Source organism: Actinomyces bovis, assembly GCF_900444995.1.
Lineage (GTDB): Bacteria > Actinomycetota > Actinomycetes > Actinomycetales > Actinomycetaceae > Actinomyces > Actinomyces bovis.
The window spans coordinates 115,344-173,014 of sequence record NZ_UAPQ01000010.1 but is presented as its reverse complement, the minus strand read 5'-3'; the positions used below and the strand labels follow the sequence as shown (position 1 = coordinate 173,014).

Genomic DNA, 57,671 nt, shown 5'->3' with positions numbered 1-57,671 from the left:
GCTGCCGGAGTGCTGGCAATGACGCCGTATCCGTTTGTCGCTGCCTCGTAGGACGGGCTGGCGTAGGAGTCGGTGGGAGGAGGGGGCGGCGGTCCTTGTGGGGGTAGGGCGGGTGCCGGGGGTGTCTGATTTCGTTTTGCTCGCCTGCGTGGCCGCGGCGTGCTGCTGGCCTTGTGTGCGCGCCGTCGAGAACGTCTGGACTCTTTTTCTTCAGCGGGGCTGGTGCCTTCTGCTGTCGGCGAAGGTGAGAGGCTGGCGAGGCTGCCGCGGCTGGGGTCGGCGCCTTTGCGGGTGTTGTAGACGGTGGCACTGGATGTGCTGCCCCCATGTAAGACGGCTAGCAGTGCCCTGGGGGATCCGGGTGGGAGGCCTGCCTCGTCATCGACGGTGCGTAGGCCCAGAAGGTAGGCGCCTATGCCGCGCCCGTAAACGCAATGCGTATGGAACAGTGTGAGGGCGCCGGCTAGGGCGATAACTACGAGTAGGAGCCGCACTGGTGCGGGGAGCGGACTGAGCATGCCGACGGCCAGTGGGCCGAGCAAGGCAAGCAAGTCGATACCTGCTGAGGCAAGGACGCTGGCTGGATGAGCCTTCCTGCACTGGGGCCAGGACCGAGGTTGGTCGGACACGGTCAGGCCTCCTTGGCGCCAGGGTCACTCTTGCAGTTGCCGGCCATTTCAGGTGTAGCCGACCCGAGACATGGTAGCTGAGAGCCTGGCATGAAGGAGCTCGGGAAGTGCACGGGGCATCCTCCCCACAGAGTTGTAGGGGGGCGTCCGTTATGCTCTCGTGATATCAGCCTGGATTGGGCTGTGTAGCGAGCCGGTAGTGCCTTGGGTGCGCTGGTATCTGGGTGACAGGAGGAACCTGATGAAGTTCGATATGGGATCTAGCACGCTGGGGAATCTGACGCGGCAGACCTCGTCTTCAAGTGATGACCTGGGGGGTCTGGTGCGGCAGTTGGCCATCGCCGGGGAGCCTCTGGAAGGCAAGTTCAACGGAGCCGGCCGAGCAGCGTGGGATGGCTTCAAATCACAGACGGACGAGGTTGCGAATGAGCTGAATGCTTCTCTGTCTGCTGTTCTTGGCGGAATCAGCGGGATGGATACGGCATTCACTCAGGGTGAGCAGGACATGGTGGAGGCGACGCGGGCGTCGCAGTCCTCCGTTGACTTCGATTCTGCTCGCTTCGGTTCTTCGCGGGCCTGAGTTCTTGAAAACGCAAACTAGGAGAAATTACAATGGCTAACAACACTGAGCAGCGTTCATACGACATTAGCGCCTCCGAGTCGGCGCAAGCTAACTTCGAGTCCATCGCCTCTAGGCTGGAAGGGCTGATTTCGCAGCGGGACACCGACGTCAAGAATGCGATGGCTCAATATCAGGCCGATGGCGTGTCGGACGAGTATCAGGCGAAAGAGGCGCGTTGGAATAAGGCGGCTGGGCAGGTGCGTACCATTATCGCTACCTTGCGTTCGTCTATGCAGGCAACTGATGAATCTGCGACCGGCGCCTTGCAGAAGGCCAAGAGCGCGGTTGACCAGATGGGCTGAGCCGTGAGTGCCTGGGATATAAATGTCGAGTCCGTGGCTTCGATTTTAAGTAGCGAGAAGACCGAGGCTGAAACTACTCTTAGCACAGCCATGGAGGGCGTGGGCACCGCACTTCAAGGCTTGTTCTCCACTACTGGCGGCGAGGGTGGGACGCAATTGGTTGCAGCTGCCGTCAGCGAGTGGTGCACGAACCATCAGAACGACTTTAAGAGCGTCGGGAATACAATCTCGAATGTACTGACTAACACTAAGAGCGCTGTTGACTCATATTTGGCGCATGATGAGGCTGCGGCGCTTGAGTTCCAAAGGAAGGCGAAGTAAGGGGTGGTCCCGTTTGCTTTGCGTTGAGTACCTTGATCATCGGAGTTTGTTGTGACAATCGATTCGTCCAAGTTTCCTGCTTTGAATCTTGATGTTGAGGCACTTCAAACTAATGCCTCAAATCTGAAGACGAAAGCCGGCGAGATGCGCATCTCGGGCGCAAGAATAAAGACTACATGGGCGGGTATGTCGTCCTGTTACCATGCTCCGGAGCAGGAGACTTTATATGCCGCAATGAACCCCGTAGAAACGGGTACTGACGATTTGGCTGATGATCTCGAGAGTATGGCGACTGCCATATCTACTTTTGCGGATACGGCAAAGCTTATCAAGCAGGACTCTCAGGCGCTCAAACTGCGCGCAGACTCCCTAGCTACGTCTATAGCGTCTGACGCTGAGTGGCAGTATGACGATGACAAGGTAAATAAACATAACGGCATTCTTAATGAGGCGAATGCGCTTCAGGTAAGGATGTGGGAGGCGGAGCGGGTATGTGCTAACGCTATACGCGCCTTGGATTGCCTTGTGCCATACCATGCTGACAAGCAGAGTGCCGACGACAAGTTGTCCTATGGCCTGTCTGAGATTCCAGATGGATCTGCAGGAATGCCATGGGGTGACCCAGTTGAGTTGAAGGAGCATTGCCCGAAGAGCGCGGTAACCTCCGTAAAGCGGGCCGTCTGGGATGATTTCTGTTTGGGGACTGTGAATGGCTTGACCAACTTGATAGGTCTAAAAGTTGGGGGACCTGACTGGGGGTTTAGTTGGGATACTTTCAACAAGAGCTGGCAGGGGCTGGGGGGACTTGTTGGTGCAAGTTGGGACGAGTTCGGTGAGTTCCAGGGCTTTTCTTGGGGTACTGCCGGGGAGACCTGGAAGGCACTGGGTAAGGGGCTTGTGCACTGGGATGAGTGGTCAACTGACCCGCTGCGTGCCTTTACTGGGACGGTTATAGATGTTGCTACCTTCTTGATTCCCGTTGCCGGGCAGGCCTCAAAGGTTGGTAAGTTCGGCAAGGCTGGTTCAACCACCGCGAAGGTGGGTAAGGGGCTGCAGGTCGTAGACAAAGTTCTCACTTTCATGGACCCCATTGGTGAGCTAGTTGGTCGTGCTGGTGGGAAAGTTGCGCGTGTTGCCTTGGATAAGCTGAACATTAAGTTCGACCCGACAGATCTGGTCGCTAAGTGGACTGGCGCTAACCAGTCGGTTGACGTAGGCGGAGGAAGCACCGGAATTAATGTCGGTAGTGGGAACGGGGTGCCTTCTGTAGGCGATACCGGTTCTGCGGCGGTCAGGGCCGGCGGTGCATCTGGTGGCGCAGACATCAATGTCGGTTCTGGGCGTGCTGGTTCTGATGTAGGTGCGGGCGCTAGTTCCGGTTCGGGTAGTGCTGGTGGCCGGGCGGCTGCGGATGTGACGGTTGGTGAGGGCGCAGGCGCTCATATTGACGGCGCTGACCCTGGTACCAAGGCAGGCGACGCTGCGGTGAGGTCTGAGGTGGAGGCCAAGCCCGAGGCGGATGTGAAGCCGGAGGCGGAGGTCAAGCCCCACAAGGGCGTAGATGCTGATGCTGACGTGAAGCCAGCGGCGGAGGCCAAGCCTGGGGTGGAGGCCAAGCCTGAGGTGGAGGCCAAGCCCGAGGCGGAGGCCAAGCCCGAGGCGGACGTGAAGCCGGAGGCAGAGGTCAAGCCTGAGGCTGGGCCTGGCGAGAGCTCTGATGCTTCAGCAGGTAAGCCGGAAGCTGATGCCAAGCCTGAGGTGGAGGCGAAGCCCGACGCAGAGGTCAAGCCCCACAAGGGCGCAGATGCTGATGCTGACGTGAAGCCAGCGGTGGAGGCCAAGCCTGGGGCGGAGGCCAAGCCGGAGGTGGAGGTGAAGCCCGACGCAGAGGTAAAGCCCGAGGTGGAGGCCAAGCCGGAGGCGGACGTGAAGCCGGAGGCAGAGGCAAAGCCGGAGGCAGAGGCTGAGGCTGACCAGAGCTCTGATGCTTCAGCAGGTAAGCCGGAAGCAGAGACCAAGCCCGAGGCTGAGGCTGGCGAGAGCTCTGATGCTTCAGCAGGTAAGCCGGAAGCTGATGCCAATCCTGAGGTGGAGGCGAAGCCCGAGGTGGAGGCCAAGCCGGAGGCGGATGTGAAGCCGGAGGCTGAGGTCAAGCCTGAGGCTGGGGCTGGCGAGAGCTCTGATGCTTCAGCAGGTAAGCCGGAAGCTGATGCCAATCCTGAGGTGGAGGCGAAGCCCGACGCAGAGGTCAAGCCCCACAAGGGCGTAGATGCTGATGCTGACGTGAAGCCAGCGGTGGAGGCCAAGCCTGGGGCGGAGGCCAAGCCGGAGACGGATGTGAAGCCCGACGCAGAGGTAAAGCCTGAGGCGGAGGCCAAGCCGGAGACGGACGTTAAGCCGGAGGCAGAGGCTGAGGCTGACCAGAGCTCTGATGCTTCAGCAGGTAAGCCGGAAGCTGATGCCAAGCCTGAGGTGGAGGCGAAGCCCGAGGTGGAGGCCAAGCCGGAGACGGATGTGAAGCCGGAGGCTGAGGTCAAGCCTGAGGTGGAGGCGAAGCCCGAGGTGGAGGCCAAGCCGGAGACGGATGTGAAGCCGGAGGCTGAGGTCAAGCCTGAGGCTGGGGCTGGCGAGAGCTCTGATGCTTCAGCAGGTAAGCCGGAAGCTGATGCCAAGCCTGAGGTGGAGGCGAAGCCCGAGGTGGAGGCCAAGCCGGAGGTGGACGTGAAGCCGGAGGTGGACGTGAAGCCGGAGGTGGAGGCCAAGCCGGAGGTGGACGTGAAGCCGGAGGTGGAGGCCAAGCCGGAGGCGGACGTGAAGCCGGAGGTGGAGGCCAAGCCGGAGGTGGACGTGAAGCCGGAGGTGGAGGCCAAGCCGGAGGCGGACGTGAAGCCGGAGGTGGAGGCCAAGCCGGAGGCAGAGGCTGAGGCTGACCAGAGCTCTGATGCTTCAGCAGGTAAGCCGGAAGCAGAGACCAAGCCCGAGGCTGAGGCTGGCGAGAGCTCTGATGCTTCAGCAGGTAAGCCGGAAGCTGATGCCAAGCCTGAGGCGGACGTGAAGCCTGAGGCGGAGGCCAAGCCCCACAAGGGCGCTGATGCAGAGGCTGACGCTAAGGCGGGCGACACTGAGGCCAAGCCCAACGCAGACGTGAAGTCCGAGGCAGGGGCTGAGGCTGGCGAGAGCTCTGATGCTTCAGCAGGTAAGCCGGAGGCGGAGGACAAGCCTGAAGCAGAGACGATGCCTGGTAAGGGCGCAGCCGCTTATGCTGATGTTAAGGCGGGCGACGCTAAGGCCAAGCCCGACGCAGACGTGAAGTCCGAGGCAGAGGCGAAGGGTGGCGAGAGCTCTGATGCTTCAGCAGGTAAGCCGGAGGCAGAGGCCAAGCCCAACGCAGACGTGAAGTCCGAGGCAGAGGCGAAGGGTGGCGAGAGCTCTGATGCTTCAGCAGGTAAGCCGGAAGCTGATGCCAAGCCGGAGGCGGACGTGAAGCCGGAGGCGGAGGCCAAGCCGGAGGCAGAGGCTGAGGCTGACCAGAGCTCTGATGCTTCAGCAGGTAAGCCGGAGGCAGAGGCCAAGCCCGAGGTGGAGGCCAAGCCTGAGGCGGAGGCCAAGCCCCACAAGGGCGCTGATGCAGAGGCTGACGCTAAGACGGGCGACACTGAGGCCAAGCCCGAGGCGGATGTGAAGCCAGAGGCGGACGTCAAGTCTGGGGCGGAGGCCAAGCCCGACGCAGAGGCAAAGCCGGAGGCAGGGGCTGAGGCTGGCGAGAGCTCTGATGCTTCAGCAGGTAAGCCGGAGGCGAAGGCCCACAAGGGCGCTGATGCAGAGGCTGACGCTAAGACGGGCGACACTGAGGCCAAGCCCGAGGCGGACGTGAAGCCCGAGGTGGAGGCCAAGCCCGAGGCGGATGTGAAGCCTGAGGTGGAGGCGAAGGCCCACAAGGGCGCTGATGCAGAGGCTGACGCTAAGACGGGCGACACTGAGGCCAAGCCCGACGCAGAGGTAAAGCCGGAAGCGGAGGTAAAGCCTGAGGCGGAGGCGAAGGCCCACAAGGGCGCTGACGCAGAGGCTGACGCTAAGACGAGCGACACTGAGGCCAAGCCCGACGCAGAGGTAAAGCCGGAGGCCAAGCCCGAGGCGGACGTGAAACCTGAGGCGGAGGCCAAGCCCGACGCAGAGGTAAAGCCGGAAGCGGAGGCGAAGGCCCACAAGGGCGCTGACGCAGAGGCTGACGCTAAGACGAGCGACACTGAGGCCAAGCCCGACGCAGACGTGAAGCCAGAGGCAGAGGCCAAGCCTGAGGCAGGGGCTGAGGCTGGCGAGAGCTCTGATGCTTCAGCAGGTAAGCCGGAAGCTGAGGCCAAGCCCCACAAGGGCGCTGATGCAGAGGCTGACGCCAAGACGGGCGACACTGAGGCCAAGCCCGACGCAGACGTGAAGCCCGAGGTGGAGGCCAAGCCCGAGGCGGACGTGAAACCTGAGGCGGAGGCCAAGCCCCACAAGGGCGCTGATGCAGAGGCTGACGCCAAGACGGGCGACACTGAGGCCAAGCCCGACGCAGACGTGAAGCCCGAGGCAGAGGCCAAGCCCCACAAGGGTGCAGACACCCACACTGATGGTGCCGATGCCGAGGCAGAGGCCAAGAATGTCCATGCCGACCCGGACCATGCCGTTGCGGAAGCTGAGATCCCGGATGGACGCAAACCTGGACCAAAGTACGAGCTCGCAGATGGAACGACCTATCATGCAGAGGCATCTCCGGAGCAGCTTGCTGACTACCACTCAACGTATGAACGACTGCAGAACGTTCTCGACGACAACGACATCAGGATGCCCGACGGCAGCAAGGCGACCGTTAATGGTGTACGAGAAATTGCTTGTAAGCAAATTGACGAGCTCACAGTTGGGGAAGCGCGTCTGCTGGCCAAAGTAAATGACCTCCGCGCCATCTACCCGCCAGAAGTTATCCAGAAGATTTTGAACCCCAGGTCATTTGTTAAGGACTTTAAGTCCTACCTGGACGAACTGGTATCTCAAGGCAAACTTGACGCCAAGACAGTCGATGAATGGCTGAAAATGTCGGATGAAACGCCAGCTAAGTATGGGACAGGCGCTATGGGGGGATCGGTCGCTGATGCCGCTCAGGTAAACAGACCCCGTTCGGCGTTGGACCTTAATAGCTCCGCCACAGAACCTATGGGGCCTGCCGACTCCCGGGAGGTGCATGGGCTGGATTACAAGGACTCGCCACACTACTTTGGTTACGAAGGGCGAGAGTATACTCCTCTGTCGCAAATTGAGGTGCGAGTAAAAGGTGCCGACCTTGCAGGCAAGGTGCATGTGCCAGATCAGAACCTCCGTGACCTACTCAAGAAGCTGGATGAAATCAAGGGCCTCGACTCCGTGCCGCAGGACGCAAATCTGTGGGAGTCTCTGCCGCCTGAAGTGCAAACCCAGCTTAAACAGAATAGTCCCGGTTTGGTCGATGCATTGGATGGAGAGAATCCTTGGCGAGGTACCGGTTATGCCGGCCCTAAAGGTTCTTCAAAGATCGCAACTCCGGAGCTAATGGTAGACGGGAATCCATTATTAGACAGTCTGAGTGGGGCTGAACTGTGGTCCCGCAAAGCAGATGGCACTCAGTATTTGCTGGCAGTACGCAAAGACGGTGAGTGGGTGTTGGTGGCGTGAGTGTTTTGGCGTCTTTGACTGGTCCGGTGTGGGCTGGTGATTATGCGCGGGTAGTTATGGAGTGGGTGGGTAATAGTGGTCATAGGGTTTTTCCTGAGGGGGTGGTGGCTGCTTGGGAGGTGGTTGATGGTGGGGGTCGGTTGTGGGTGCCTGGGGGTGTGCCTTGTCCGGAGGGGTTTTCTAGGGATGTCTCCAGTGGGGACTGGGTGATGGAGTTGGGGGCCTCGATGAGTGTCGGTGGTTTTTATGCTCGTTCTCGGGGTGTGGTTAATGGTGTGGGTGTTGAGGTGTTGCGGGTGTGGGGTGAGCGGGCTTTGGTGCGTGAGGCGGGTAGTGGTGGTGAGGGTCAGTGGGTTGGGCTGGGTGAGGTGTGTGAGGTGGTTGTGGAGCAGCCTCACAGGCTCGTGCTTATAGATGGCGTGGTGGAGGCTATTACGGGTGGTTTTTGGGAGTCTCGGTGGCGGCGGGTGTTTCCGGTTGGGTTTGATGCTTGGTCTTCTCCGGAGCGTGCGGGTGGTTTAGATTTGGGGGTGTGGTCTTCGTTTTTGCAGGGGCCGGTTCCGGTTAGTTGGCAGACTTTGTTGGTGGTGGAGGGTTTGCTTTATCCGTGTACGCGGGCTCACGAGCCTTACTATCCCGATGGTGGACCTGCGTATTACGTGACTGCCGAAGGGTGGTGTCAGCTCACTGACGAACCAGTGCGTCTACGGCCTATACATTACAACGTGCTCTCACGGGATCGTTCGGTTTTGGAGCCGGGGGTTGAGGGGGTGTTGGAGGTTTCTCGGGTTTCTGCTTTGTGGGGTGGTCGGCGGGTGGAGGTGTTGTATGTGGCGCATGCTTATGCTTATGTGGTTGATTTTGAGGAGAAGGTGCCGCATAGGAGTAAGTTGCGGGTTAGGGATTTAGGGGTTTTGGATGCTTTGGTGGGGCCGGTGCGTTTGGATGAGTTAGAGGATATTCGTTTTGATGTTTATGTGCGTGAGCGTCGTGAGGATTGTGGGTCGTGGGGGTTTATGCGGGTGTGGGGTTTAGATGGTGATTTAGCTCGGGGCTGTAGCGGGAGCGTTCGTATGGAGCGTGGTTGTTGGCAGGCTTGGCCTCGGACTCACACCATCGGCAAAATCGACCACAATAATGAGCTGTAGTGGGTGTTGGTGGCGTGAGTGTTTTGGCGTCTTTGACTGGTCCGGTGTGGGCTGGTAGTTATGCGAGGTTTGTTCTTGAGTGGGTGGGTATTAGGTCTCATAGGGTTTTTCCTGAGGGGGTGGTGGCTGCTTGGGAGGTGGTTGATGGTGGGGGTCGGTTGTGGGTGCCTGGGGGTGTGCCTTGTCCGGAGGGGTTTTCTAGGGATGTCTCTAGTGGGGATTGGGTGATGGAGTTGGGGAGTTCGGCGAGTGTGGATGGTTTTTATGCTCGTTCTCGGGGTGTGGTTAATGGTGTGGGTGTTGAGGTGTTGCGGGTGTGGGGTGAGCGGGCTTTGGTGCGTGAGGCGGGTAGTGGTGGTGAGGGTCAGTGGGTTGGGTTGGGTGAGGTGTGTGAGGTGGTTGTGGAGCAGCCTTACCGGGTGTGTCTTTGGGAGGGGGTGGTGGAGTCTGTGCTTGGGCCTGAGGGGGTGTGGGATACCAAGTGGCGGCGGGTGTTTCCGGTTGGGTTTGATGCTTGGTCTTCTCCGGGGCGTGCGGGTGGTTTGGATCTGGGGGTGTGGTCTTCGTTTTTGCAGGGTCCGGTGCCGGTAAGTGGGCAGACCTTGTTGGTGGTGGAGGGGGTGCTTTATCCGTGTACGCGGTCGCGTGAGCCCGGGTATCCTGATGGTGGGCCTGCGTATTATGTTAGTGCTGAGGGTTGGTGTCATTTGATGGATGCGCCTGTGCGTTTGCGGGCGGTCGACGACTCGGTGTTGTCCAATGATTTGGCGGTCCTGGGGGGGCTTGTTGAGGGGGTGTTGGAGGTTTCTCGGGTTTCTGCTTTGTGGGGTGGTCGGCGGGTGGAGGTGTTGTATGTGGCGCATGCTTATGCTTATGTGGTTGATTTTGAGGAGGGGGTGCGGCATAGGAGTATGCTTCATGTTGGTGATTTAGGGGTTTTGGATGCTTTGGTGGGGCCGGTGCGTTTGGATGAGTTGGAGGATATTCGTTTTGATGTTTATGTGCGTGAGCGTCGTGAGGATTGTGGGTCGTGGGGGTTTATGGGTGTGTGGGGTTTAGATGGTGATTTAGCTCGGGGCTGTAGCGGGAGCGTTCGTATGGAGCGTGGTTGTTGGCAGGCTTGGCCTCGGACTCACACAATCGGTAAAATCGACCGCAGTTAGTTGGCGGGTGTTGGTGGCGTGAGTGTTTTGGCGTCTTTGACTAGTCCGGTGTGAACCGCTCCGGCCTGGGCCGGAACCAAGAGGAGAAGAAGCTAGACTGACGGTGGCTACGAAGCCACTCCCTGAACACGGAATAAGAGGAGCAGTTATGGCCCGCTGGCTAGAGAAGTTCGTGAACTACGAGATGGTTGACCGTTACATGAACGGTGAGAATCTCGTGCACGGCTTCGCCGTCTATGCCGAATCACTGCGCCCCAACGAATCCTCGCGCACCGTGTTCAAGGCCATGTTCATGGAGTGGCCGGTCGAGGAAGACCCCCAGATCGGAGCCATCGCCACCCTGCGCTTCCCCCTAGGCCCCACCGACAAAGCAGTGTCCGCCATGGGAGGCAACACCCTCAAGCACCTAGCCATAACCGGCGGCGACTTCCTACAGCCACCCCCCTTTGACGGACGCGGCATCATCCACTTGCCCGCAGATCCCATCGCCCCACACCTGTATGTAGCCCCGACCATGCTCCGCGCAGGCGCGCAACTCATCAAACGGCATCCTGACGGCTCAAAACCCACCCTAATGGCCACCTACCACGGAGCCATACGCGGCTGGTCCCTACCTGAAGACACCCCCATGACCCGTCCAATCCCCCTGCTCGCCCCCAACACCTTCATCGGCCCTCAAATCCGTGGGCAGGGGATGGCCATGCAGCCGGCATACTTTGAGCTCTCAGATGACAACGAGCTACTAGACGTGTACGCCATCGACGTGGTGGAGGGCAAACTCGGCTACGGGAAGGTCCCCAAAGACGAACTCGCGGATATCGGCTACCTGCAGGTACACACCACCTACAAGGGACTGCCTATGGCAATCGTTGGCCGCGCCGCTGAAGAAGGCGCCTTCCGCGCCATCTGCCTGTCCCACGACGCCTACGCCGCCCAAGAACGCGGCTTCAACTTCGTGGAAGCTGGCGTCTACGAAACCATCATCCCCGGCAAGGAACTAGAGGGCCTGCCCACATACACCCTCAACACGCCCCCCGGCTGGATCAAATCCTGACGCCAGGCAGGCTACCCGAGCTCCCACACCACTACTCCCCAGGCCGCTCAAGGCTGCAGAGACATGCGGTTCCCAGCGGTGACTGCGCTGCGCCCGGCACGCCGCTCACGCCAGCGCACCACCCCCAGCACCGTCAACAGCACCAGCGCATCAACCACCGCCATCGTCGACGCCGTCGCCAGATCCAGCACATAGGCACTCCAGAAACCCAACAGTCCGGAGAAAGCCGCCACTGCCAGACTCACCGCAATCATCTGCGGCAGAGAACGGGCCACCAGCCAGGCCGTCGACGGCGGAATCACCATCAACGCCATCACCAGCACCGCCCCAACCGTGTCAAAACCCACCACCACGGTCAGCGACACCAGCGCCATCAGCCCCAGATCAACCACCCGCACCGGCAGCCCCAGGGTGCGGGCCGTCGTCGGGTCAAAGGTTGCCAGCTTCAACACCGGGAAGCACGCCACCAAATAGCAGGCCGTCAGAGCCAGCACCCCCAGCAGCCGCCACATAGTCGCCGGACCCAAGTCCACCGCCCCATCAAAGATCAGCACATGCTCCGGGGCCAGCGCACGCAGATTCAGGTCGCCAGTGAGCACCGTGTCCTCGCTGATCGCCACATTGGAAAGCGTGGTAGACAGCAAAATTACCCCCAGTGCGAATAGCACCGGGAAGACCAAGCCCTGATCGGCGTCGCCCGCAATCAGCCCGGTAGCGCGCAATCGGTCCGAACCCAGCACCACCACCAAGCCCATCAAACAGGCAATCACAATCATCAGCGGCGAGTGTGTGCTCCCCGAAATAATCGCCCCCACCACGATCCCCGGCAGCACCGCATGGCTCATGGCGTCCACCAGCATGGACTGATGCCGCAACACCAGGAAGGTCCCCGGCAGAGCGCAGGTAACGGAAGTGACTACAGACAGCAAAGCCACAGCAGTCAGGAAAGGCATGAGCCCACCTCCGTTTCAGCCAGCAGGCGACGGCGTTGCTCCGCCTGCGCCCGGCGTCGCTGCAACACGGAACGCTCTGGTGCAGCCAACAGAGAGACAGTCAGCACCACAAACAACACAATCACCACCACCGGGCCGGTGGGCACCTTGCCCAGGTTTACTGCCAAATAGGAGCCCCCCAAGCCACCCAGCCCACCGAAGGCAGCCGAAAGCCCCACCATGGACCACAAGTGCCCCGTCCACTGCCGCGCACCAGCCGCCGGCATAATGGCAAAGGCAATCATCAGAATCAGGCCCACCGCCTTAATACCAATCACAATAGCCAGCGTTGCCGTGCCCAACAGCAGAGGGCTAAGGATCCGCGGTGAGAATCCTGAGGTTGCAGCTAACACCGGGTCAAAGGTGTAAACCTTCAACTCTTTCCAGAACACCAGCATCAGTGCCAGTGCCAAGGCCCCCAGGGCGGCGATGGTGACTAGGTCGTTATTGCTCAAAGTGGCGGCGTTGCCGAACATGTACTTGTCGATGCCCCCACGGTTACGCAGCTTGGAGTGAACGATCACGCGGAACAGCACGAGCCCACCGCCGTAGAACAGAGCCAGGCAGGTAGCCATGGCTGCATCCACCCCTACCCGCGAGTTGCGAGCGATCCAGTTGGCCAGCAACACCGCAGCCGTGGAAGCGATCACCGAACCGATGGTCAACACCAGCATGGAGCGTCCGTCAATCCCCAATAGGGCGGTAGCCACGATAAAGGCCCCGGTTACACCCAAAGCGGCGCTGTGCCCAATAACATCCGAGACCAGTGACTGCTTGTGCAAGTACAAGAAAGCACCTAAAGCCCCGGCGGTGGTGCCCACTGCGGTGGTCCCCACGGCCATAGTCCGATAGGTGTAGCTCTCCAGGAAGTCGCCGGGGGAGACCAGGTTGGGGGCTGCAAGGGCCTCCAATGCCCCGGGGGCTGCGAGTACTTCAGCCAATATGCTCATGACTGCGCCCCCAGGCTCGCGTGGGTCTGATCCTCTGGATGGCTGGAGCCCAGGGCCTCCTGCGTCAGACCGTAGGCGCGGTGCAGGTTGTCATGCGTGAAGGCCTCTTCCAAGGGGCCGCAGGCCACCAGCTCTCCCTGGTTCAAGATGGTTGCCCAAGTGCAGAAGCTCCGCACAGTGGCCAGGTCATGGTGCACCACCACCACCGTCTTGCCTGCCGCCCGCAAGTCCGTGAGCACCTTGGTAATGGCTTTCTCACTGGCTACATCCACACCCGCGAAAGGCTCATCCATGATGTACAGCTCCGGGTCCTGCACCAGGGTGCGTGCCACGAAAGCCCGCTGCTTCTGGCCGCCGGAGAGGTGGGAGATCTGTCGTTCAGCCAGGTCGGTAATGCCCGCGGCCTCCAAGGCGGCATCGACGGCCTCGCGTTCGCGGGCCCCGGGGCGGCGGAACCACCCCAGGCGGCCGTAAGTGCCCATGGTGACGACGTCGCGCACGGTGGTGGGGAAGTCCCAGTCCACTTCAGCGGCCTGTGGCATATAGGCCACCCGACGGCGAGCAGCGTCAAGGCTAGTGCCAAAGAAGCTCACCTGTCCGGTAAGGGCAGGCACCAACTCCATAGCAGCCTTCACCAGGGTGGATTTTCCGGCACCGTTCGGACCAATCACGGCCATGGTATGTCCGGCAGGGACATGCACATCCACTCGTTTGAGGGCCAGGCGGTCTTGATAGGCGACGGACAGGCCGGTCACTTGCAGGGGGTGGGGTGTGCTGCTCTGGGTTGGCACAAAGCTCCTAGGCTCTAGATGGCTTGCGGCGGGCGGATGAGACGGCGAGTGGCAGGGCTGCGCCGTCGAGGTGCCTGCGCCCCGCTGCGCGGTTGGGCAGGTGCAAGCGCAGCGGGGCGCAGGCTGGACGGCCTCCCCGAGAGAACTGGATGGCCGCCGGTCTGCTCAGGCCTTCGGAGTGAGGGCCTCGGCGATGGTCTTGGCGTTGTACTCAAAGACACCTAGGTAGGTGTCCACCGGGGCAGCCTCGCCCAGGGAGTCGGCGTACAGGGGCTTGTCGGAGACCTCAACCTCCCAGCCCTTTGCCTTGACTGCATCCTTGAGGTGGTTGATGGCTTCCGGGTTCTTCAAGTTGTCCTGGAAGATAACCGGCACCTTCTTCTCGGCGATCAGGGCGGCGAGTTTGTCAATATCTGCAGCGCTAACCTCCGATTCGGAAGAAACGAAGTCGGTGGCGTGGATCTCGATGTCGTAGGTCTTGCCCAGGTAGTTGAAGGCGTCGTGGCCAGTGATGAGGATGCGGCTCTCCTTGGGGATGGCCTCCAGCTTGGTTTTAGCGGTGGTCTTAACGTCGTCGATCTTCTTGTTGTAAGCCTCGGCGTTGGCGGTGTAGGTGGAGGCGTTATCCGGGTCGATCTCGGCGAGCTTCTTGGCGCAGGCGGTGACCACGTGCTTCCAGTTGTCGGGGGAGTTCCACACGTGCGGGTCGTGGCCCTCCACTTTGCCGTCCTCCTCCCAGGGGAGCAGGTCAGCTTTGGGGATGGACTCAGCGGCCGCTACCTGCTTGGCGCCAAGCTTGTCCAGCTGGTCCATCATCTTGTGCTCCATGTCGTGGCTGGTCCACAGCACGACGTCGGCACTGCCAAGCTTCTCCGTGTCCTTGGTGGTGAGCTCCTGGGTGTGGGGATCGCCGCCGGGGCCTACCAGCACGGTGATGTCTGCGTCGGGGGCGATGTTCTTGGCGGCGTCGCCCAGGTAGCCGGTGGTGGCGACGACGCTGAGCTTGCCGGACTTTTTGGCAGCGCCGCTGGCGGCGGTGGATTTGGCGGCCTGCTTTTTGCCGGTGGAGCAAGCGGCCAGGGTGGCCGTCAGGGCGGCGGCGCCGGTGAGCAGGGCGAAACGACGGGAGATGAGCATGGGGTCCTCAAGTGTGGGTAGACTGTCCTAACTTTAGGTAGCCTAAGTGCGAGGGGTGGGTGCGATCAACTACTGAGACTCGGCGTCATTAACCAGGAGTCTGCGAATGAATGACTACCTCAGTGGAGAGTGTCACCAGGGCGGCGTCGGGCCCGGCGGTTCAAGCCCAACTGCCGCTCGGCAATCAGCGGCAGGATCAGCCCCAGGCTCACCAAGGCCAAAGGCGTAATGACGTTCAGCGCCAGCTTGCCCCACCAGCCTGCGCTGCCCACACTCAGGTGCGCCGGGATCATCCCCAGCAGGCAAGCCACCACAGTGAAAGCAAAGCACCACACGCCCAGTCCCACCGCCACGGCGTCGTTCTCCACCAGGCGGTACTCCGAGCGGCGGCTCGTCTGTGTGGCAAGCTTGCGCAGCGCGATATACGCCGCAAAGACAAACAGGTAGCGCATCGGCATAACGACGGCGTTGAGGTCCAGCAGATTGCTAAACAACTCGTTTAGCGTCTTCGCCCCGATGGCGGGCAGCAGCGAGATCAGCGCCACCAACAAGGCCGTCAAGCGGTAGCCGTTGACCGGGGCACCATGCTGGTTCACCTGGCGCAGCCTGGCAGGGATATAACGCTCGTCGGCGTCGCACAGCAGCAACCGCAGCGGCGCGTCAATCGAGATCAGCAGCACGGCAGACTGCGCCAGCAGATTCGCCACCGCATAAAGCACCAGGAAGGCATTGCCTACGCCGTAGTAACTACCGAGCTTCTGGAAAGCCAAATACTGACCGTTGGCCTTAAAGTCGGCCAGCATCGTGGCATCCATATGGCTGATGTCAAACATCATGCCCAGCGCCAGCGAGCCCAGGAGCGCCGATCCCACCACCAGCAAGGCCATGAACACCAGGCCCTGGGAGAAACCACGCTGCTTATCCTGCATATTGCTCACATAAGGCGAGATCTTCTCCGCCCCACCGACAGCAAAGAGCAGCATGGCAATAGTGGTGAAATAACCCAGGTCGAAGTCGGGCACATAAGTGGACCAGGAGGTGAGGCGCGGCGCAGCTATCTGGGCTTCGCGAATCACGGGGGCAGCAAACATCAGCAGGATGTACAGGCCACCCATCACCAAAGAGGCCAAGCCCGCCACGGTGCCCAGGAGCTTCACCGCGCGGATGCCACGGGTCGCCAACCAGGCAAAGCCAAAGAAAATCGCTAGCCCCACCAACTGCACCGCCCACACGGGAAAGCTATTGATAGCCCCGCTCTTACCTTCCGCAGCCCAACCCAGGCCGATCAGCAGCGTCTGCGGTTTTTGTGCCAAGTAGGGGATCTGCACCACCCAGTAGGTCCAACCGCACAGGTAGGCCCAGCCGGACCCCAGGGTGGAGCGGATCCAGCTGGCCACCCCCGCTTTGGCCTCGGGGAAGGTAGCGCCCATCTCCCCGACCATCAGGGCATAGGGCAGGAAGTAAACCACCATGATGGACAGCCAGGAGAAGATGACGGCTAAGCCCTGGTTGGCAAAATTGCTGACAACATTGCCAAAACCCCAGACCGCCACAAAAGCCATAAGGGCCAGGTGGTGCCAGGCCAAGATGCGCGGGTTGGGGTCCACCGCGCGGGGCCCGGCCAGATGTGTGCGGGCTCTGCGGGTAGCGGTCCTGGTAGACATCGCTGATCCGTCCTCCTACAGGGATGGGGTCGGGATCGAGTGCAGCCCTCAGGTCTAGGCCGCACTACAAAGGCTATTTGTAGCAAATGATTGCTTTGTTAGGTAATCCGGTCTTCCTTGAGTTTTCCTTGAAACCCCGGGTAAATATCCTCATCGCCTCAGGCCGGACACATTCAGGTTCCACCGTTTACTGGGCTTAGCAGCCCTCAAGCCCCCACCCCAGTTATGCCGAGGGCGCAGGCCGAGCTAAGCCGCAGCCGCCGCTCGCGCTGCCGCCGGAGCCGCCTGCGCAATCTGCTCCAACTCCACCTCACCGTGCGCGGCGGACAGGAACCAAGCTTCAAAAACCGACGGCGGCAGCGCCACCCCCGCCTCCAGGAAAGCATGGAAAAAAGGCTCAAAACGCCAAGACTCCTGCGCCTTGGCCTGCTCATAATCCCGCACGCCCACAGTCGCCGCCTGCTCCCCGAACATGACGGAAAACAGGGAACCAGAACACTGCACCCGGTGCGCCACCCCCGCCTGCGCTAGTGCCGCGCTAACCACCTCAGCCACCGCCTGTGCCTGGGTGGCCACCTGCGCGTAGACGGCGTCGTCGGCCAACTCCAGGGTGGCCAACCCGGCAGCAGTTGCCAGGGGATTCCCGGAGAGCGTGCCCGCCTGGTAAACCGGCCCGGCAGGGGCCAGCAACTCCATGATCTCCGCACGCCCACCCAGGGCCGCCAGCGGCATCCCCCCGCCAACCACCTTCCCGAAAGTCAGCAGATCCGGCACCCAAGCGGCCCGCTCCCGCCAGTCTGCGCCCGGCCAGGACGGAGCCCCCGCCACGGCGACGGCGTCGGGATGCTCCGTGGACCAGCCATCCAGCGCCTCCAGCCCCCAGAAGCCAGCCGGCCCCACCCGGAAACCCGTAAGCACCTCATCGGCAATCATTAGAGCGCCATATGCGGCAGTCACCCGCCGGATCGCCGCGTTAAAGCCCGGGGCGGGCGGCACAATGCCCATATTTGCGGGGGCAGGCTCAGTAATGACAGCGGCAATCTGCTCACCGCGCGCCGCGAAGCACTCCTCCAGGGCAGCGACGTCGTTATACGGCAAGACGATAGTGCAGGAGGTGACCGCCTCCGGCACACCAGCACTTCCCGGCAGGCCCCCGGTGGCCACGCCTGAGCCAGCGGCAGCCAACAGCCCGTCGGAATGGCCGTGGTAGCAGCCCGCGAACTTTACGATCAGGTCCCGGCCGGTGGCTCCCCGCGCCAAGCGGATTGCCGTCATAGTGGCCTCAGTGCCGGTGGATACAAAGCGCACCCGTTCTACAGCCGGGACGCGGCGGCGCACCGCCTGCGCCAGAGCGGTCTCAGCGGCGGTAGGCGCCCCAAAAGACAGTCCCCGGGCGGCGGCCTGCTGCACGGCCTCCACGACGGCGGGGTGGGCGTGACCCAATAAGGCGGGCCCCCAAGAACCCACCAGGTCCACGTAGCTGCGGCCTGCGGCGTCGGTCACCTGAGCGCCAGAAGCCGAGTTGATAAAGACGGGGGCGCCCCCCACAGAACCGAAGGCGCGCACGGGAGAATCCACACCGCCGGGGATGATGGCGCGGGCGGCGTCGAACAGGGCGGCGTTGGTTTGGGTGCTCATAATTCCTCCAAGGATCAGAAATCAGCTCTGGCGCTTAGCCTGGCAGGCGCTCGGCGAGTTCGCGGGCCCAGTAGGTCAGCACACAATTCGCCCCAGCGCGCACGATGCCAGTCACTGACTCCATAATGACGCGCTCCCGGTCAATCCAGCCGCGCTCAGCGGCTGCCTCCACCATCGCATACTCGCCACTGACCTGGTAAGCAGCCACCGGCACGGGGCTTGCGGCGGCAACATCAGCCAACACATCCAGGTAGGGGCCGGCAGGCTTGACCATCACGATATCCGCGCCCTCAGCCACATCCAACAGGGCTTCACGCAAACCCTCACGCCGGTTGGCTGGGTCCTGCTGGTAGCTGCGCCGGTCCCCCTGCAAGGTGGAGCCCACAGCCTCCCGGAAGGGTCCAAAGTAGGCGGAGGCGTACTTGGCGGAGTAGGCCAAAATGCTCACGTCTTCATGCCCGGTGGCGTCCAAAGCCGCACGGATCGCCGCCACCTGCCCATCCATCATGCCTGAGGGGGAGACCATCTGCGCCCCCGCCTCTGCCTGCGCCACCGCCATCGCCTGGTAAAGCGGCAAGGTGGCGTCATTGTCCACCTCCCCGGCGCGCGGGCCGGCGTCGGTACGCAGCACCCCGCAGTGTCCGTGGTCGGTGAACTCGTCCAGGCAGGTGTCCGCACATACCACCAGGGCGTCCCCCACCTCCGCGCGCACGGCTGCCACCGCCTGGTTGAGGATGCCTTCAGCCGCCCAGGCCCCAGAACCGACGGCGTCGCGCTCGGCTGGCACCCCAAATAGGTCAATGGCACTCACTCCGGCTGCCGCGCAGGCAGCCGCCTCCCGACGTATCGAGTCCAAAGTGTGCTGGAACTGGCCGGGCATGGCGGCGATTGGCTGCGGCTCAGTGATGCCCTCGCGCACAAAGGCCGGATAGATCAGCTGGCCAGGTGCCACGCGCGTCTGCGCCACCAGTCCGCGCAGGGCCGGGGTGGCCCGCAGGCGGCGGGGCCGCGTGGTGGGTGCAATCGGCGCGGGCACGGAGCGGTGGCGCAGAAACTCGGCAGCGGAATCGGGGACGGGGCTCATGCCTGCACTCCTTGGTACTCGTAAGCGGCGGCCACTGCGGCCACCAATGCTTCTGCTCTGGGCTTTTGGGCTACCGCGCCGGGCGGGACGGGCAAGCCCAGGTCGCGGGCAACTTGCGCGGAGGGCTGCCCGAGTGTAGCCACTACCGTGCTCACAGGTGGCGTACCCAGAAGCTCCTTAAGTGCGCGCGCCCCTGAACCGGCAGTAACCACTACGACGTCGAAGTTCCCAGCCTGGTAGCGCTCAGCGAGACCCTCCGGCAGGGCGGTAACCGGGACCGTCTGGGTGCTGTAAACCGGCAGCACCTCCACCTGCCAGCCACGCGCCCGCAGGCCCGCAGCCAGCAGAGGACTGGACTGAGCCGAGCCGGGCAGCAGCACCCGACGACTAAGCCCCCGCCAGTCCACAGCCGGGTCCGCCAGCTCCTCCGCCTCCAGCATCCCAGCTGCACTGCCACCAGCCACCAGGTCCACGCGGCGGCCTAGTGCCTTAGCCACCGCCTGTGCCGTCGCCTCCCCAACCACGCCCACCCGCATACTGGTAGCCAGGCCGCTCAAGTCCAGAAAGTCCAGAGTGCGGGCCGAAGTTAGCAGCAGCCACGCAGCCTCCCCCGAGGCCGCTAAGCCCTGGGCACGCTCGCGCACGGCAGCTTCCCCGGGGATAGCACCAGTCAAGGCCACGGCCTCCACCTGGGCTCCCGCGTCTTGCAGCGCCAACGCCAAGGCATCACCCTGGCGCGCCCTAGTCAGCAGCACCCGGCAACCGGAGAGCGCCCGGCTCACGCAGGCTCCCGCGGACCGGCGGCAGGGGATTTAATGGCCCGCAGATCCGCTATCTGCCCAGCGCCCTGCGCCAGCAGTGACTCAGCCGCCCGCAAGCCCAAGGCCTTCGCTGCGGCTGGCTCGCCGAACTCGCGCACGCTCACCTGCCGCGCCCCCTCCGGGGATACCACGACGGCGTCCAGGCGCAGCGCCCCATCCACCATTCGTGCCAGTGCCCCCACCGGGGCCGCGCAACCTGCCTGCAAGCCCGCCAACAAAGCTCGCTCCGCCGTCACCGCCGCCCGCGTCACCGGATCATCCAGCACCGCCAGCGCCGTCGCCAGAGAAGGCATCTGCTCGGCTACCTCCGCACGGCACTCCACCGCCAGGGCGCCTTGCGCGGGGGCCGGCAACATCAGTGGGGCCCCGGTGGCCTCAGCCTGCTCAGGGGTGGCGGCCAGCACCAAGGTGGCATAAGCCTCCAAACCCAGGCGCCGCAACCCCGCCAGAGCCAGCACCACCGCATCCAAGTCCGGCTCACGCGAAGCCCCCATGGGCCCATCCGCACTGACCACCGAACCCACCACCCGAGACAGGCGCGTGGGCACATTCCCGCGCAGGTCCACCAGCTCTAGGTCCGGGCGCAGAGCCAGCAGTTGGGCGGCCCGGCGCGGTGAGCCCGTCCCCACCCGCGCCCCCAAGGGCAGCGCCTCCAGGCCCGGCACACCCCGCGCCACCAATTCCGGGCTCAGACACAGGGCATCACGCGGATCCTCCCGCTGCGGCACGGCTGCAACCGTCAGGCCTGGAGCTGGAGCCGTGGGCAGGTCCTTGCAGGAGTGGACCGCCAAGTCGCATGCGCCAGCCAGCAAGCTCTCACGCAGAGCTGCCGCGAAAACCCCCACGCCACCCAAGCGCGCCAGGGAAGTGGGGTCGACGTCGCCACGTGTGCGTACTTCCACCAATTCCACGTCCAGCGGCACGCCCGCGCTCGCGGCAGCCACCTCCAGCGCCTGCGCCACGGTGTTGGACTGAGTGGTGGCCAGGGCGGAAGCGCGCGTGCCCAAGCGGACCACTTTGCTGTTGCTCATAAACGCTCCTCTTCGACGCCGTCGGCCCACCCGCTGCACGCAGCCTCGCTGGCAGCAGTGGGGGCCGTTGGGTTTGCGGTGCTTGATACTGCGGTTCCAGGCCTGCTTGCGTAAGTGCCCCCATTGGCACCTGCAGGCCTCGGTATCGCAGCCTCTTTGAGGTTACCGGCCAAGCGCGCTGCTTGGGCGCGCGCGTGGGTTACAACTGAGGCAATCCCCGTGCCCGCCACCCAGGCGCCAGTTAGCCCCAGACCCGCTTGGCTTTCTACCCGCGCCACAAGCTGCGCGGCCTTCGCCCGGTAGTCCGCCGAAACCGGCGGCAAGGTGCCATCCCAACGCACCAGCCGATGCTCTAACACCCGCTCAGTTGGAATGCACACGCCAGTCAGTGCCGCCACATCCGCTAGGGCGCCCGCCAAAGTCACCTCGGGGCGCGGTTCACCGGGCCGCCCATAAGACAAGCGCAACGCATGTGTATGCGGGCCGTGCAGGCGCCGCAACTCAGCCCCCACCCAAGGCCACTTCACGCTTAGGTGAGACAAGGCCTTGGCAGCTACGGGAGCGGTGCCCTGGGGGACAGGTGCCACCAACAGCCCCGAACCCACTGGCGCACTGTCCAGTTCCGGGGCATGAGCCACCAGGATAAAGCGGGCAATAGGGGAGCCCTCCGGCACCGATAGGGCTGCCTCCACCCCGGCACCGGCCAGCAGACGTTGCGCCGCTCCTGCCGAACAGGCCAGCACCACCAAGGGGGTGTGCACCAGCTGCGCGGCGCCGGTGGGCACAGGCTCAGCCGAGGGAGTGGCGCCGGGGCCGGTGGGGGTGAACACCAGCTCCCACCGGGCCGGGTGAGCGTCCAAGCCACCTACGCCGTCGGTCAGGCTGGCGCTGTCGCGGCTGAGGCGGCGCAGTTGCTGGGCGCCCGTACGAGTGCGCAGCTGCCCACCAGCTGCCTCAATGGCCTCACGCATGGACTGAGTCAGGCGGCTAAGCCCGCCGACGGTGGTGACATCCACGCTGCGCCCTCCGGTGCGGGCGCGGCGCTGGGCCAAGAGCTCGGAGACGGCGGCCTGCAAACTGCCCAGTCGGCGGGTGGCGGAGCGCAGCCCGGGGGCCACTGTATCCGCTGCGAGATCGGCCGGGTCAGCCGTGTGGATACCCGCCACAATGGGTCGCACCAGGCGGTCTAGCACTGCCTCACCCATGCGGGCGCGGATGAAGGATGCCAGGTCAGCCGGGTCCTGTGGGCAGGTGCCCACCAGCCCACCCAGTTCGCCATCAGTGGCAGCGTGGCAAGCTGCGGCCTGCCCAATCACGGAGACGACGTCGGCAGCCATAGGGCTGGCAGGGATACCCAGAAAAGCATCGGCGGGGAAGCGGTGCAGCGCCCAGGGGCCCGCGCCCAGCGGCGGCAGGTAGAGGCATGCCCCACCCCCAGCAGGGGCAGTAATCTGCAGGCCGCCAGCCTGGGCGATCTCACTGACGGCGGTGCCGCGCAGCACGAAGCCCTCCGCGCCCAGGTCCATAGGCACCCCGGCTACCGCCCCGCTGGCCACCAGCCCACCGGTGTAACCGCGTGCCTCCACCAACAGAGGTTTTAGCCCCTGCTGCACCAGCTCCCAGGCGGCTGCCAGGCCCGCAATCCCTCCACCAACCACGACGGCGTCGTGACGCTCAGGTGCTGCAGTCCCAGTCGCCTCGGACTGCCCGCTCATACGCCCGGCTCCCAGGGCTCAGCGGCAACTTCACGCCAGCTAACCGAGCCGTGTACCTGTGCCACTACGGCGGTCAGCACGGCTGGGTCGGTGGTGGGGGGCACTCCATGGCCCAGGTTGACCACATGCCCGGGGGCGGCACGGCCCGCCTCCAAACAGGCCACCACGGCGCGCTCCAAGGGCTCAGGCCCGGCGGCCAGCAGGGCGGGATCCAGGTTGCCCTGCACCGGGCACAGCCCCGCCTGGGAACGCCCTAAGGCTTCCAAGGCCTCGGCCAGACTGGTGCGGTCGTCCACCCCCACAGCCTGCGCCCCGGCGTCGCGCATATCAGCCAAGATACGTGCCGTCCCAGTGCCAAAGTGGATCAGTGGGGCAGGCTGACCAGTGGTGGGGGAGACCGCCTTGCGTGCGCGGGCGATGGCCAGAGCTGAGTAGGGGGCCACCTGCTCGCGGTAGTCGGTGGGGCAGAGGGAACCGGCCCAGGAATCAAAGAGTTGGGCGGCGCTAGCTCCAGCCTCAATCTGTGTGGCGATGAACTGTCCGGTGAGTTCCGCGCACCAGGTCATGAGGCGTTCCCAGGCGGCGGGGTTGGCGTGCATAAGGCTGCGGGCGGCTAGGTGGTCGCGGCTGGGGCGGCCCTCCACCAGGTAGGCGGCCAAGGTGAAGGGGGCTCCGCCGAAGCCCAGCACAGGGGTCCAACCGACGGCGTCGGCGCTGTGGCGCAGGCCCGCCAGTTCCCGTGCGCTGAGCTCGCGGCCTAGGGGAGTGGTGAATGACGCGGTGGTGGGGGTGGTGGCAGCAGGGCCGGTTGCGGCAGCAAATTCAGCACTGGTGGCGCTCGCGGCGGCGCCCGGTCTGGCAGGGGTGCCCAGCTCTCGCACCACCGCGGCTACTCCCGCAGCTACCGCCTGCACACCTTGGGCCCACTCGCCCTGCCCATAGCGGTGGGCAGTCAGACGGTCTACGGCAGCGGCGTCGCGCACCGGCGAGGCAATGACTGGCCCGACGCCAGGCTCAATGTGCACCTCCACGCCCGCAAGGCGCAGCGGCACCATGATGTCGGAGAAGAACACGGCGGCGTCGACTCCGTGGCGACGCACCGGCTGGAGCGTGGCCTCGGCGGCCAGCTCGGGGCGCAGGCAGACGTCCAGCATGGGGGCGGCGGCGCGTTCGCGCAGGGCGCGGTACTCGGGCAGGGAGCGGCCGGCTTGGCGCATGAACCACACGGGGGTGCGTTCAGGGCGGTCTCCAGCTAGGGCGCGCAGCAGAGCGGGTAGGGGGCGAAGTGAATTAGGTGCGGCCACGCTTTTGGAATACCTCATGAGTGCAAAGAAACTGACAGGGCGTACTGATAAGTGATTGGATTTTCCGAGACGGCGCTTTGGTAAGACAATCCGGCACGCTCCGGCCAAAACCTTTGGGATGCTGCGCAACCTGCCTGGATAGGCTCCGGTGGCACAGCCCCAAGGTGACGTCGTGTGCCGAAAACCCTTGAGCCGTCTGGAATCCATTGTGCCCCGCGCGCCCACAAGTGCTTCAATGCGGGCGCCGTGATCCACCTATTCTCCGCTGACCATCGCACCCACGGGCTTGACGCCGTCGCCCGCCTGGGTGCCGTTACTGCGCGCCTAGGCCCCGACCTATGTGCCGCCATCGACAGCCTGCGTGGCGCCATCGTCCTAGCCACCTGCAACCGCCTCGCGCTGCTGCTCGACGCCGACGCCGCCGCCAGCGCCACCCTGCCCCAGAGCCTCGCCACCTTCCTGGAGCAGCGCGCCGGCGCGCCCGCTTCGGTGGCCAGCACAACCATTAAGCCCCTGCCAGACAGCTCGCGCCTGCCCCTTAGCCACTGGAGCGGGCAGGAAGCCATCACCGAACTCTTCGCCACCGCCGCTGGACTCGAATCCATGGTCGTCGGCGAGCGCGAGATCGCCGGACAGCTGCGCCGCGCCCACCTGGTCGCCACCCGTGAGGGCACCGCCACCGGTGCCCTCACCCGCGTCGTAGAACACGCCTCCGCCACCTCAAGGCGCATAGCCACCCACACCACCCTAGCCGGAACCGGCCGCAGCGTAGTCGCCGTCGGCTTGGACCTGGCTGCCGCCCAGCTCCCACCCCTAGAACGCTGCCGCATCCTGCTGATCGGCACCGGCGCCTACGCTGGCGCCACCGTGGCCACCCTGCGTGAACGCGGCGCCAAAGACGTCGAGATCTACTCCCGCTCCGACCGTGCCCAAGCCTTCGCCGACGGCCACAACCTGCGAGCCCTCAGTGCAGACGCCCTCCCCAAAGCCCTGACCCAAGCCGACCTGGTAATCACCTGCCGAGGCCTTGGCGTCCCCATCATCAGCCCTGAACTCGTAGCCCCCGCAGCCCGCCTGCGCCAGCCCACCGAACCCGCCCTCCTGGACCGCCACGAAGACCCCCGCTCCCCGGCCGAACCCGCCGAACGCCCCCTAGTCATCTTGGACCTAGCCCTACGCCGCGACGTCGACACCCGCGTGGCTGACCTGCCCGGCGTCGCCCTGATCGACCTGGCTGCCGTGCAACGCGCCGTCCCCGCAGCTGCCGCCAAACAAGTGCGGGCCGCCCGCCAGATCATCACCGAGGAAGCCGCTGCATACTCCCGCGCCCAAAGCGGGCGGCGCATGGACCCAGTCATCTGTGAGCTGCGCCGGCACGTCGCCGCCGTCGTAGAGGACGAGGTGACGCGCTTGCGTCCGCGCGACGGCGTCGTTGACGCTGAAGACGCCGCCCGCGCTCTGCACCACCTGGCCTCCCGCCTCCTACACCACCCCACCCTGGCTGCCCGCGACGCCGGTCGCAACGGTCGTCAACAGGAGTACCTAGAAGCGCTCAGCCTGGTGTTGGGCGTGGAGTTGGGGGAAGACCTTGCTTCCACCTGCCCGGTCACCCACACCACCCAAGGAGTGTGCTGATGAATCACGCCGATCCGCTGGCCCCCTACGACGCCGTGCTCGTCCTGTCCTACGGCGGCCCCCAAGGCCCGGACGACGTGCTGCCCTTCATGCGCAATGCCACCGCTGGGCGCGGCGTCCCCGACGAGCGCCTCCTACAGGTCTCCGGCCACTACGCACGCTTCGGCGGAATCTCCCCGATCAATGCCCGCAATGCCGAGATGCTCCAGGCCCTGCGCGCCGAGCTGCGCCGCCGCGGCTCCCACCTGCCCGTAGTAATCGGCAACCGCAACTGGCACCCCTTCATTTCCGAGGCCCTGCGCGAGTTGGCCAATGCCGGAGCCCGCCGCATCCTCACCATGACCACCTCCGCCTACGGCTCCTACTCCGGCTGCCGCCAATACCGGGAGGACACTGCCGCCGCCCTGGAGCTCTTGGCCACCGGCACCGACGGCACCACCGGCCAAGGCTTTGAGGCCGACGCCGCCGCCCGCGTGGGTGGAGCCGGAGGCGCGCCCGTGGAACTGGAAGCGGACAAAACCCGCCCCTTCTACAACACTCCCGGCATGCTGGCCGCCAATGTGGACGCAATCGTGACCGCCTTCGAGGAACTGGTGGCGCAGGGCGTGCCCGCCGACGGCGTGCGCCTGGTCTTGGTGACTCACTCCGTGCCCGTTGCCATGGAGGAAGGGTCAGCGCCCAGTGGCGGCCTGGGGGCAGCACCCTTGGCTACCATCCGCGCCGCTCGTTCCTCGCAGCGCTCCCGCCAGCCCCACCACGCCTGCGGGCACAGCCCCCAGACCACCACACCCGAACTGGCCCAGGCTGAACCTGGCGTCGCGGCGGATCTGTCCACGGAGATCAGCTACGTCGAGCAGCACCGGCGATTCATCGAAGTGCTGGTGCCGGAAGTAACCCGCCGCCTAGGATTGGCCCGCACACCCGAATATGAGCTGGTCTATTGCTCCCGCTCAGGGCCACCCCAGGCCCGCTGGCTAGAGCCCGACGTCAACGATCACCTGCAGGCCCTAGCTGCGGGCAAGCTGAGCGATGGCCGCCCGACGCGCGTACCTGCCGGCGTCGTCGTCGCCCCAATCGGCTTCGTGGCCGACCACATGGAGGTGGTCTTCGACCTGGATACGGAAGCCAAACAGACCGCCGCCGACCTGGGCATCCCCTACGCGCGCGCCGCCACCGCCGGGACGCACCCGGCATTCATCAACTCACTGGCTGAACTGCTGATGGAGCGCGCCGCCGCCGCCCGAGGTGAGGAAGTCACCCCCAGCTCCACCACCGGCGCAGGCCCCTTCCACACCGTCTGCCCTGAACAGTGCTGCCGCTCCGGCGCGGGCAGCCACCCGCAGGGTCATCCCGGCCCGCCCCACACAGACCATCAGCCAGCCAAGTAACCAGCACACTGAAACCAACAACGGAGGTAAACACATGTCCGAAACCCCACAGCACCACACCGCCCACCCCGGCGCCCCCGAGACTGACGAGAACGGTATCCACCGCTTCAATGACGAGGTTCGCCGCCCCCACCACGACCCGCGCGACGCCACCAAGGTGGACTTCGACGCCGTCAACAACCAGAACCACTACGCGCTTTTCGCCGTATTCCGCCTCCAAACCCCCCTGCCGGGCCTGGAGGATGTGCGCCGCAAGCTCATCGGCGAGTCCACCTACTTCGTGGAGCAGTCTGAGGTGACCACGCGCGGGTGGTACGACGTCGCTGGGCTGCGTTCGGACGCCGACCTCCTGGTTTGGTGGCTCGACGACGATCCCGAAAAGCTCATGGACGCCAACCATCGCCTGCGCGCCTCCGCCCTAGGGCGCTATCTGGAACCCGTCTGGTCCTGCATGGGCCTGCACACCCCCGCCGAGTTCAACGCCAAGCACATTCCCGCCTGTTTTGGTGGCGTGGCGCCCCGCGACTGGCTGATGGTCTACCCCTTTGTGCGCTCCTACGACTGGTACCTGCTGCCCGCCGAGGAACGCTCACGGATTATGGCTGCGCACGGACGCAATGGCTTCTCCAAGTACCCCGACGTCAAGGGCTCCACCCTGGCGAGCTTCGGCATGAGTGACTACGAGTGGATCCTTGGCTTCGAAGCGGACAGCCTGGATCGCCTAGAGGGCGTTATCCACCACCAGCGCTACACGGAGGCTCGGCTGCATGTGCGCGTAGATACCCCCTTCTACACAGGGGTGCGAGTCAGCCCAGCGGAGTGGGCTGAGCGCCAGCCGCGCGCCTGAAGGAGACAAGGAGACTCCATGACGACGACGCCCCCGGCCACCGCCACCCGCCCGGGCCGGCCTGTGCGCCTGCCCCATCATGACCCCGCGCAGCGGCCCATGCTGGTCACCTGGGAATCCACCCGCGCTTGCCAGCTGGCCTGCCGCCACTGCCGCGCTAAGGCCAGTCCCCTGCGGGACCCGCGCGAACTCAGCACCGCTGAAGCCAAGGCGCTGATGGATGAGGCCTCAGCCTTCGGTAAACCCGCCGTCATCTTCATCATCACCGGTGGAGATTGCTTCGAGCGGCCCGACCTGGAGGAACTAGCTGCCTACGGCAGTAGCCTGGGCCTGCATGTGGCGGTGGCCCCTTCCGGCACGGACAAGCTCAACAAGGAGTCCCTGGCCAAGCTGCAGCAGGCGGGCGTCAATGTCCTGTCCCTGTCACTCGATGGTGCCACTGCCGCCACCCATGACGCCTTCCGGGGGGTTGAGCGCACCTTCGACCGCACGGTGGCCGGGTGGGAGGCGGCCCGCGAGCTGGGCATGAAGGTGCAGATCAACTCCGTGGTGGCGCGGCACAATGTGCACGAGCTGCCGGATATCGCCGCCCTGGTGCGCGAGCACGGGGCCATGACCTGGTCCGGCTTCCTGCTGGTGCCCACCGGCAGGGGCGTGGACCTGGGCAGCCTGGATGCCCAGGAGATCGAGGACGTCCTCAACATCTTCTACGACATGGGTGAGTCGGTCCCCGCCAAGACCACGGAGGGCCACCACTTCCGCCGCGTCTCCCTGCAACGGCACGTGCTCGCCCAGCGCGGCGTCGCCGGTGAGGAGATGGAGGCGGTCATGGGGCTGGGACCCCTGTACCGTCGGCTGCGCGAGCGGGTGCGGGAGCTGGGGCTGGACCGGGCCGGACGGCGCCGTCGCCCACCGATCAACGTCAGCAGCGGCAACGGTTTCGTGTTCGTGTCCCACGTGGGCGACGTGACGCCCTCAGGCTTCCTGGAGAAGGCCGCCGGGAATGTGCGCGACTCGTCGCTCACGGAGATCTACCGCAGCAGTGAGGTCTTCACCGGCGTGCGGGACGCGTCCTTGCTGCAGGGCAAGTGCGGGGCTTGCGAGTACAAGCGGGTCTGCGGTGGCTCGCGGGCGCGCGCCTTCAACACCACCGGTGACCTGCATGCCGAGGAGCCCCTGTGCGCCTATCGGCCCGGCAGCTTCCCCTACGCCGACGACGTGCGTGCCCTGCTCAGTGGCGGGGCCGCGCGGCCGGTGCCGACGGCTGCTGCCCAGGCCTGCGTTTCTCCCTTTCGGACAACGTAGCGCTTTTCGGACAACCCAGGACCGGTTCTATGGTTGTCCGAACGTACCCAGGTTGTCCGAACGTGGGTAAGTGGTCAGCGGGAAGCTCGGTCCCCGCGGTTCAGCGGCCCAGGCGCACCGCTGCCGGATCGGCCAGCCAGGCCTGCGCGGAGGCGATCCGGCCCCGGGAAGAGTCCGCCAGTGGCTCGGGCAGTGCGTCGACCGCGAACCAGCCGACCTCGGTGGACTCCTCGTCCCCCACGTGGGTGGCCGCCACCTGCTCTTGATTCGCGCGCCCCACCAGGTTGATGTCCATGAAGGTGCAGCGGTCGCCGTTAGGGAAGGCCATCTCGCCACCGGCAACCACCCCGCAGAGGCCTAACACCTCTGGGTGCACGCCGGTCTCCTCCAAGCACTCGCGCAGAGCGCAGGCCACGGGCTGCTCGCCCGGCTCAGGGATGCCAGAGATCACTGCCCACAGCCCATTGTCACTGCGACGCCCCAGCAACACTCGCTCCGCCTCGTCGAAGACCACCAGGCTGATGCCTGGTAGCCACAAGGGGTCATGTCCGATCTTTGTGCGCAGGGACAGGATGAACTCCGGAGTGGCCATGGCTGCAGCCTAATTCCGCCGGGCTATGAACCAAATTACTAGAGCATTACTTAAGTGTGTCATGTTATGGTTAATTCAGTAATCGTATACGGTGGAGAGGGCTTGTGACCCAGATGCTTTCGCAGATTCTGACCATGCGCATGGGGCTCTCCGCAGCCATCTCAGCGCCCACAGGGCTTCTCCCGCGGCAGCTTTCCGGTAACCACTACGCTGCGGGTGCCATAGTCCTGGTGACGGTGTTGGCGATAATCGCCTTGCGAGGCAGTCGGAATCCGCGGCGCAGAAGGATGTGGTCCCTAACCATAGGTCTGGCGGCAGCCCTCGCCGTCGTCGCGGTGGTCAACCTGGGGGCCCTGGGGCCGCAGCCAGTGCGGGCAGCAGAGCCTGTCACTGGCCAAGGCGAGATTTCCGCGACCTCGATCGCCGCCTCGGAAGCCACGGGTCAGCGCGTCGGTGACGAGGGAATGGTCTTGGCTGAAAACCGCGACCACTTCCTCCCACTGCCTGCCACTACCAAGCAGATCAATGTCTTTGGATGGTCCTCCACAAACCCCGTCACCGGTGGCACCGGTTCGGGGGCCTCGGACACCTCAGGAGTGACCGATGTATACAGGTCACTGCACGATGCGGGCTACACCACTAACAACCAGCTGGAAAGCATGTACCGCGATTACCAGGCCTCCCGCGTGCTCGTCACCGCAGGCAGCGGACGCACCGACTCCAGCCTGCCAGAGCCGCCCGCCACCAACTACACCCCTGAACTCCTGGCAGCTGCGCAGTCCTTCTCCGACACCGCCCTAGTGGTCATCTCCCGCTCTAGTGGAGAGGGCCAGGACCTGCCCACGGATATGAAGGCTGTAGCCGACGGCACCTGGGCCGCCAAAGCCCAGCAGATCGCCGGTGGTGCCAGCCAGTTCATCTACTACGACACCGAATACAAGAACAACGGCCCTTACGACGACTTTGAGAGCGGGGAGCACTACCTGCGGCTGTCCCGCACTGAGAAAGACATGCTCGGCATCGTCAACTCCCATTTCTCCAAAGTGGTGGTGCTGGTCAACTCCAACAGCACCATGGAACTGGGCTGGCTGGACACCTACCCCTCCATCAAGGCGGTGCTCCTCTCGCCCGGCACCGGCGCCAAAGGCATGGGAGCCCTGGGGCGGATCCTCAACGGCAGTGCGAACCCCTCCGGCCGTACCGCCGACACCTTCGTCAACGACCTGCGCGCCACCCCCGCCTACAACAACTTCGGCGGCTTCCAGTACAACAACGTCTCCGACCTGACCCAGGCATACACCGCCGCTGACCCGAACTTCGCCGGGGTCCTGGGGCGCGTCTCCTACAACGAGGGCATTTACGTCGGCTACCGCTACTGGGAGACGGCCGACGCCGAAGGCAACATCGACTATGAGCAGCAGGTCCGCTACCCCTTCGGCTACGGTCTGTCCTACACCAGCTTCAAGCAGCAGATCACCGGCTTCAGCGCTGCCGACGACGACGTGTCCCTCACTGTCCGCGTGAAGAACACCGGGCAGGTGTCGGGCAAGGAGGTCGTCCAGCTGTACTCCACCCCGCCCTACACCAACGGCGGCATCGAGAAGTCCGCCGTGAACCTGGTGGACTTCGCCAAGACCAAGCTGCTCGCGCCCGGGGAGTCGGAGGATGTCGCCTTCACCGTGCCCAAAGAACAGCTGGCCTCCTACGACTCCTCCCGCCTGAAGACCACCAAGGGCGGATACATCCTGGAGGCAGGCGAATACACGATTTCTGTGCGCGCCAATTCCCACACCGTCCTGGACTCCCGCAACTTTGAGGTGGCCGACGACGTCGACTACTCCCAAACCGGCCGCGCCTCCGATCGCACCCCCGCGACCAACCGCTTTGAAGCAGACTCCAACGGTGGCGTCACCTACCTGTCCCGCGCCGACCACTTCGCCAACTACCAGCAGGCCACAGCCGGACCGACCGAGGCGGACCTGACCATGAGCCCGCAGTTGCGCGAGCGCATAGACACCTACTCAGTGGCACATTACGATCCCTCAGCGCACCTGGACTCCGAGGCCACTATGCCCGTCACCGGTGCAGCTGCCACCCTCAAACTCGGGGAGCTCAGGGGCCTGCCCTACGACGATCCCAAATGGGAGCAGTTGCTGAACCAACTGACTGTGGAGGAGATGAGCCAACTAGTTGCTATCGGCGGTTTCAAGACCGCAGCAGTGCCTTCGGTAGGTAAACCGGAGACCTTCGACACTGATGGCCCAGCCGGACTGCGCGACCCGATCCAGGGTCGCCAGGGCACGGCCTTCCCCACTGAGGTACTAATCGCCCAGACCTGGAATCAGGAGTTGGCCCGTGAGGTAGGGGAGCGGATCGGGCAGGAGTTTGCCGACGCCCATATCTTCGGCTGGTACGGCCCGGGCATGAACACCCATCGCACAGCCTTCGGAGGGCGCAACTTCGAGTACTACTCGGAGGACGGCGTTCTGTCTGGTCGGATCGCCTCCGCCACCGTCAATGGGGCGGCGCACCACGGCGTCTACGCCTATATCAAGCACTTCGCCCTCAATGACCAGGAGACCAACCGCATCTCCTTGCTGCAGACCTATGCCAATGAGCAGACCATTCGCGAGATCTACCTGCGCCCATTTGAGATCGTGGTCAAGGGCTATGAGAAAGGCCAGCCCCAGGCCGTCATGTCTTCCTACAACTACATCGGCACCCGTTACGCCGGCGCCAACCCCGAGCTGTTGAACGGGGTACTGCGTGGCGAGTGGGGCTTCACCGGCATGGTCCTGTCCGACTGGAACGGCTCCTACGGTTACCAGCAGACCACTGACAGTGTGCTCAACGGCAACGACACGATGCTCACCATCGTCCCGCAGCCGCGCGCGGCCGTGGAGCGGACCGACTCGCCCGCCGTCGTGTCAGCGCTGCGTCAAGCCTCCAAGAACATCCTGTACACGGTGGTCAACTCCGGGGCCTACCAGGTGCCGGAAGGGGCGCCCGAGTAGCTCCGAGTAGCGCTGGGCGCACCCGCTCAGCGCGGTCGGGAGATGGCAACCTCGCGGGCCCGCTCCGTCATAGCGGCCAGGTCTACCGGGGCAGCGGGTGCCAAGGCATCCAGCGGCGCCGGGTCCCAGCTGCCACCCGCATGCAGCACGGCCTGCTCCAGCAGCCAGTCCGCCACAGTCGGGTTCTTGGGCAGCAGCGAACCGTGCAAGTAGGTGCCAATCACCTTATGCACCCGCGCGCCCTCCAGCCCGTCCTCACCATTGTTGCCGTCCCCGGAGCGCACCTGGCCAAAAGGCTTAGCTCCCGCGCCCAGGCGGGTGATGCCTGAATGGTTCTCGTAGCCGACCACCTGGCCAAAGCCCTCCGCATCCAGCACGATATTGCCGATCATGCGGCGTGAACCGCCCACGGTCTCCGCGTCAAGCAGTCCAATCCCGGGGATTACCGAGCCTTCAGAAGTCACAAAGCGGTGCCCGAAAAGCTGGTACAGCCCACAGATCACCAGCATGGGCACGCCCGCCTGCGCCCACTCGTGAATGCGGGGACCCACCTGCACCAGGTCCTGCTTGATGCGTTCCTGGCCGGAGTCCTGCCCACCGCCGCCGACCACCAGGTCCACGCTCTCAGGCAACTCATCGCCAAGGTCGTAGGAGCACAGCTCCACGTCATAACCCGCCCAGTTGGCGCGTCGCAGCAAGGTCAGGGTGTTGCCCCAGTCGCCGTAGATATTCATGTCTCGCGGGTAGAGCTGCGCCAGGCGCAGGCGGCCACGAGCTCCGCCGTCGATTTGGGTGGGGTGCAGGACGGGGGCACTCACTTCATGACCTCCTCGACGTCGGTTAGTTCAGCCAGGCGGGCACGCAAGGCCAGCATGGCGGTGTAAGTGGTGAACACCCGCACCGGCTGGTCCTGGGCTGCAGCCCGCTTCCGCAGGTATTCCAAGGCTTGGTTTAGCTCCGGCTCCACCGTCTCCACGGCGACGCCGTCGTAGCGCAGCCGCAGGGCCATATCCCAACAGCGCACGCCAGTCACCACGGCCACGCCCTGCTCCCGCAGGGCAGAGAAGTCCACATCCCAGAGCCAAGACATGTCCCGGCCATCCGCGTACTCGTCATTAATGGCCACCATGACGGTCTCCGGACCACCCGCGCGCACCGCCTGCTCAGCCGTCAGCAAGCCCATGCGGAAGCCAGCCGGGTTCTTAACCAGGGAAAGCTCCACGCTGCGGCCGTCAAGCTGCAGCACCTCCCCGCGCCCGAAAGCCGCCTCCACTTTGGCTAGGGCAGCCAGCAGGGGCCCCAACTCCGCTTGCTCACCGAGCACTTCCAACACTAGGGCTAGGGCGGCGCAGGCGTTGAGTTGGTTGTGCACGCCGGGGATCGTGAAAGAGACCTCGTGCGGGGTGCCATCCACGCTTACGACGGCGTCGCGGCCACGCAGGGACTCCAGGCGTACACGCGGCGGTGGACACAACCGCACCCGCTTAGCCCGCGGGTCCGTAGGAGCGGTGATGCGAGCCACGGCCGCCTCAGCCTCTGCCTCGGGGTCCGGGGTGGCCTCGTCGGGGTCAGCAGTGCTGTGGCCGGAGCTGGCGCCAAGGCGCAGCTCGTCGTCGGAGAGGAACAGGTCGCGCAGTTCCGTCCCGACCCCAAAGGAGGCGAGGCGGGAGGTCAGGTGGCGCAGGAAGCGGTTGGCAGACAGGCGCGGGTCATCCGCGTTGACCACCACCACCTCACTGGTGGAGCGGGCCACCTTGTACAGCAGGGAGGCGGTGTAATCGATCTCCCCAAAACGGTCCAACTGGTCCCGCATGACGTTGAGTAGCAGGGCGGCGCGGGGGCGCACCCGCTGGATAAAGCGAACGGCATGCGCCTCGTCCAGTTCCAAGACGGCGACGTCGGCGTCGACCCGCCCACCAGAGTCCACCTCCGTGAGGAGCGAGGCCAACACCCCGCGCACAAAGTTAGAACCGGTGCGGTTGGTTAGAACCTTTAGGCCTTGGCTGCTCAGAAGCTCGACCACCATCTTGGTGGTGGTGGTTTTGCCGTTGGTGCCGGAGACGACGATTACCCCCAGCGGCAGCTGGTCCAGGGTGCGTTTCAGGAAGCCGGGGTCGGATTTCTCCATGACTAGGCCTGGCAGGGCCGTGCCGCCGGTGCCTCCTGCGCGTAGGCGGGCGGCCTTGCGGGCGGCGCGGCCAAGGGCGACGGTCAGGCCCGAGCGCATGGAAGCGGCTGCAGACAGTGGCATGGCGGCTCTCCTGGCGACGACGACGGGTCGCCCCAAGTCTATGGGCACTGACCCCGCTGTGCCGCGCGGGGGAGCGGCCTGCGTGCCGTGGTTTTATGGCCGGGGCGCGGGGTGGACCGAGTCGGGGTTTGTGTGGGCTGGGCGTGCGGGGCTAGGTCCTGCCGGAGTGCACTTAAGCCTCCGGGGCCACCACGCGCAGCACTCCTGGCTCCACCTCGACCTCCAAACGCCGCACCTGCCCGGCAGTGTCGCCGTCGATCTCAAATGGCACGGGCTCGGCCGTCTCAATCACCACGCGCCGAGCACTTGCCAGCGTGAAGCCCTCCAAGGCGCGTCCCGTGAGGATATGCGCCCCCAGGCGCGCCCAGTCGGTGACCCGCTCCGGGCTGGCCAGCAGCAGGTCCACTTGGCCGTCGTCGGGCGTGGCCTGCGGAAACAGCGTGATACCGCCCGTGATCGTGCCGACGTTCCCCATCAGCACCATCACGACCTGCTGCTCCTGCGCAGGCCCATCATCCAGGGTGACGGTGGCCTTGAAAGGTTTGGGCACCGCGTTGGCGACGGCAGCCACCGCGTAGGCGCCCGAACGAATCACCTTCTTGAGGTCGTCGTGAGTGTCCGCCATGATCCGCGCATCCAAGCCCAGGCCCGCCATCACCACAAACCGCGCCTGCATGGTCTGCCCGTTTTGGTCTTCTGCGCGCAGCTTCACGACGTCGATCGTCCGCGCCCGCCCAGATAAAGCCAGGCGCAGCGCCGAATCAATATCCAGCGGTATGGAGAGGTTACGGGCCAACAGATTACCGGTGCCCGCAGGCACCAAGGCGACGGCGGTGCCGGTGCCCACCAAGGCCGTGCACACCGAACGCACCGTGCCATCTCCGCCGACCGCGAGCACTAGGTCCACGCCCTCGTTCAGGGCTCGCTTGGCGGCGTGCGCACCTGCGTCCTGCGGCGTCGTCTCCAACCAGAGGGTTGGGTCCCAGCCAGCCCGCAGCACCTCCGCCTCTACCCGACGGCGCAGCAGGGACAGGTCAGCCACCTTCGTGGGGTTAAGGATCACGGCGGCGCGCTTGCCCGCGCGCCTATCCGGCAGGCCGAAGCGTGCCCAACCGGAAAGGATCGACTCCACCCCGCCAATGAACAGGCTCAGGTTCACCACCGCGCTTCCCAACAGCACACCACCGAGCAGATCGCTGGGGCGGGCCATGCCAGTGGACCACTGGACCAGGCCGGTTAGCGCCACAGCCCCGAAGGCGGCGAGTATCCGCCCCAGCACGGAGACCTGTGGGCGGCGGTGGGCGCGGGTCAGGGTGACCAGCACCCAAGAGCCCAACAGCACTGCGGTGATATGGCCATTGGGGAAGGAACCTGGCAGGTAGTAAGAGATTGAGTCGGCGAAGTGCAGCTGGGGGCGCGGGCGGTTGATTGCCGCAGCGATGGCCAGCTGTAGCGGGATGCCGGCGGCAGAGAGCGTCAGCGCCACCGCCAGGCGCCGCATCTGCTGCTGGAAGCTCAAGATTGCAGCCACGATGATCGCCGTCAGGATCACCAGAGGATGCGTGAGCAGGCTCAGCGCCTCAGTCACCTGGCCAACGGTGGAGCGGGAGGTGAACAGAATCTTGCGAGAGTTCGTGTCCTGACTCAGCAGCACCCCAGAGAGCATTAGGACCGTAACTGCCATAAAGCCTAGGAAACTCAACCCGGCCAAAGCTGCTTCCAGACGCGGACGCCGCATCTGGGGGCTTGGCGCGGGCGATGTTTGTGGCATGTGAGGGCAGGCTCCTAAGCGCAGCAGGCTAAATCTTTGCGGTCAGCCTAGCGCCGGCTGCTCCCACCAGCTGCATGAGTGCTCTACCTGAGCAGATTTTGTACTACAATAATGGAGTACAAAATAAATGAACGGGAGTGAGCGTGCGGGTACGAGTGCATCCGAGGGTCACTGCTCGGCATCCTGAGGTCACTGCTTTGGATGTGGTTGAGGCGTTTGAGGGCACGCTGCGATCCAGAGCACGTGACACTCACCCGGTGCAGTGGGTTGGGGTTGGAACGGACGCTAGCGGACGGTTGTTGGAATACATCGCGGTGGAAGATGAGCCTGATGGCTGGCTGGTCTTCCATTCCATGCCAGCGACTAAGAAGGTTCTCGTCGAGGTTGGACTAAGGAGGTAGCCAGATGGGCGAATACAGTGATGTGAACGGAGTCCCGTTCACCGACGCAGATATCGAGCAATGGGCTGCCGAGGCGGAATCCGAAGCGGGCTACACCGGCAAGCATCTGGGTCCTTCGGTGCCCGGGCGCCCCATCAGCGTGGGTGCGCAGGCGCGCCCATTTACGCTCCGCCTTGATGTGGTGCGCCGAGCAAAACTCGACGAGGCTGCGCGGGAGCGCAATATCACGCCTTCACAGATGATGCGCGAACTCATCGACGCCCTCTAAGCAAAAAGTCTCAGGATGCTAAAGCATCCTGAGACTTCTCGTCGTCGGGGTAGTCGGCCGGGCGGCCTGTTACCCCTTCCTCCTCAAACACCTCATGAGCGAGCTCATGGGCGTTCTCGTCGTCGGGGTGGCGGGATTTGAACCCACGACCTCTTCGTCCCGAACGAAGCGCGCTACCAAACTGCGCCACACCCCGAGTGCAGCGGTGGCAACTATAGCCACTGGCCCTGCCCCTAGGAAATCCAGGGGGGTGAGTGCTGCGTCACCCAGCTAATCACCCAGCCAACCAACCGCGCCAAACACAGGCACAAGCGCTCACGGCAGACGCCCCAACTCAGGCTGGAGCAGCCACCAATGTCAGCAGCGTCGCCTCCGGACGGCAGGCAAAACGCACCGGCGTAAAGGGGCTAGTCCCCAAGCCCGCACTCACATGCAGCAGCATGTCATCCGCGCTCGCCACGCCCTCACCGTGGCCCCCGGGCACCAGCTCCCCCGGCCACGCTGAAACCCCAGAGGCCCGCGAACGGTCCAGGTCGCAGTTAGTCACCAGGGCCCCATAGTGCGGCAAACACAACTGGCCACCATGCGTATGCCCAGCCAGCAGCAAGTCGACGCCGTCGGCCCGCATCGCGTTCAGCACCCTCTGATAAGGAGCATGCGCTAGGCCCAAGCGGAAGGGACGCCCGCTAACCGAACGCAGCGGAGCGTCGCCGTCGCCAGCAATCGCGCCGTCAGCAGTGCCACCGCTGGCAGCGCCGTCAGCAGTGTCCGCCTCTGGCGCCGGGAACACGTCCTTATCCACGTGGGCGTCATCCACCCCCACCAACTCAAGGCTGCGACCGCCAAGCAACAGCTGCCCGCGCACATTAGTCAGGTCCACCCAACCGGCTTCAAGCTGGAACTGGCGAATCTCTTCATGCGGCAGCTCAGCCCGCTCGGCCAGCTCAGTTGGCTCATCAGCTGTGCGCGGGTCCGCCCGCAGGTACCTGGCGGGCGACTTAAAAACCGTGGTGTGGTAGTCGTGGTCACCCAAAACGAAAGCCCCGGGGAAAGCCGTCAGCGGCTCCAGCGCCTCCCGCAGATTAATCAGTCCGTCCGCAAAGGCCAGGTTGTCGCCGGTGTTCACCACGACGTCGGGGCGCAACTGAGCTAGATCTCGCACCCAGTCCACCAGCCACTGGCTGTTAGCAGACAGGTGCAGGTCCGACAGGTGCAGGATACTAAGCGGCTGCTCACCGGGAGCCAGGCAAGCCAACTCCACTCGGCGCAGCACCGGACGCCGTGCCTCCACCAGAGACCATCCGAGCGCCCCCAAGCCCAGCCCTGCCAGGCCGCCGAGCGCACACAGCACCCGGCGGGACCTGCGGCTCACTTCTCGGCCTCTTCACGCAGCCGGGTGATGAGCTCATCCAGACGCGCCTCAGCCTCCGGAGTCAAACCAGAACTAGACCGGGAGGCTGAGCCAGCCGAGGAGGCATCAGCCTGAGACGCCGTTGACGCTGCGGCTTGATTGTCAGGGCTGTCCGGGTCCTGGCTTAGCGACTTCTTGTCGCCCTTGTCATTCTTCTGGCCCGGCTGCGGCTGGGTAGGAGCGGGCTTGGTGCCCAAGTTGGCGCCAGCAAAACCCTGCACCGGCTCGTTCTGCATGGCGTTGACCATGTAGTCATGCCACAGCGGAACCGAGATGGTGTTGCCGTAGACGATGTCGTAGTACCGTCCGCCGATCCACTGGTAGCTCAGCGAGTAGGTGCCATCCGAGTGACCAGTCCAAGCGGCGGTGGACAGCTGGGGGGTGTAACCCACGAACCACGTGTGCTCAGAGTTGTCCGTAGTACCGGTCTTGCCGGCCGCCACCCGGCCCGGTAGGGCGCCAGCGGCCGCCGTTCCAGAGCCGGAGAACACGGCGGTCAGCGTGGCGTTCACTTGGTCGGCTACGCGCTGCTCAATCGCCTGAGCGCAGTTGGCACTAGGCACCTGCAGAGAGTTACCGGCCTTATCCGTAATGGAGTCGATGGCGATGGGCGTGCAGTACACGCCGCGGGCCGCAAAGGTGGCGTAGGCATTGGCCATGGTTAGCGGCGGGGTGTTCATGGAGCCCAGGATGATGGCGGGCAGTGGCTCAAGCTCAGTGCCGTCGGCCTTCTTAATGCCCACGCTGGCAGCCAGTTTGGTGACGTCGCAGATATCCATCCGGGTCAGCATCTCCGCGAAGCCCACGTTGATGGACTGGACGGCGGATTCATAGACGCTGCGCTTGCCGCTTTCAGAAGGAAGCACGTTTTTCACCGGCCACGGTTCGACGACGCCGGGGCCACCGCAGATCTTCCACTCGCTGCTGTTAAAGGTGCGCGGGGTTGTATTTAGTACCTCATGTGCCGAGCGACCTAGCCGGTACCACTCAGCTAACACGAAAGTCTTGAACACCGAGCCGGGCTGGAAACCGTTAGAAGTAGTGCCCTCGTGGGCGGCGTCGGCGCTGAAAGAAATCTGCGTGGAAGTGTCTCCGGGCTGCTGCGGATCACCAAAGGCGGTGTTCTGTGCCATCGCGATAATCCTGCCGGTGCCGGGCTGGATGCTCACCAGCGCCGCCTTGGCATTAGACGGATCGCCCGTCGGCACATGGCCTTCGATTGAGGCTTGGGCCGCCTGCTGCTTGGCCATATCCAAAGTTGTGGTGATAGTCAGGCCGCCGCGCAGCAGCAACTGCTTGCGGGTGGCCTTGTCCTTGCCGTAGACCTCCGAGTTGAGGATCTCAGAGACGACGTAGTTGCAGAAGTATGCGGCTGAACCGGCTGCGCCACAGCCACCCACCGTGTCTTGGACCTTGAGCAACTGCTCAATGGGCGTGGCTTTAGCCTCGTCATACTGTGCCTGGTCGATGAACTGCTCGTGCAGCATCTTGTCCAGCACCCAGCTCATACGGCTGGTGGCTGCCTCCGGGTTAGAGACGGGGTCATAAGCGGAGGGGGCGTTAGTTAGGCCCGCCAAGAGAGCCGCTTCAGCAACCGACATCTCCTTAGCGGAGTGGGAGAAGTAGTGGCGGGCGGAAGCCTCTACGCCGTAGGTGGAGGGGCTGAAGGCAGCGAGGTTCAGGTAGCCCTCAAGGATTTTCTGCTTGGAAAGCTGCTTCTCAAGGGTCAGGGCGTACTTGACCTCCTTGAGTTTGCGGGTGAAAGTGCTCGCCCGCGCCGCCGTGATGGCGGAGCTGTCACCGGACTGTAGGCCCGCCTCAATCAGCACGTTGCGCACGTACTGCTGGGTCAGGGTGGAGGCACCCTGAGTGGAGCTTGAGGAAGCGTTCTTAACCAGGGCCCGCACCATGCCGGTGGGGTCAACGCCCTTGTGCTGATAGAAGCGACGGTCCTCCACCGCCACCACCGCGTTTTGCAGGTTGGGGCTGATTTCACTCAGGGGCACCACGATGCGGTTCTCCGCATAGAAGGTGGCGATCTGCGTGCCATCAGCGGCCTTGATATCGGATACCTGGCTGGGCTCCAGGACGTTGAAGTCACTGGGCAGCTCGTTGAACATATCCTGACTGGCCTTGGTGATCGCAGATGCCGCCCCCACGAAGGGCACGGCAAAGCCTGCGGAGAGCACGCCTCCAGCGACTGCTAGCAGTGAAAACACCAGCAGCATCGAGATGACTTGAGCAGACCCGAGGGACTTTCCGCGGGCGGATGCAGACGGGGACATGACCTCAGACTACGTGCAAGCGGCAAAAATGGCTTGTGGCGTCGGTCCATTTACGCCCGCCGCGTGCCTGCGGCTCATGGGTAGGCCGCCCCGTTTTGATAATCCAGGTCACATGCCTTACGGTTCTAGGTGTGACGTGGACGACAACGGCGTCGCCCACCGACCACCGATGGAGATGAGACATGAGGGACACAGCGGAACAGACATGGGCCGCCCGGGCAGCTTGCGCCCAGGTGGCACCGGACCGGCTCTTTGGCAAGGGAGCTGAGCAAAGAGACGTCCGGAGTCTGTGCTTTTCCTGCCCCGTGCGCATGGAGTGCCTAGCTGAAGCCCTGGACTCTGAGTCATCCTTTGGCGTCTGGGGTGGGCTGACTGAGCGCGAGCGCCGCGCCCTGCTGCGCCGCTTCCCTGAAGTCACTGACTGGGGGGCCTGGCTGGAGCGCGAAGACGACGAACTAGTCGCCGAGATCCACGCCCGTCGCGCCCCACGCATTCTGGCCCGCGTTCGCTGAAGGCCGGGGCGTTGCGCTGAGAATTGGGCTGCACCGTGGCCTGGAAGTCCCTTAGGCTCCGGGCATGACCAAATGGGAGTACGCCACGATTCCGCTCATCACCCACGCCACCAAGCAGATCCTCGACCAGTGGGGCGCTGATGGCTGGGAACTGGTGCAGGTGGTGCCCGGCCCCACGGGCTCTGAGAACCTGATCGCCTACCTCAAGCGGCCCCTCAGCGCCTGATAGGGCTAACGCAAATACGAAGAGGCGCTTGGCCACTAATTGGTGACCAAGCGCCCCATTGTGTGAGCTTGCGCTGGCGCGCCCCGTTCTATTTAGCGGGCGCGACGGCGTAGGCGGTCCACGTCCAGCAGCGTCACGGCCCGCCCCTCCAGGCGGATCCAGCCACGGGAAACGAACTCCGCCAGCGACTTGTTCACGGTCTCACGGGAGGCGCCTACCAGCTGGGCCAGTTCCTCCTGAGTGAGGTCGTGCGGGACGTGCACCCCGTCCTCCGTCGTCGAGCCAAAGCGGTCCGCCAAGTCCAGCAGAGCCTTGGCCACGCGGCCGGGCACGTCGGAGAAGACCAGGTCCGCCAGGGCAGTGTTGGTGCGGCGCATGCGCTGAGCCAAGGCCCGCAGCATGTCCTTGGCCAAGGCCGGGTGGGTCTCGATGAAGCTCATGAGCTGACCGTGCTCCAGGCTGAGCAGGTCAGTGGGGGCCACGGCGGTGGCAGTGGTGGAACGGGGGCCCGGGTCGAAGAGAGTCAGCTCGCCAACGACCTCACCGGGGCCGAGCACGGCCAGTAGGTTCTCGCGGCCATCTACGGCCGCGTGGCCAAGCTTCACCTTGCCTGAGAGCAGAATATAAAGCCGGTCTCCGGCATCGCCCTCGTTGAAAAGGATCTCTCCACGGCGCAGGGTGGTCTGCGACATCATGGCGCGCAGTTCCTCCTGCTCCTCGGGACCCATACCCTCAAAGAGGGGGATCTTACCGATGATGCTGTCTTCCACGGGGGTCCTCCTGAAGTCCTGGGTTAGAAATTGCATTTGGGCACTATCCTGCCACGTCTTGTGACCTGTGGCACGCAGACGGGCATTGTAGTCTCTGAATTGGGACGGTCAAATCCAGGAAGGTGGCGGCAATGCGCGGAAAGAGCGGAAAAGGCAGGCCGGCGGCTAAAGGAAGCGAAGCAAAGGCAGACCGCGCCTGCACCGTCGACGACATGCTGCGCCAGCTCTATCCCGCCGCCCACTGCGCCCTGGTGCACGACGGCCCCTTCCAGCTGCTGGTAGCCACCGTCCTGTCCGCCCAGACCACGGATGCCCGCGTCAACACCATCACGCCGACGCTGTTTGCCAAGTGGCCCGACGCCGTCGCCCTGGCGGGCGCGGACCGCCAGGAGCTAGAGGGATGGCTGCGACCCCTGGGCATGCAGCGCACGCGCGCCGAACGGCTCATCGGCCTGGCTGCGGGACTGGTGGCGGAGCACGCGGGTCAGGTGCCAGCAGATCGGGAGGCACTGACCGCCTTGCCGGGCGTGGGGCGCAAGACAGCAAATGTGGTGCTGGGCAACGCTTTTGGGGTTCCGGCCATCACTGTGGATACGCATGTGGGGCGACTGTCTCGGCGCCTGGGCTGGACCACTAAGACCGATCCTTTGGGGGCGGAGAAGGATATTGCCGCCCTGCTGCCCCCTGAACGTTGGACCGATGGCTGCCATCGGCTGATCGAACACGGGCGGGCAGTGTGTAAGGCTCGCGCACCCCAGTGTGGGCTGTGCGCGGTGCTGGAGGCAGGCTTGTGCCCGCAGGTGGGGGTTTGACGACGCAGGCCCCCTTCTCGCCGAAAACGCCAGTTTGTGACGAAAACGCCCGCAGTGCAGGCGAACTCGTCACGTTTGGGCGAACTCGTCAGATTCGGGTGCTAAGCCACTTCCCGCAGAAAGGGCAACAGGGCCGCCACAAACTCTGCGGGAGCCTCTTCCTGAGGGAAATGCCCAGCACCCCGGATAGTCACCTGCTGCAGGCGCCCAGCGGTGTAATGCGTGTCGCGGGCATGGGCCTGCGCAGGCTGGACCGGGTCCAGCTCGCCCAACACTGCCAACACCGGGTCATTCACAGGCCGGTTCAAGGCCGCCACCTCCGACCGGGAGAGCCGCCCTCGCCGCAGATGACGTAGCGACGCCGTCGCCGCCCCCGGGCGGGCCAACAGCTCGGCATAAAAGCCTGCCTCGGCGGCCACCGCATCCCGGTTGGCTGGGGCCGTCCAGGAGCGCAGCAGCGACTCCATACCGGCGCGCGTGGACAGGGAACGCTCCGGCAGCATTGGCACGCGCAGGGAGAGCCGCTGCAGGGCTGAGCCAGAGATCATCCGATCGCGCAAGGAGCGCACGGCTAGCGGGTGCGGCGCCCCCACGGGCACCACCGCCTCGGTCAGGGTGGGGGCGGTCCGGGACATCACCCAAGCCACCTCTCCGCCCAGGCCATTGCCCACAATCACGGCTTTCTCATGGCCCAGGCCACGCACTACGGCGGTTACGTCCGCCGCCAGGGTCACTAGGTCATAGCCGGAGGGGGGCCGGTCTGAGCCACCAAAGCCACGCAGGTCGACGGCGGCGGTGCGGTGCCCGGCAGCGCCGAGTTCGGGCAGCACCTGCCGCCAAGTCCACCAGCACTCGGGGAAGCCATGGAGCAGCACCACCAGGGTGCCGCTAGCCGCCTCCGGAGACTCGGGGCCGGCCAGGGCCACGTGGAAGCGGGTGCCACGCGCAGAGACGTAACGGTGCGTCCAAGGACCGGGCTGGTTGACATTCACTGGCATTGGCTCAGGCTACCCGGGGGCGCTAATGAGCCGTGGAAGCAGAGCGCGTCCACTCCGTGGAGGCTCAGCGCTTAGCGCGCGAAATGATCTCCCGTTCGCGCCGTCCAGCCCGCCGCGTGGAATGAGCCACCATGCCGACGACGATCATCGCCAGGCCGATCAGCACAAAGGTGCCCGTGTAGCCATCCATAATCAGGAAGCGCACTAGGTTGGCGCCGAGTGTGGACTGGTCGGTCAGGCGTGTGGCCCAGGGGGCCAGGAAGTCCCAGGTGGGGCCGGGAGCCACCAGGAAGGGCGCCCCCAGGATCAGGGAGATGATCCCCACCACGAAGGGCCCGGACGCCGATTTGCGTGCCACCAGCAGGGCCAGCAGCAGGGCCAGCAGGCCACCACCGAGCTCCAGCAAGCCCACCACGTCTACGCCCGGCACAAAGTTGCCTCTCGGCGTCGGCAGGTTGTCAGCTAGGCGCAGCTTGCCTGCGTGGCACAGGTACCAGGCTAAGGGGAACAGCACGACGGCGATCAGCGCGCCACCCCAGTGCCAGGCAGCCCGAGAGGCGGGGTGGCCCACTACGGAGGAGCCTTCCAGGAGCACTTCGGCGTCGCTGCGCGGCGGTTTGGTGGGGACCGGTGCGGGAGCGCCGGGCCAGGTGGGGCGCTCGCCGGACTGGGGGGCGGTGGGTGAGGTCGCGGCCGGTGGGGCGGGGGCGACGGCGGGGATGGCGGCAGGTGCTAGGCCCGGCGCCGTGGCAGATGCGCCAGCGCCGCCAGCCTCTGCTGCGGGTCCTAGGTTTTCAGTTCCGAAGGCGGCGGCCGCAGCCAGCGACGGCGGGGTACCGATCACCGTCTCGGCGGGCTCCTCAGCCGCCACCGGTTCCGCAGCGGCAGTTCGCTCAGACCAGGCAGACAAAGAGTTGGGGGATGCGGCAACCGGAGACTCCAGGGGCCCTGCCTGCCTCGCCTGACCAGCCTGCGCTGGCTGCGCCACCGGACTGGCTTGCCCTGCCTGATCGCCAGCAGCCTCCCACTGCGGTGGAGCTGGCACCGGGGGCAGGCTTGCATCCAAGGGCTTGGGCTGCAGCGCCGGGTTGGGCATGGGGGGCACCAACTCAGGCCGCTCTGACAGGTTGACGGTGGCCTGCTCACTGGCCGAGTAGCTGGCCTCGGTGGGGAAGGTGGGCTGACGGCGCTCCGCAGCGTAATCAAGCCGCTGCGTTGCCATCGCGGAGCCCCCCTGGGCGGCAAGCAACATCTCTGGGGTCACCGCAACTGTTTTGGCACTGGGGTCAGAGTCCAGGGACGGGATCTCCATGGACCGGGCCAATTCCTCCAGGTTCACGCCTTCTGGCAGGACCATGGACTCGGGCAGCACCAAGGGTTCCTCGGCGTCCAATACCCGGGGGACAGGCTGAGCGGAAGGCGTCTGCGCTAAGCGCGCCTCCGCTGCGGCCGTCTCGTTTAGCTCGATAGGCTGCTGCTCGCCGCTATCAGCCGTGGCTGCTGACTCAGGGATTTGGCCGTACTTCTCCGGGGCGTCCTCGGGACGGCTGGGGTTCTCAGTGCTCACAGGGGCCTCCTTTAGCATCCACGGTAGCGGGGGGAGGCTCCTCGCGTGCGGAGGCGTGCCGCAGCTCGGCTCAGACACTCTCCTGGAAACGGCCCTGCCGTCGGGCCATATGCAGACCCCAACCCAAGGAACTCAGCACACAAGCCAGCCCTAGGGTGACGACGGGGCTTAAGCCCGGCAGCACCAGGGAATAAAGCTGATGGCCCGGCACCGACTCGCCCAGCACCGCGGGCAGAGCCAGGATCGCCAGGAGGATCGCCGTCGCCCGCATCCCAAAGGAGGACCAGGCGCAGGCAATCATCGCCGCCAGCAGCACCAGCAGGCAGCACACCACCAGCGCCACATTCGCAACGCCGGGAACCTGCGGGTCCACCAGCCGCGCGTATGGGCGCGGCAGTGACCGCAGCACCCCCCAGGTGGTGGTAACCATGACAAAGAAGCTCAGCAAATGCGCGCTACGGCGCGAGGGCGGGGCCGTCGGCACGCGCAGGCGATCCACATCCGCCTGCGCCAGGTGCACTTGTGCCTGTGCCTCCTTGCGGCCTGCGCGCCGAGTCTGGCGCATTGCCCAGGACGCGCCCAGAAACCAGGCCGCCAACACCAACAGTGCCCCATAGGGGAGCAACTCTCTGGCCCACCTAAAGGGGGCATCCTGGGCGCCGTTGGGTGCCAGCAGCACCAACACCTGCAGCATCAGTGCCACGATGCCCGCCACTAGATTGCCCACGCTGGAACGCAAGGCAAACCAGGCCTGCACAGTCCCACTGAACAGCAGCAGAGCTCCCAGGATTAGGAAAGTCCAGAGGAGCTGCGAATCCGCTTTGGAGATCAGGGCCATGCCGATTAGGTACAGGGCCACCGGAGGCAGAAGGATGCCCAGCAGCCCAGAGCTTAAATGGCTGCGACGGCGCCCTTCGGGAGCTCCAGTCAGGGTGCTGGAGGGGTCAAATGCGGCGTCGTCAGGCTTGGCCAGGGCGCCAGTGCCGGGTTCCGACGAGTTGGGGAAGTCTGCGTCGGTCAAGTTGCTGCTCACGGGGGCGACTGTAGCGCCACTGGCAGGCGGATATTGCGGGGGCACAGCTCAGAGCACCCTTTAAAGTGCCTGCGTGATCTCCATATCCGTCGGTTTGGGCCCAACCCCGCAGCGCCCCGGGGCACCTAAGGCGAAGCCTGCAGCTGGCCAAGCCAAGGCACCGGAAGGCGCCTCAGAGGAAGGCACCACAGGGGGCCGTCTTAGCCCGGGCTATAACAGCGGCAGGGCTGAGGCCGCGAACGCGCCGCTGCTAGAGGCCTTGCGGGTTATTGACGCCGAGCCGCGTGTGCGCGCCGCTAATGCGGCCCTGCGCCAAGCCACCGCCGAGCTGCGCTGGAGTCAAGTTTTGCGGCGCCGCTGGCGTGAGGCCCGTGCGGAAGCCACGCTGCGTTGCGCCGTCGCCTCCGGAGCGGTGGAGGGGGCGGTGGTATCCGCCGGAGTGTTGCGCGAGCGCGTGGCTCGTGCCGAGCTGAGTCGCGCCACCAGTGGGGACGCTGGCTTGGACGCGGTGGTGGCTTTGTGGCGGGCAGGCGCGCGCCTGACCACGCTTATGCCGGATCTGGGCGGTGCGGGCGGTGGCCATCCGGTGACTGCGCGCGAGCTATTGGCCGGGTTACATCGCGACGTCGTCGCCCCACTGCTGGCCGGGGGGCAGCTGACGCAGGCGCAGGTGGCGGCCCCACGCGCTGAGGGTGAGGCGCCTGCGGAGGGCGGGCCTGGTACTGCCCCTGACGGAGCGGCGTTGCGTGCACGTCTGGATGGGCTGTTGGCACTGCTGGACCTGCCGGAGGCGCCTGCCTTGGTGCGCGCGGCCCTGGTACATGGGGAGTTAGTAAGCGCGCGACCCTTCGTGGCGGGGAATGCCGCCTTGGGGCGTTTGTTGGTGCGTCACCTAGTGGTGCTAGCTGGGCTGGAGCCCACCGGCACGGCGGTGGCAGAAGTGTATCCGGCGCGCTTCCCGCAGGCCTACCGGGAGGCGGCTGCGGCCTATGCGACTGGCAGCGCCGACGGCGTCGTCACCTGGGTGCTATGGCAGGCCGAGGCCTTACTGGCGGGGATTGAGGAGGCGCATGGTTTGTTGCGCCAGGTGCAGGCGGGCAGCAGCCGGTAGAGAGGGCCGTGGGCTGAGTGGGCCAGGGCTTTGCTGGCGGTGCCTGGGGTTAGAGCAAGCTGGCGGTGCCTGCGGGCGGGCTCGCTAGCCAGGTCAGGCTCGCGGGGGCCGGGTGAGTAAATAGCCTGCCGCTGCCGCCCCGGCCAGCACCACCGCCCCCACCGCGGCGGCACCAATGGCCTTAGGAATCACTGGCAGAGCAGAGGAGGTCGGCAGCGAAACCGCGGGCCAGGAAACCGTGGGCAGGGACGGCGCGCTTAGATGCGGGCGCGGCAGCCGCCGTCGGGATGTGGGGCGCACAAAATCCCGCACTGGCCAGCCCCGCTCCGCCGCTGCCGCGCGCAATTCGCGATCTGGGTTGGTGGCCACCGGGTGCCCCACCGCCTCCAGCATGGGCAGGTCAGAGATCGAGTCCGAGTAGGCCCATGAGCGGGACAGGTCAATGCCGTGGCGCTCGGCGTCTTCACGCAGCGCCACCACCTTTTCTGCGTGCAGCAAAGAGCGCTCAATCCGGCCCGTGTAGACGCCGTCTTGCGCTTCCATCCGGGTGGCTACGCAACGGTCTGCGCCCACTAGTCGCGCCACCGGCTCCACCATTTCCTCGATGGAGGCAGAGACCACTACGACGTCGTGCCCGGCGCGGTGGTGCCCCGTGACGATCTCTAGGGCCTCCGCGTAGAAGGCCGGTTCGATGGAGGTGGGCAGGGCCTCGCGCACCACTTCCAGGACCCGCTCGCGCTCCACTCCGGCGGACATGGCGGCCAGGCGGGTCATCATGCGGGTGGTCTGCTCCTCATCCGCCCCCGCCAGCAGGTATGGCAGCTGCGTGACCACGCCGCGTATCAGTGTGACCGCAGAGATAATCCCGTGCCGACGCATGGGGGTGGACAAGGCCATGGTGGTGGAAGTGGACAGGAGCGTCTTGTCCAGATCGAAGTAGGCGGCCACACGCCTTGGCTGCTCCATGCTCCGTTTCCTTCCGGTGGGCTCGCGGGGGCCAGGTGCTGTTGCCAGGGTACCGAGTTGTGGGCTCCTAGTCGCGGGCTCCACAGGTGTGGCTGGTGAGCTTTTGTGGCCTGGTGTAGGGGATAACGGGCGGGGCGGTCGCGACGCCGGGGCAGCCTGTTGATCCAGGACAGCGGTTAGGGCGCGGGCTTGCGGATCTAGCTGCCACAGCACCAGGAGGTTCCCGTGAGAGGTAGGCACAGAGCAGGAGGACGGCCTGCACCAGGCCGGGATAGGCCAGGCCGGGAGGCGCCAGATTGGCCTGCGCCGGAGAGGGATTCGGGCTGGCGCTGTCTGCCCGGGCCGGGCGCTTCCGAGCCTGAGCACGCCGTAGCCCCGGGCGTCTGCTGCGTGTTGCAAAGCGGCCAAGGGCGGTGGTGGCAGGCCGTCGAACAAGTCCTAGAGGCCTGCACGGGGTGGCCATGCTGGCAAGTAGACCTGCGAGATTCAACCGCTGGGCAAGAAAGGCAGGTGATCCGGGCGGTCCGCGAGGCCCAGAAACAGGCGCTCAGCGGGCCCCAGCCGACGCTGGTGGTGGTGCGGGCTGCTAGCGGCCTGCGGGAATACCAAGACGGTGACATCCACCTGATGGCCGTAGGGGAGCAGGTGGATGCCCAGGAGATCGCTGCCAAACTCATCTCCCTGGCCTACCCCAGCCGGGCTCAGACGGTGACTTTTACCGGCAGCTGTGGCGGGATAGGGGTCACCACCACCATCGCTTTGCTCGCCTTAGCCCTGGAACGCCAAGGCTTGTTAGTCGCGATCATGGATCTGGACCCCGCCGGTGGGCTAGACCTACGGCTGAGCGGTGAGTCGCTGCCAGGCCTGCGCTGGGCGGATCTGGACCCGCTGGAAGTCACCTTCCTGCCGCCCCTGCTGGTCGGCTCCCTGCCCCAGTGGCACGGCATCACGATTCTCACCGGTGATGCGCGCGGCGGACCCGATCCGCTGGCCAGCGCTGCGGCCCGGCAGGCTCTGGCCGCCCTGCACGACGTCGTCTTGGTGGATTTGCCGCGCGGGCAGGCACCTCCTCCCGGCAGCCTGCCCGTGTTGCTGACCAGCCTGGACCTGCGCCACGCCACTGCCGCCGAGGCCCTGGCCCGCCAACTGCCTCCGGAGACGGCGGGGCTACTGCGCCTGCTGCTGCGCAGCGATGGGCTGGATTTAGAGGTGGCCGAGCTGGAAGAAATGACTGGCGGGGCACTGCTGGGGGCGATCCGTTACGACCGTTCCGTGGTCCAACGTCAGGAACGTGGGGAAGACCTGAGCTTGTGCCGCGGCGGTGTAATTCGGGACCTTAACCGCCTGGCTGAGGTGCTGAAAGACCTGCTGGAGCCCTCCGCGCCCAGAGCTTTGGAGGCGGTGCCATGACTCCCAAGTTCCGCAGAAGCGCCAAAGGGGCAGTGGACGGCGTCGAGGATACGGGCGGGGCTATGGGTGAGGGCGGAGCTGTGGGCGCCACAGGGCAGGGCGGCGGCCTGCGCCAGGCTCGCAGTGAACTTGCCCGCGGCGCCTCCCTGCCCCAGGCGCTTCTGGCCGCTGCTACTGCTGGGGCTGGCGCCACCAGCATCGTGCGCCTGTCCACCGAGCTGCGTGCCGACGTCGAAGGTGCCGGGCCGGTGCTGCAACCCCTCCTGGAGACCCCGGGGGTCACCGACGTGCTCGTAGGCGGTGGACACACCTGGATTGACCGGGGACAGGGACTGGAGGAAGTGCCCGGTGCAGCCCTGGCTGAACCGCAGGTGCGGGCCCTGGCCGTGCGCATGGCTGCCTCTGCGGGGCGGCGCCTGGACGAGGCCAGCCCCGTCGTAGACGCCACCATGCCCGACGGCACCCGCCTGAACGCTGTCCTGCCACCGCTTTCTGGGGACGGCACCCTAATCTGCCTGCGCACTAGCCGCAGGCGCGCCTTCACCCTGGCAGAGCTACGCAAGGCCGGGACTGTCCCTGCCGGACTGGACCAGGTGCTGGCAGCACTGGTGGAGCAGCACGCCTCCTGCTTGATAACCGGAGCCACCGGCACCGGCAAGACCACCCTCCTAGCGGCCCTGCTAGGACTGGTGAGCCCCACCGAGCGCATCGTGTGCATTGAAGAAGCCAGCGAACTGCGCCCCAACCATCCACACGTCATCCACCTGCAGGAGCGAGGGGAGAACGTCGAGGGCGTGGGAGCCGTGCCTATGAGCTCCCTAGTGCGCACCGCTATGCGCATGCGCCCCGACCGGATCGTGCTGGGGGAGTGCCGCGGCCCCGAGGTGCGGGAGGTTCTCTCTGCCTTAAACACCGGGCATGAGGGCGGTTGGGCCACCCTGCACGCCAATTCACCGGCGGATGTGCCAGCGCGGCTCACCGCCCTGGGGGCGCTCGCGGGCATGAGCGAACATATGGTCAATGCGCAGGCAGCCAGTGCCTTAGACGCGGTGGTGCACCTACGGCGGCTAGCTGGCGGTTTACGGGTGGTGCAGTCCGTGGGGCTGCTTTCCCGGTGCGATGGCGAGCTGGTCTGCCAGGAGGCTTTGGTGCGGGGCCCGGCAGGGTATGGGGCCGGTACTGCGGTGGCAGGGCTGGCGGAGCGGATTGGGCAGGCGCCGGTCCAGGCGGCACTCACGCAGCAACTGGTGCTGCCTGCAACACCCCCGGTTCCGTTGCCGCTAATGGCTGCGCCCGCGTCTCCGTCTCCTCCGCGGGAGCCCTTGGCTCCGCCACCGCCGCCTTCACAGGTGTTCTCACAGGCGCCACCCGCGAGCGTACCTTCCCCGCCTCCGCCACCTCTGCCGCCGAGCGCATCCGGGCCAGCCGATTTAGGGCACGCTCATGCCTGATTTGCAAGTGTTGACAGCGGCGCTGTTTGTAGCGCTGGGGGTGGCCGTGGCTTGGCGGCCGCCGCGCCGCGAGCGGGCGGAACTGCCGGGGCCACGCCCGGCGTCCCGGCCAGCCATCTGGCGCCAAGCTTGGCGATCTTCCCGGCGCCAAGACGTAGATCTAGGCATGGTGTTGGTGGAAGTCTCCACGCTTTTGCGCTCGGGGGCACCGACGCCGTCGGCCTGGCAGCGGGTGCTAGCCCGCCGGGGACTGTTGGAATTAGAACCTGAACTGGAAGCAGCCTCGGCAACGCAGCAGGACGGTGTGCCCGCGGCGTTGCTGGCGCTCGCTCAGGCATCACCGCGCAGTTGGTGGCCCCGCTGGGAGGGCGGGCGCCCCCACTGGCGGCCACCCTGGCCCCGGCGTCGGGTGGAAACGCAGGTGGCGCAGCAGCAGGCAGCCCGGGGTGCTGTGGCGGCCTGCCGTCTAGCCCACAGCATCGGTGCGCCCCTTGCTGGGGTGCTTGAGTCGGTGGCCGGAGCGGTCTCTGAAGCCGGGCGGGCCCAAGCCAGCCGGGACACCGCCTTAGCTGGTCCGCGTAGCTCGGCGCGGCTGCTGGTAGCGCTCCCCCTGGCCGCGCCGCTGCTGGGGGAGGCAGTTGGCGCAGACCTATGGGGATTCTTCAGTTCCGGGCGCTTAGGGGCACTGGTGTTGGTGGCAGGGGTGGTGCTGATTCTGCTTGGGCACTGGCTTACTGCGCGGCTGCTGGCAGCAGCTCAAGCGGAGCCCGTGGATGAGGCGCTTGGCCTGGATTTGGCGCGGGCCGCGCTGCTGGCCGGGGCCACGGTTCCGGGAACCTTGGCGGCGCTAGGGGCAGCGTTGGAGGAGGGCTGCCTGACGGTCGTTTCTCGGGCCTTGCTGCTGGGCTCTGACTGGGATGAAGCCTGGCAGGTGGCCGCCGAGCTTGACGGTGGCGCTCCAGGCAATCGGTGGGCCCGAGCCGAGGGGCAGCTGGCCGAGTGTCTGCGAGTGTCCTGGGAGGAGGGAGCTTCACCCCTGCCACTGTTGGAACGGGCGGCTTGCACTGTGCGGGACGGGCGGGCGGCCTCGGCCCAGGAGGCGGCTGAGCGCCTGGCTGTGCGTCTGGTCTTGCCGCTCGGCCTGTGTCACCTGCCCGCTTTCGTGCTGCTGGGGGTGGTGCCGGTGGTGCTGGATATTGGTGGGCAGATGCTGCACGGTGGCTGAACCGGCGACGTCGTCGGGAACCTGTGCAGCGGTGGCTGTGCTCGTGGCCAGATTCCGGGGCTTGCATGGCAGACTGGGAGCATGGCTATTCCTGCGAAGCTCCTCAGCCGGGACGAGGTGGTGGTGCGTCATATGCACCGCCACTGGAAGGTCCTGCTGTGGCGCTACCTCTCCGTGCTGCTCATGATCATCGTGGCGACGGCGGCCACGATTCTCCTGCCAGATGGCGACTGGCGCCGCTGGGTGGTCCTGGCTATCTGGGTGCTGCTAGTGGTGGTGACTATCCCGGTGCTGCTGGTGCCGTGGATCAAGTGGATTAATGAGACCTTCACTATCACCACCAAGCGGGTCATTACCCGCAAGGGTGTGTTCAACAAGATCGGGCATGACCTGCCGCTCTCGCGCATCTCTGATGTGCAGCAGGAGCGGAGCATGTCGGACCGCTTCTTCCACTGCGGCACCCTTAGCTTGCAGACCAGCGCTGACGACCCGCTGCTGCTGGACGATATCCCGGACGTTCAGATGGTTCAGGTGGAGATTTCCAACCTGCTGTTCCATGACGTTCAAGGGGCCATCGACGCCGATCCCAACGCTTGAGGCTGGTTAAGGTTTAACGCCAATGGGGGCGGCTTAGCATTCACTAAGCGCCCCCATTGACAGGATTTTGGCCTCAGCCCAGGGCTTCTACCACGGCCACCGCCTGGGCGGCGCCCTGGAGGGTGGCGGCGATGCGCACGGCCTCCCAGATCTGCTCGGTGCTCAAGCCCTCCTGGCGGAGGTTGGCGTCATGCGCTGCAACGCAGTGCTCGCAACCATTGATGGAGGATACGGCCAGCGCCCACAGCTCGAAGTCCGCCTTCTCAGCTACACCACCATTATTCGCGATGATGTTCATCCGCAGGCCCATGCGCTCATTGGTGTAGGCATCCCCCAGGAAGTGGCGGGTGCGGTAAGCCACGTTGTTCATCCCCATGATCGTGGCTGCGCCCAGTGCGGCAGAGACGGCCTGCTCGCTCAGGTGCTGCTTGGCCTCCTCGGCCACCTGCACCAGCACCGACTCATTGCGGGTGGCGGCGGCGCAGGCCAGGATGGTGCCCCATAGTTGTTGTTCCGTGAGGCTGCTGGAACGGGTCAGGGCGGACAGGTTTAAGGACAGGTCCTTGGCCCACTCGGGAAGTGCTTCACGCAGAGTAGCGATCGTCATATCTCAGCCCTTCATCTCGTTGAGAGCGTCAATGGTGGCGGCGCCAGCCTGCCAGTTGCAGGCACACAGTTCGTCGGACTGTAGGGCGTCCAGCTGGCGCAGCACCTCCTCGGTGTTGCGGCCCACGCTGCCAGCGTCCACGCAGACGAACTGGATGGTGTTGTTGGGGTCCACGATGAAGGTGGCGCGGTCACAGACGCCGTCGGCGTTGAGCACACCCAGTGCGGTAACCAGCTCGCGCTTGAGGTCGGCGGCCATGGGGAAGGGCAGGTTCTGTAGCTTGTCGTGGCTGCGGCGCCAGGCGTAGTGCGTGTACTCGTTGTCAGTGGAGATGCCGACGACCTCGCAGTCGCGGTCCTTGAACTCCTCGTAGAGGTCGCCAAAGGCAGCGATCTCCGTGGGGCACACGAAGGTGAAGTCCTTGGGCCAGAAGAACACGACGCGCCAGGTGCCCGCGGGGACCTGGCTGGAGACGGTGGTGAAGTAGTCCTCTGGTTTGCTGGCCTCGACGTCCTTGAGGTTGCCCGCGACGACGGCGGGGAGCTCATAGGCGGGGAACTGGTCGCCGATGGTGAGTACTGGCATGGGGTGCTCCTTCGCGTGATCGGGCCGGGTCTTGGTGGTGCCCGGCAGGTGGGATGACTCTAAAGCAGAACGTAAGCTGATGCAATAATTAAAATATCTTGGAATAAGCAATACCTATTAAACGCTTTGCCACTGCTTAGCTAAATGTTCCGCCGTTCAGTGTGTTGCGGAAAACATCTCTTGCACTTGGTGCAATGCTGCACTGAGTGCAAGACTCCTCTTCCGTGACCAGCAAGACCACTCTGCGGCAGACGCATAACCGCCGCACCGACGCCGCGATCCGCGCCGCAGCCTTCGCCATAGCAGCAGAAAAGGGCTACGACGCCACCACCTTCGACGACGTCGCCGCCCTGGCCGGCGTCTCGCGCCGCACCGTGTTCAACCACGTCTCCTGCAAGGCCGACCTCTTCCTAGAAGACTCCCTGGTCCCCACAGCCGAGGCCGTCGCCAGCTTCACGGCAGGCGGCGGTTCACTCCTGGCAGATCTCACCAAGCTAGTGGCCGCCGGCGTACGCGCCACCGAAGGGGAGGGGGTGCAGGCCCAACTGCACCGCGCCCGCGTCCGCCAAGTAGTCGTCCTCATGCGCCAGAGCTCCGAGCTCAAACAAGCCCTCCAACTAAAGATGTGCGCCTTCACCGAAGGGCTGCACCAGGCCGCCGCCCAGCGCCTGAACCTGCCAAGCACAGACCCGCGCGTGCGCGCCGTCGCTCACCTGGGAACCGCCTTGCAGCGCGCCGCCATCGACCGCTGGATTGAAGCCGACGACGACGCCCTGCTGCTCTCTGCGGCCGTGGTCGACGCCGCGGCTGCACTGGCCCAGGTGCTCGGCCTACCCGAGCCGAAGCCAGCCTCTTAAACCTCGGCCTGTTGCGCTCCCGGGCGCACCGGCCAGCAGCACGGCAGCCCGCCTCGGTCACAGTCAGTCACACCCGGGCCGCCGCCCCAAACCCACTAACCGCAAAAAGCAACGAAAGCACCGCATTGAGCACCACCGAGACCAAAACCGCGGAGAGCCTCGCCTTCCGCCCCGACCGCCGCTTCTGGGCGGTCTACGTATCACTCATGGTCGTCATGTTCCTATCCGCCATGGATCAGACCATCGTTGGCACCGCCCTGCCCACCATCGTGGGCGACCTGGGTGGCGCCAGCCATATGGCCTGGGTTATCACCGCCTACACCCTGGCTATCACCGTGGCTATGCCTATCTACGGCAAACTCGGCGACCTGGTGGGCCGCAAGAACCTCTTCTTGGTGGCCATTGCGCTGTTCCTCATCGGCTCCGCCCTGTGCGGCACCGCCGCCAATATGACCCAGCTGGTCCTCTACCGCGCCGTGCAAGGTCTGGGCGGTGGCGGCCTGCTGATCTCCTCCCAGGCCATCTCCGGCGACCTGATCCCGCCGCGAGTGCGCGGCACCTATATGGCCCCCATGGGCGCCATGTTTGGCATCGCCTCCGTGCTCGGCCCGATCATCGGCGGCTGGCTAACCGACGCCGTGTCTTGGCACTGGGTTTTCTGGATCAACCTGCCCCTGGGTGTGATCGCCTGGATCGCCGTCGCCGTTGTGCTGCACCTGCCCAGCCACCCGCTCACCGAGAAGATCGACTGGTGGGGCCTGGCACTCATGAACGCTGGCGCCGTCGCCATCGTGCTGGCCGCCACCTGGGGTGGCAACGAATACGCCTGGACCAGCCCCATAATCATCAGCCTGCTGCTTGGCGGCCTCGCCTGCTGGCTGCTGTTCGGCTGGGTGGAGTCCCGCGTGGCCGACCCGATCCTGCCCCTGGCCGTGCTCACTAACCGCAGCTTCGTCGTCTCCACGGTGGTAGGCATGCTGGCGATGGGTGGCATGGTGGGCTCCACTCTGTACCTGCCCACCTATCTGCAGATGAGTTACGGCTACTCCGCCACCGTCTCTGGTCTGCTCCTAGTCCCCCTGACTCTGGGCATGCTCGGTGGCGGCATCGGCTCCGGCATCGCCGTGACCCGCACCGGCAGGTACCGCATTTACCCGATTGTTGGGCCGCTTGTCACCGCCGCTGCCCTGGCCTGGATGAGTCTGCTGACCGCAAGCTCTCCGGTGTGGATGATCTCCGTCGCCACCTTCGTGATGGGCCTGGGGATTGGCGCGTTCTTCCAGCTGCTGGTCACGATCGTGCAGAACGACGTGCCCGCCAAGCACCTGGGCACCGCCACCAGTGGCAACAACTTCTTCCGCGAGGTAGCCGTGTCGCTAGGGGCTTCCCTAATTGGCGTGGCCTTCTCCACCAACCTGACCTCGGGACTCACTGAGAAGATGACCGCTTTGGCTGCCAGTGGCGATCCGGCGATTATGGGGACGCTGGCGCAGCTTCAGGGTGGGGAGTCGACGTCGCTGACCCCCGCCCTGGTGGCTCAGTTGCCCGGACCGCTGCACGATGCCGTAACTAGCGCCTACGCTGAGGCTCTCACGCCGGTTTTTGCGCTGATGGTGCCAGTTTTTGTGGCCACCTCCCTGGTGGCGCTGTGCTTCCGCAATGTGCCGCTGTCACAGGAGAGCGCCCTGGAGCAGATTGCCCACGAGCAGGAGGAGATGGTCG

Annotated in this window: 47 protein-coding genes, 1 tRNA gene and 1 pseudogene (2 of these 49 cut by a window edge); 23 read left to right on the top strand and 26 right to left on the bottom strand. The window is 65.1% G+C overall.

Annotation, left to right across the window (positions count from 1 at the left end; translation table 11 throughout):
• A protein-coding gene (locus DR039_RS11330) for a hypothetical protein (protein ID WP_170166940.1) crosses the window boundary here: on the bottom strand, positions 1–629 show its 5' portion. 463 nt of this gene lie to the left of the window's left edge; only the first 629 of its 1,092 coding nucleotides appear in the window; the start codon lies at positions 627–629; its stop codon lies off the left edge, out of view.
• A 241-nt stretch (positions 630–870) separates the two neighbouring features.
• Here DR039_RS11330 and DR039_RS10005 point away from each other — a divergent pair, with 241 nt between their 5' ends.
• From DR039_RS10005 to DR039_RS09975, 7 genes are all read left to right on the top strand, one after another.
• Positions 871–1,209 carry a hypothetical protein gene (locus DR039_RS10005; protein WP_111837209.1) on the top strand — a complete coding sequence of 113 codons (339 nt, stop codon included), beginning with the start codon at positions 871–873 and terminating at the stop codon, positions 1,207–1,209.
• 32 nt (positions 1,210–1,241) lie between these two features.
• Positions 1,242–1,553 (top strand): pore-forming ESAT-6 family protein, encoded by a 312-nt coding sequence (locus tag DR039_RS10000; RefSeq protein ID WP_111837208.1) that lies wholly within the window; start codon positions 1,242–1,244, stop codon positions 1,551–1,553.
• 3 nt (positions 1,554–1,556) lie between these two features.
• Positions 1,557–1,874: a DUF6507 family protein gene (locus tag DR039_RS11835; RefSeq protein ID WP_111837207.1), complete on the top strand. Its 318-nt coding sequence runs from the start codon at positions 1,557–1,559 to the stop codon at positions 1,872–1,874.
• Between the two features lie 714 nt (positions 1,875–2,588).
• Positions 2,589–7,562: a hypothetical protein gene (locus DR039_RS11670; protein WP_126622393.1), complete on the top strand. Its 4,974-nt coding sequence runs from the start codon at positions 2,589–2,591 to the stop codon at positions 7,560–7,562.
• Positions 7,563–7,771: 209 nt separating this feature from the next.
• The gene (locus DR039_RS11145; RefSeq protein ID WP_126622395.1) at positions 7,772–8,710 is read left to right on the top strand and encodes a hypothetical protein; all 939 of its coding nucleotides are present in this window, start codon (positions 7,772–7,774) and stop codon (positions 8,708–8,710) included.
• A 227-nt stretch (positions 8,711–8,937) separates the two neighbouring features.
• A complete protein-coding gene (locus tag DR039_RS11140; protein ID WP_126622397.1) occupies positions 8,938–9,873 on the top strand; it encodes a hypothetical protein in 936 nt (311 codons plus the stop codon).
• A 148-nt stretch (positions 9,874–10,021) separates the two neighbouring features.
• Positions 10,022–10,927 carry a hypothetical protein gene (locus DR039_RS09975; protein WP_111837206.1) on the top strand — a complete coding sequence of 302 codons (906 nt, stop codon included), beginning with the start codon at positions 10,022–10,024 and terminating at the stop codon, positions 10,925–10,927.
• A gap of 47 nt (positions 10,928–10,974) precedes the next feature.
• Here the strand turns inward: DR039_RS09975 and DR039_RS09970 are convergent, their stop codons facing one another.
• The 11 genes from DR039_RS09970 to DR039_RS09920 all read right to left on the bottom strand — a co-directional run bounded on the left by DR039_RS09970 (position 10,975) and on the right by DR039_RS09920 (position 24,054).
• Positions 10,975–11,880 carry a metal ABC transporter permease gene (locus tag DR039_RS09970; RefSeq protein WP_111837205.1) on the bottom strand — a complete coding sequence of 302 codons (906 nt, stop codon included), beginning with the start codon at positions 11,878–11,880 and terminating at the stop codon, positions 10,975–10,977.
• The gene (locus DR039_RS09965) at positions 11,868–12,869 is read right to left on the bottom strand and encodes a metal ABC transporter permease (protein WP_111837204.1); all 1,002 of its coding nucleotides are present in this window, start codon (positions 12,867–12,869) and stop codon (positions 11,868–11,870) included. Before DR039_RS09965 ends, DR039_RS09970 begins: the two co-directional genes overlap by 13 nt.
• A complete protein-coding gene (locus DR039_RS09960) occupies positions 12,866–13,660 on the bottom strand; it encodes a metal ABC transporter ATP-binding protein (RefSeq protein WP_111837203.1) in 795 nt (264 codons plus the stop codon). The genes DR039_RS09965 and DR039_RS09960 overlap by 4 nt, the downstream gene beginning before the upstream one ends.
• Positions 13,661–13,825: 165 nt before the next feature.
• The gene (locus tag DR039_RS09955; protein ID WP_111837202.1) at positions 13,826–14,797 is read right to left on the bottom strand and encodes a metal ABC transporter substrate-binding protein; all 972 of its coding nucleotides are present in this window, start codon (positions 14,795–14,797) and stop codon (positions 13,826–13,828) included.
• A 119-nt stretch (positions 14,798–14,916) separates the two neighbouring features.
• A complete protein-coding gene (locus tag DR039_RS09950) occupies positions 14,917–16,461 on the bottom strand; it encodes an APC family permease (RefSeq protein WP_111837201.1) in 1,545 nt (514 codons plus the stop codon).
• Positions 16,462–16,707: 246 nt separating this feature from the next.
• Positions 16,708–18,099: a glutamate-1-semialdehyde 2,1-aminomutase gene (gene hemL, locus DR039_RS09945; RefSeq protein ID WP_111837200.1), complete on the bottom strand. Its 1,392-nt coding sequence runs from the start codon at positions 18,097–18,099 to the stop codon at positions 16,708–16,710.
• A gap of 34 nt (positions 18,100–18,133) precedes the next feature.
• Complete coding sequence (gene hemB / locus DR039_RS09940; protein WP_111837199.1) at positions 18,134–19,183, bottom strand: porphobilinogen synthase; 1,050 nt, start codon at positions 19,181–19,183, stop codon at positions 18,134–18,136.
• A complete protein-coding gene (locus DR039_RS09935) occupies positions 19,180–19,965 on the bottom strand; it encodes a uroporphyrinogen-III synthase (RefSeq protein WP_170166941.1) in 786 nt (261 codons plus the stop codon). Before DR039_RS09935 ends, hemB begins: the two co-directional genes overlap by 4 nt.
• Complete coding sequence (gene hemC, locus DR039_RS09930; RefSeq protein WP_111837197.1) at positions 19,962–21,035, bottom strand: hydroxymethylbilane synthase; 1,074 nt, start codon at positions 21,033–21,035, stop codon at positions 19,962–19,964. The genes DR039_RS09935 and hemC overlap by 4 nt, the downstream gene beginning before the upstream one ends.
• Positions 21,032–22,750: a protoporphyrinogen/coproporphyrinogen oxidase gene (locus tag DR039_RS09925; RefSeq protein ID WP_111837196.1), complete on the bottom strand. Its 1,719-nt coding sequence runs from the start codon at positions 22,748–22,750 to the stop codon at positions 21,032–21,034. Before DR039_RS09925 ends, hemC begins: the two co-directional genes overlap by 4 nt.
• The gene (locus DR039_RS09920) at positions 22,747–24,054 is read right to left on the bottom strand and encodes a uroporphyrinogen decarboxylase (RefSeq protein WP_229116934.1); all 1,308 of its coding nucleotides are present in this window, start codon (positions 24,052–24,054) and stop codon (positions 22,747–22,749) included. Before DR039_RS09920 ends, DR039_RS09925 begins: the two co-directional genes overlap by 4 nt.
• 246 nt (positions 24,055–24,300) lie before the next feature.
• Between DR039_RS09920 and DR039_RS09915 the strand changes: the two genes are divergently transcribed.
• Genes DR039_RS09915 through DR039_RS09900 form a run of 4 tightly spaced genes read left to right on the top strand, consistent with a single transcriptional unit; the run spans position 24,301 to position 29,229 of the window.
• On the top strand, positions 24,301–25,689 hold the full coding sequence (locus tag DR039_RS09915) for a glutamyl-tRNA reductase (RefSeq protein WP_111837194.1): 1,389 nt from the start codon (positions 24,301–24,303) through the stop codon (positions 25,687–25,689).
• Positions 25,689–27,077 carry a ferrochelatase gene (locus DR039_RS09910; RefSeq protein WP_111837193.1) on the top strand — a complete coding sequence of 463 codons (1,389 nt, stop codon included), beginning with the start codon at positions 25,689–25,691 and terminating at the stop codon, positions 27,075–27,077. The genes DR039_RS09915 and DR039_RS09910 overlap by 1 nt, the downstream gene beginning before the upstream one ends.
• 34 nt (positions 27,078–27,111) lie before the next feature.
• The gene (hemQ, locus tag DR039_RS09905) at positions 27,112–27,924 is read left to right on the top strand and encodes a hydrogen peroxide-dependent heme synthase (RefSeq protein WP_111837192.1); all 813 of its coding nucleotides are present in this window, start codon (positions 27,112–27,114) and stop codon (positions 27,922–27,924) included.
• Between the two features lie 18 nt (positions 27,925–27,942).
• Positions 27,943–29,229 carry a TIGR04053 family radical SAM/SPASM domain-containing protein gene (locus DR039_RS09900; RefSeq protein ID WP_111837191.1) on the top strand — a complete coding sequence of 429 codons (1,287 nt, stop codon included), beginning with the start codon at positions 27,943–27,945 and terminating at the stop codon, positions 29,227–29,229.
• Between the two features lie 100 nt (positions 29,230–29,329).
• On the opposite strand, the gene DR039_RS09895 is transcribed toward DR039_RS09900, so the two are convergent.
• A complete protein-coding gene (locus DR039_RS09895; RefSeq protein ID WP_111837190.1) occupies positions 29,330–29,821 on the bottom strand; it encodes an NUDIX hydrolase in 492 nt (163 codons plus the stop codon).
• Positions 29,822–29,934: 113 nt separating this feature from the next.
• On the opposite strand from DR039_RS09895, the gene DR039_RS09890 reads away from it, so the two are divergent.
• Positions 29,935–32,835 (top strand): beta-glucosidase, encoded by a 2,901-nt coding sequence (locus tag DR039_RS09890; RefSeq protein WP_229116940.1) that lies wholly within the window; start codon positions 29,935–29,937, stop codon positions 32,833–32,835.
• Positions 32,836–32,861: 26 nt separating this feature from the next.
• On the opposite strand, the gene DR039_RS09885 is transcribed toward DR039_RS09890, so the two are convergent.
• The 3 genes from DR039_RS09885 to DR039_RS09875 form a co-directional block, all read right to left on the bottom strand.
• Positions 32,862–33,653 (bottom strand): type 1 glutamine amidotransferase, encoded by a 792-nt coding sequence (locus DR039_RS09885; RefSeq protein WP_111837188.1) that lies wholly within the window; start codon positions 33,651–33,653, stop codon positions 32,862–32,864.
• Entirely contained in the window at positions 33,650–35,062 is a 1,413-nt protein-coding gene (locus tag DR039_RS09880; RefSeq protein ID WP_172458381.1) for a Mur ligase family protein, read from the bottom strand. Before DR039_RS09880 ends, DR039_RS09885 begins: the two co-directional genes overlap by 4 nt.
• Before the next feature lie 196 nt (positions 35,063–35,258).
• Positions 35,259–36,857: a YegS/Rv2252/BmrU family lipid kinase gene (locus DR039_RS09875; RefSeq protein ID WP_229116933.1), complete on the bottom strand. Its 1,599-nt coding sequence runs from the start codon at positions 36,855–36,857 to the stop codon at positions 35,259–35,261.
• Between the two features lie 423 nt (positions 36,858–37,280).
• Between DR039_RS09875 and DR039_RS09865 the strand changes: the two genes are divergently transcribed.
• Positions 37,281–37,526, top strand: a complete 246-nt coding sequence (locus DR039_RS09865; protein WP_229116932.1) for a ribbon-helix-helix domain-containing protein — start codon at positions 37,281–37,283, stop codon at positions 37,524–37,526.
• A gap of 122 nt (positions 37,527–37,648) precedes the next feature.
• On the opposite strand, the gene DR039_RS09860 is transcribed toward DR039_RS09865, so the two are convergent.
• The 3 genes from DR039_RS09860 to DR039_RS09850 form a co-directional block, all read right to left on the bottom strand.
• A tRNA-Pro gene (locus tag DR039_RS09860) sits at positions 37,649–37,722 on the bottom strand.
• A gap of 138 nt (positions 37,723–37,860) precedes the next feature.
• Positions 37,861–38,898 (bottom strand): metallophosphoesterase, encoded by a 1,038-nt coding sequence (locus tag DR039_RS09855; protein WP_197719043.1) that lies wholly within the window; start codon positions 38,896–38,898, stop codon positions 37,861–37,863.
• Positions 38,895–41,222, bottom strand: a complete 2,328-nt coding sequence (locus tag DR039_RS09850) for a transglycosylase domain-containing protein (RefSeq protein WP_111837185.1) — start codon at positions 41,220–41,222, stop codon at positions 38,895–38,897. The genes DR039_RS09855 and DR039_RS09850 overlap by 4 nt, the downstream gene beginning before the upstream one ends.
• Positions 41,223–41,404: 182 nt before the next feature.
• On the opposite strand from DR039_RS09850, the gene DR039_RS09845 reads away from it, so the two are divergent.
• Both DR039_RS09845 and DR039_RS09840 read left to right on the top strand, forming a co-directional pair.
• Entirely contained in the window at positions 41,405–41,734 is a 330-nt protein-coding gene (locus DR039_RS09845) for a WhiB family transcriptional regulator (RefSeq protein ID WP_111837184.1), read from the top strand.
• Between the two features lie 64 nt (positions 41,735–41,798).
• The gene (locus DR039_RS09840; protein WP_111837183.1) at positions 41,799–41,960 is read left to right on the top strand and encodes a DUF4177 domain-containing protein; all 162 of its coding nucleotides are present in this window, start codon (positions 41,799–41,801) and stop codon (positions 41,958–41,960) included.
• A gap of 92 nt (positions 41,961–42,052) precedes the next feature.
• On the opposite strand, the gene DR039_RS09835 is transcribed toward DR039_RS09840, so the two are convergent.
• On the bottom strand, positions 42,053–42,730 hold the full coding sequence (locus DR039_RS09835) for a Crp/Fnr family transcriptional regulator (protein WP_111837182.1): 678 nt from the start codon (positions 42,728–42,730) through the stop codon (positions 42,053–42,055).
• A gap of 131 nt (positions 42,731–42,861) precedes the next feature.
• On the opposite strand from DR039_RS09835, the gene nth reads away from it, so the two are divergent.
• Positions 42,862–43,542 (top strand): endonuclease III, encoded by a 681-nt coding sequence (nth, locus tag DR039_RS09830; protein WP_111837181.1) that lies wholly within the window; start codon positions 42,862–42,864, stop codon positions 43,540–43,542.
• A 101-nt stretch (positions 43,543–43,643) separates the two neighbouring features.
• On the opposite strand, the gene DR039_RS09825 is transcribed toward nth, so the two are convergent.
• The 3 genes from DR039_RS09825 to DR039_RS09815 all read right to left on the bottom strand — a co-directional run bounded on the left by DR039_RS09825 (position 43,644) and on the right by DR039_RS09815 (position 47,140).
• On the bottom strand, positions 43,644–44,540 hold the full coding sequence (locus DR039_RS09825) for an alpha/beta fold hydrolase (protein ID WP_111837180.1): 897 nt from the start codon (positions 44,538–44,540) through the stop codon (positions 43,644–43,646).
• Positions 44,541–44,604: 64 nt separating this feature from the next.
• Entirely contained in the window at positions 44,605–46,107 is a 1,503-nt protein-coding gene (locus DR039_RS09820; RefSeq protein WP_126622400.1) for a hypothetical protein, read from the bottom strand.
• A 70-nt stretch (positions 46,108–46,177) separates the two neighbouring features.
• A complete protein-coding gene (locus DR039_RS09815) occupies positions 46,178–47,140 on the bottom strand; it encodes a hypothetical protein (RefSeq protein WP_111837178.1) in 963 nt (320 codons plus the stop codon).
• Between the two features lie 73 nt (positions 47,141–47,213).
• On the opposite strand from DR039_RS09815, the gene DR039_RS09810 reads away from it, so the two are divergent.
• On the top strand, positions 47,214–48,251 hold the full coding sequence (locus tag DR039_RS09810; RefSeq protein WP_111837177.1) for a Fic family protein: 1,038 nt from the start codon (positions 47,214–47,216) through the stop codon (positions 48,249–48,251).
• Between the two features lie 93 nt (positions 48,252–48,344).
• On the opposite strand, the gene DR039_RS09805 is transcribed toward DR039_RS09810, so the two are convergent.
• Positions 48,345–49,217: an HAD family hydrolase gene (locus DR039_RS09805; RefSeq protein ID WP_111837176.1), complete on the bottom strand. Its 873-nt coding sequence runs from the start codon at positions 49,215–49,217 to the stop codon at positions 48,345–48,347.
• 510 nt (positions 49,218–49,727) lie between these two features.
• On the opposite strand from DR039_RS09805, the gene DR039_RS09800 reads away from it, so the two are divergent.
• The 4 genes and pseudogenes from DR039_RS09800 (at position 49,728) to DR039_RS09785 (ending at position 53,900) form a co-directional block, all read left to right on the top strand.
• Complete coding sequence (locus DR039_RS09800) at positions 49,728–50,627, top strand: nucleotide-binding protein (RefSeq protein WP_111837175.1); 900 nt, start codon at positions 49,728–49,730, stop codon at positions 50,625–50,627.
• 62 nt (positions 50,628–50,689) lie between these two features.
• Positions 50,690–51,862, top strand: a pseudogene (locus tag DR039_RS09795) (TadA family conjugal transfer-associated ATPase); the annotation flags it as partial.
• A 208-nt stretch (positions 51,863–52,070) separates the two neighbouring features.
• Entirely contained in the window at positions 52,071–53,303 is a 1,233-nt protein-coding gene (locus DR039_RS09790) for a hypothetical protein (protein ID WP_111837174.1), read from the top strand.
• An 81-nt stretch (positions 53,304–53,384) separates the two neighbouring features.
• The gene (locus DR039_RS09785; protein WP_111837173.1) at positions 53,385–53,900 is read left to right on the top strand and encodes a PH domain-containing protein; all 516 of its coding nucleotides are present in this window, start codon (positions 53,385–53,387) and stop codon (positions 53,898–53,900) included.
• A 73-nt stretch (positions 53,901–53,973) separates the two neighbouring features.
• Here DR039_RS09785 and DR039_RS09780 read toward each other — a convergent pair whose 3' ends face one another.
• Positions 53,974–54,507, bottom strand: a complete 534-nt coding sequence (locus tag DR039_RS09780) for a carboxymuconolactone decarboxylase family protein (RefSeq protein ID WP_111837172.1) — start codon at positions 54,505–54,507, stop codon at positions 53,974–53,976.
• A 3-nt stretch (positions 54,508–54,510) separates the two neighbouring features.
• Positions 54,511–55,092, bottom strand: a complete 582-nt coding sequence (locus tag DR039_RS09775) for a peroxiredoxin (RefSeq protein ID WP_111837171.1) — start codon at positions 55,090–55,092, stop codon at positions 54,511–54,513.
• Between the two features lie 224 nt (positions 55,093–55,316).
• On the opposite strand from DR039_RS09775, the gene DR039_RS09770 reads away from it, so the two are divergent.
• A complete protein-coding gene (locus DR039_RS09770) occupies positions 55,317–55,949 on the top strand; it encodes a TetR/AcrR family transcriptional regulator (RefSeq protein ID WP_170166943.1) in 633 nt (210 codons plus the stop codon).
• A gap of 206 nt (positions 55,950–56,155) precedes the next feature.
• Positions 56,156–57,671: the 5' portion of an MDR family MFS transporter gene (locus tag DR039_RS09765; RefSeq protein WP_111837247.1), read on the top strand. Its footprint extends 77 nt past the window's final position; 1,516 of the gene's 1,593 nt are visible here — the first part of the coding sequence; it begins with the start codon at positions 56,156–56,158; its stop codon lies beyond the right edge, outside the window.

Bases quoted from the DNA above. Each gene is read 5' to 3' on its own strand.
- DR039_RS10005 (WP_111837209.1), top strand. From the start codon at position 871: ATGAAGTTCGATATGGGATCTAGCACGCTGGGGAATCTGACGCGGCAG.
- DR039_RS10000 (WP_111837208.1), top strand. From the start codon at position 1,242: ATGGCTAACAACACTGAGCAGCGTTCATACGACATTAGCGCCTCCGAG.
- DR039_RS11145 (WP_126622395.1), top strand. From the start codon at position 7,772: ATGGAGTTGGGGGCCTCGATGAGTGTCGGTGGTTTTTATGCTCGTTCT.
- DR039_RS11140 (WP_126622397.1), top strand. From the start codon at position 8,938: ATGGAGTTGGGGAGTTCGGCGAGTGTGGATGGTTTTTATGCTCGTTCT.
- DR039_RS09975 (WP_111837206.1), top strand. From the start codon at position 10,022: ATGGCCCGCTGGCTAGAGAAGTTCGTGAACTACGAGATGGTTGACCGT.
- DR039_RS09970 (WP_111837205.1), bottom strand. From the start codon at position 11,880: ATGCCTTTCCTGACTGCTGTGGCTTTGCTGTCTGTAGTCACTTCCGTT.
- DR039_RS09965 (WP_111837204.1), bottom strand. From the start codon at position 12,869: ATGAGCATATTGGCTGAAGTACTCGCAGCCCCCGGGGCATTGGAGGCC.
- DR039_RS09955 (WP_111837202.1), bottom strand. From the start codon at position 14,797: ATGCTCATCTCCCGTCGTTTCGCCCTGCTCACCGGCGCCGCCGCCCTG.
- DR039_RS09950 (WP_111837201.1), bottom strand. From the start codon at position 16,461: ATGTCTACCAGGACCGCTACCCGCAGAGCCCGCACACATCTGGCCGGG.
- hemL (WP_111837200.1), bottom strand. From the start codon at position 18,099: ATGAGCACCCAAACCAACGCCGCCCTGTTCGACGCCGCCCGCGCCATC.
- hemB (WP_111837199.1), bottom strand. From the start codon at position 19,183: ATGAGCCCCGTCCCCGATTCCGCTGCCGAGTTTCTGCGCCACCGCTCC.
- hemC (WP_111837197.1), bottom strand. From the start codon at position 21,035: ATGAGCAACAGCAAAGTGGTCCGCTTGGGCACGCGCGCTTCCGCCCTG.
- DR039_RS09925 (WP_111837196.1), bottom strand. From the start codon at position 22,750: ATGAGCGGGCAGTCCGAGGCGACTGGGACTGCAGCACCTGAGCGTCAC.
- DR039_RS09910 (WP_111837193.1), top strand. From the start codon at position 25,689: ATGAATCACGCCGATCCGCTGGCCCCCTACGACGCCGTGCTCGTCCTG.
- hemQ (WP_111837192.1), top strand. From the start codon at position 27,112: ATGTCCGAAACCCCACAGCACCACACCGCCCACCCCGGCGCCCCCGAG.
- DR039_RS09900 (WP_111837191.1), top strand. From the start codon at position 27,943: ATGACGACGACGCCCCCGGCCACCGCCACCCGCCCGGGCCGGCCTGTG.
- DR039_RS09895 (WP_111837190.1), bottom strand. From the start codon at position 29,821: ATGGCCACTCCGGAGTTCATCCTGTCCCTGCGCACAAAGATCGGACAT.
- DR039_RS09890 (WP_229116940.1), top strand. From the start codon at position 29,935: ATGCTTTCGCAGATTCTGACCATGCGCATGGGGCTCTCCGCAGCCATC.
- DR039_RS09880 (WP_172458381.1), bottom strand. From the start codon at position 35,062: ATGCGCTCGGGCCTGACCGTCGCCCTTGGCCGCGCCGCCCGCAAGGCC.
- DR039_RS09875 (WP_229116933.1), bottom strand. From the start codon at position 36,857: ATGCCACAAACATCGCCCGCGCCAAGCCCCCAGATGCGGCGTCCGCGT.
- DR039_RS09850 (WP_111837185.1), bottom strand. From the start codon at position 41,222: ATGTCCCCGTCTGCATCCGCCCGCGGAAAGTCCCTCGGGTCTGCTCAA.
- DR039_RS09845 (WP_111837184.1), top strand. From the start codon at position 41,405: ATGAGGGACACAGCGGAACAGACATGGGCCGCCCGGGCAGCTTGCGCC.
- DR039_RS09840 (WP_111837183.1), top strand. From the start codon at position 41,799: ATGACCAAATGGGAGTACGCCACGATTCCGCTCATCACCCACGCCACC.
- nth (WP_111837181.1), top strand. From the start codon at position 42,862: ATGCGCGGAAAGAGCGGAAAAGGCAGGCCGGCGGCTAAAGGAAGCGAA.
- DR039_RS09825 (WP_111837180.1), bottom strand. From the start codon at position 44,540: ATGCCAGTGAATGTCAACCAGCCCGGTCCTTGGACGCACCGTTACGTC.
- DR039_RS09805 (WP_111837176.1), bottom strand. From the start codon at position 49,217: ATGGAGCAGCCAAGGCGTGTGGCCGCCTACTTCGATCTGGACAAGACG.
- DR039_RS09790 (WP_111837174.1), top strand. From the start codon at position 52,071: ATGCCTGATTTGCAAGTGTTGACAGCGGCGCTGTTTGTAGCGCTGGGG.
- DR039_RS09785 (WP_111837173.1), top strand. From the start codon at position 53,385: ATGGCTATTCCTGCGAAGCTCCTCAGCCGGGACGAGGTGGTGGTGCGT.
- DR039_RS09780 (WP_111837172.1), bottom strand. From the start codon at position 54,507: ATGACGATCGCTACTCTGCGTGAAGCACTTCCCGAGTGGGCCAAGGAC.
- DR039_RS09775 (WP_111837171.1), bottom strand. From the start codon at position 55,092: ATGCCAGTACTCACCATCGGCGACCAGTTCCCCGCCTATGAGCTCCCC.